This window comes from Bacillus sp. TL12 (assembly GCF_022625245.1).
In the GTDB taxonomy this organism is placed as follows: Bacteria; Bacillota; Bacilli; order Bacillales; family Bacillaceae_G; genus Bacillus_A.
In genome coordinates, this window is the sequence record NZ_JAJJBY010000007.1 from 1 (window position 1) to 57,671 (window position 57,671).

Annotated in this window: 49 protein-coding genes, 4 pseudogenes, 1 riboswitch and 2 other annotated features; of the genes and pseudogenes, 10 read left to right on the forward strand and 43 right to left on the reverse strand. The window is 34.7% G+C overall.

The genetic code is table 11. The features are described 5' to 3' along the window. Window positions 1–57 precede the first annotated feature (57 nt). The 14 genes from LOK41_RS08570 to LOK41_RS08635 form a co-directional block, all read right to left on the reverse strand. A complete protein-coding gene (locus tag LOK41_RS08570; RefSeq protein ID WP_241816094.1) occupies window positions 58–1,095 on the reverse strand; it encodes a DUF1835 domain-containing protein in 1,038 nt (345 codons plus the stop codon). A gap of 56 nt (window positions 1,096–1,151) precedes the next feature. Further along, entirely contained in the window at window positions 1,152–1,568 is a 417-nt protein-coding gene (locus LOK41_RS08575) for a DUF3995 domain-containing protein (RefSeq protein ID WP_241816095.1), read from the reverse strand. A gap of 287 nt (window positions 1,569–1,855) precedes the next feature. Then, window positions 1,856–3,046: a tryptophan synthase subunit beta gene (gene trpB, locus LOK41_RS08580; RefSeq protein ID WP_241816096.1), complete on the reverse strand. Its 1,191-nt coding sequence runs from the start codon at window positions 3,044–3,046 to the stop codon at window positions 1,856–1,858. A gap of 82 nt (window positions 3,047–3,128) precedes the next feature. Next, window positions 3,129–3,393 (reverse strand) — a binding site (T-box leader). Between the two features lie 208 nt (window positions 3,394–3,601). Continuing rightward, window positions 3,602–4,369: a DUF3959 family protein gene (locus tag LOK41_RS08585; protein WP_241816097.1), complete on the reverse strand. Its 768-nt coding sequence runs from the start codon at window positions 4,367–4,369 to the stop codon at window positions 3,602–3,604. 374 nt (window positions 4,370–4,743) lie between these two features. Further along, window positions 4,744–5,664, reverse strand: coding sequence for a macrolide 2'-phosphotransferase (locus LOK41_RS08590; protein WP_241816098.1), 921 nt, complete (start codon window positions 5,662–5,664; stop codon window positions 4,744–4,746). A 104-nt stretch (window positions 5,665–5,768) separates the two neighbouring features. Beyond that, window positions 5,769–7,307 (reverse strand): alpha/beta hydrolase, encoded by a 1,539-nt coding sequence (locus LOK41_RS08595; protein ID WP_241816099.1) that lies wholly within the window; start codon window positions 7,305–7,307, stop codon window positions 5,769–5,771. A 306-nt stretch (window positions 7,308–7,613) separates the two neighbouring features. Next, window positions 7,614–8,303, reverse strand: coding sequence for a thiaminase II (gene tenA, locus LOK41_RS08600; RefSeq protein ID WP_241816100.1), 690 nt, complete (start codon window positions 8,301–8,303; stop codon window positions 7,614–7,616). A 178-nt stretch (window positions 8,304–8,481) separates the two neighbouring features. Next, a riboswitch (TPP riboswitch) is annotated at window positions 8,482–8,588 on the reverse strand. A 63-nt stretch (window positions 8,589–8,651) separates the two neighbouring features. Further along, the gene (locus LOK41_RS08605; protein WP_241816101.1) at window positions 8,652–9,677 is read right to left on the reverse strand and encodes a homoserine dehydrogenase; all 1,026 of its coding nucleotides are present in this window, start codon (window positions 9,675–9,677) and stop codon (window positions 8,652–8,654) included. Between the two features lie 135 nt (window positions 9,678–9,812). After that, window positions 9,813–11,054 (reverse strand): esterase/lipase family protein, encoded by a 1,242-nt coding sequence (locus LOK41_RS08610; RefSeq protein ID WP_241816102.1) that lies wholly within the window; start codon window positions 11,052–11,054, stop codon window positions 9,813–9,815. Window positions 11,055–11,300: 246 nt separating this feature from the next. Further along, on the reverse strand, window positions 11,301–11,981 hold the full coding sequence (locus tag LOK41_RS08615) for a lipoprotein BA_5634 family protein (protein WP_241816103.1): 681 nt from the start codon (window positions 11,979–11,981) through the stop codon (window positions 11,301–11,303). 97 nt (window positions 11,982–12,078) lie between these two features. Beyond that, window positions 12,079–14,016: an ABC transporter permease gene (locus LOK41_RS08620; RefSeq protein WP_241816104.1), complete on the reverse strand. Its 1,938-nt coding sequence runs from the start codon at window positions 14,014–14,016 to the stop codon at window positions 12,079–12,081. Continuing rightward, entirely contained in the window at window positions 13,991–14,761 is a 771-nt protein-coding gene (locus tag LOK41_RS08625) for an ABC transporter ATP-binding protein (RefSeq protein WP_174099893.1), read from the reverse strand. Before LOK41_RS08625 ends, LOK41_RS08620 begins: the two co-directional genes overlap by 26 nt. A 144-nt stretch (window positions 14,762–14,905) precedes the next feature. Then, entirely contained in the window at window positions 14,906–15,889 is a 984-nt protein-coding gene (locus LOK41_RS08630; protein ID WP_241816105.1) for a sensor histidine kinase, read from the reverse strand. Beyond that, window positions 15,886–16,593: a response regulator transcription factor gene (locus LOK41_RS08635; protein WP_241816106.1), complete on the reverse strand. Its 708-nt coding sequence runs from the start codon at window positions 16,591–16,593 to the stop codon at window positions 15,886–15,888. Before LOK41_RS08635 ends, LOK41_RS08630 begins: the two co-directional genes overlap by 4 nt. Window positions 16,594–16,802: 209 nt before the next feature. On the opposite strand from LOK41_RS08635, the gene LOK41_RS08640 reads away from it, so the two are divergent. The 3 genes from LOK41_RS08640 to LOK41_RS08650 all read left to right on the forward strand — a co-directional run bounded on the left by LOK41_RS08640 (window position 16,803) and on the right by LOK41_RS08650 (window position 19,811). Next, a complete protein-coding gene (locus LOK41_RS08640; protein WP_241816107.1) occupies window positions 16,803–17,951 on the forward strand; it encodes a DUF418 domain-containing protein in 1,149 nt (382 codons plus the stop codon). A gap of 101 nt (window positions 17,952–18,052) precedes the next feature. After that, window positions 18,053–19,171 (forward strand): sensor histidine kinase, encoded by a 1,119-nt coding sequence (locus LOK41_RS08645; protein ID WP_241816108.1) that lies wholly within the window; start codon window positions 18,053–18,055, stop codon window positions 19,169–19,171. Window positions 19,172–19,205: 34 nt separating this feature from the next. After that, entirely contained in the window at window positions 19,206–19,811 is a 606-nt protein-coding gene (locus tag LOK41_RS08650; RefSeq protein WP_241816109.1) for a response regulator transcription factor, read from the forward strand. Between the two features lie 144 nt (window positions 19,812–19,955). On the opposite strand, the gene lysS is transcribed toward LOK41_RS08650, so the two are convergent. Next, window positions 19,956–21,515, reverse strand: a complete 1,560-nt coding sequence (lysS, locus tag LOK41_RS08655; protein WP_241816110.1) for a lysine--tRNA ligase — start codon at window positions 21,513–21,515, stop codon at window positions 19,956–19,958. 83 nt (window positions 21,516–21,598) lie between these two features. Then, window positions 21,599–21,855, reverse strand: a binding site (T-box leader). A 128-nt stretch (window positions 21,856–21,983) separates the two neighbouring features. Between lysS and LOK41_RS08660 the strand changes: the two are divergent. Further along, window positions 21,984–22,882, forward strand: a pseudogene (locus tag LOK41_RS08660) (SMP-30/gluconolactonase/LRE family protein). Continuing rightward, the gene (locus LOK41_RS08665; RefSeq protein ID WP_241816111.1) at window positions 22,879–23,583 is read left to right on the forward strand and encodes a class I SAM-dependent methyltransferase; all 705 of its coding nucleotides are present in this window, start codon (window positions 22,879–22,881) and stop codon (window positions 23,581–23,583) included. The pseudogene LOK41_RS08660 and the gene LOK41_RS08665 overlap by 4 nt, the downstream one beginning before the upstream one ends. A gap of 74 nt (window positions 23,584–23,657) precedes the next feature. Here LOK41_RS08665 and LOK41_RS08670 read toward each other — a convergent pair whose 3' ends face one another. Together LOK41_RS08670 and LOK41_RS08675 are read right to left on the reverse strand one after the other, a co-directional pair. Then, a complete protein-coding gene (locus tag LOK41_RS08670; RefSeq protein ID WP_174099897.1) occupies window positions 23,658–24,005 on the reverse strand; it encodes a hypothetical protein in 348 nt (115 codons plus the stop codon). 11 nt (window positions 24,006–24,016) lie between these two features. Further along, a complete protein-coding gene (locus LOK41_RS08675; protein ID WP_241816112.1) occupies window positions 24,017–25,186 on the reverse strand; it encodes a ParM/StbA family protein in 1,170 nt (389 codons plus the stop codon). 243 nt (window positions 25,187–25,429) lie between these two features. Here LOK41_RS08675 and LOK41_RS08680 point away from each other — a divergent pair, with 243 nt between their 5' ends. Beyond that, window positions 25,430–25,849, forward strand: a complete 420-nt coding sequence (locus LOK41_RS08680; protein ID WP_241816113.1) for a hypothetical protein — start codon at window positions 25,430–25,432, stop codon at window positions 25,847–25,849. Between the two features lie 278 nt (window positions 25,850–26,127). On the opposite strand, the pseudogene LOK41_RS08685 reads toward LOK41_RS08680, so the two are convergent. The 5 genes and pseudogenes from LOK41_RS08685 to sleB form a co-directional block, all read right to left on the reverse strand. Next, window positions 26,128–26,643 (reverse strand): annotated as a pseudogene (locus tag LOK41_RS08685) (RNA-guided endonuclease TnpB family protein); the annotation flags it as partial. A 66-nt stretch (window positions 26,644–26,709) separates the two neighbouring features. After that, window positions 26,710–27,219, reverse strand: a complete 510-nt coding sequence (locus LOK41_RS08690; RefSeq protein ID WP_241816114.1) for a GNAT family N-acetyltransferase — start codon at window positions 27,217–27,219, stop codon at window positions 26,710–26,712. Between the two features lie 154 nt (window positions 27,220–27,373). After that, window positions 27,374–27,970 (reverse strand): YhcN/YlaJ family sporulation lipoprotein, encoded by a 597-nt coding sequence (locus tag LOK41_RS08695; RefSeq protein ID WP_241816115.1) that lies wholly within the window; start codon window positions 27,968–27,970, stop codon window positions 27,374–27,376. Window positions 27,971–27,996: 26 nt separating this feature from the next. After that, window positions 27,997–29,337 carry a germination protein YpeB gene (gene ypeB, locus LOK41_RS08700; RefSeq protein WP_241816116.1) on the reverse strand — a complete coding sequence of 447 codons (1,341 nt, stop codon included), beginning with the start codon at window positions 29,335–29,337 and terminating at the stop codon, window positions 27,997–27,999. A gap of 15 nt (window positions 29,338–29,352) precedes the next feature. Next, window positions 29,353–30,108, reverse strand: coding sequence for a spore cortex-lytic enzyme (sleB, locus tag LOK41_RS08705; protein ID WP_174099903.1), 756 nt, complete (start codon window positions 30,106–30,108; stop codon window positions 29,353–29,355). Between the two features lie 144 nt (window positions 30,109–30,252). Here sleB and LOK41_RS08710 point away from each other — a divergent pair, with 144 nt between their 5' ends. Beyond that, a complete protein-coding gene (locus LOK41_RS08710; protein ID WP_241816117.1) occupies window positions 30,253–30,585 on the forward strand; it encodes a YqzG/YhdC family protein in 333 nt (110 codons plus the stop codon). 334 nt (window positions 30,586–30,919) lie between these two features. Here the strand turns inward: LOK41_RS08710 and LOK41_RS08715 are convergent, their stop codons facing one another. The 6 genes from LOK41_RS08715 to kynU all read right to left on the reverse strand — a co-directional run bounded on the left by LOK41_RS08715 (window position 30,920) and on the right by kynU (window position 39,595). Next, window positions 30,920–31,645: a nucleotidyltransferase domain-containing protein gene (locus tag LOK41_RS08715; protein WP_241816118.1), complete on the reverse strand. Its 726-nt coding sequence runs from the start codon at window positions 31,643–31,645 to the stop codon at window positions 30,920–30,922. Window positions 31,646–32,138: 493 nt separating this feature from the next. Continuing rightward, complete coding sequence (locus LOK41_RS08720) at window positions 32,139–33,047, reverse strand: serine hydrolase domain-containing protein (RefSeq protein WP_241816119.1); 909 nt, start codon at window positions 33,045–33,047, stop codon at window positions 32,139–32,141. Window positions 33,048–33,500: 453 nt separating this feature from the next. Next, window positions 33,501–36,122, reverse strand: coding sequence for a phosphoenolpyruvate synthase (gene ppsA, locus LOK41_RS08725; protein WP_241816120.1), 2,622 nt, complete (start codon window positions 36,120–36,122; stop codon window positions 33,501–33,503). A 679-nt stretch (window positions 36,123–36,801) separates the two neighbouring features. Continuing rightward, complete coding sequence (gene kynA / locus LOK41_RS08730) at window positions 36,802–37,641, reverse strand: tryptophan 2,3-dioxygenase (protein ID WP_241816121.1); 840 nt, start codon at window positions 37,639–37,641, stop codon at window positions 36,802–36,804. A 34-nt stretch (window positions 37,642–37,675) separates the two neighbouring features. After that, window positions 37,676–38,305: an arylformamidase gene (kynB, locus tag LOK41_RS08735; RefSeq protein ID WP_241816122.1), complete on the reverse strand. Its 630-nt coding sequence runs from the start codon at window positions 38,303–38,305 to the stop codon at window positions 37,676–37,678. Window positions 38,306–38,308: 3 nt separating this feature from the next. Further along, window positions 38,309–39,595 carry a kynureninase gene (gene kynU / locus LOK41_RS08740; protein ID WP_241816123.1) on the reverse strand — a complete coding sequence of 429 codons (1,287 nt, stop codon included), beginning with the start codon at window positions 39,593–39,595 and terminating at the stop codon, window positions 38,309–38,311. A 160-nt stretch (window positions 39,596–39,755) separates the two neighbouring features. On the opposite strand from kynU, the gene LOK41_RS08745 reads away from it, so the two are divergent. Next, window positions 39,756–40,373: a TetR/AcrR family transcriptional regulator gene (locus tag LOK41_RS08745; protein WP_241816124.1), complete on the forward strand. Its 618-nt coding sequence runs from the start codon at window positions 39,756–39,758 to the stop codon at window positions 40,371–40,373. Between the two features lie 43 nt (window positions 40,374–40,416). On the opposite strand, the gene LOK41_RS08750 is transcribed toward LOK41_RS08745, so the two are convergent. From LOK41_RS08750 to LOK41_RS08760, 4 genes are all read right to left on the reverse strand, one after another. Next, a complete protein-coding gene (locus LOK41_RS08750; RefSeq protein ID WP_241816125.1) occupies window positions 40,417–40,854 on the reverse strand; it encodes an NUDIX domain-containing protein in 438 nt (145 codons plus the stop codon). A gap of 188 nt (window positions 40,855–41,042) precedes the next feature. Continuing rightward, window positions 41,043–42,497 carry an Msr family ABC-F type ribosomal protection protein gene (locus LOK41_RS08755; RefSeq protein WP_241816126.1) on the reverse strand — a complete coding sequence of 485 codons (1,455 nt, stop codon included), beginning with the start codon at window positions 42,495–42,497 and terminating at the stop codon, window positions 41,043–41,045. A gap of 398 nt (window positions 42,498–42,895) precedes the next feature. Beyond that, complete coding sequence (locus LOK41_RS29265; RefSeq protein ID WP_135111488.1) at window positions 42,896–42,940, reverse strand: erythromycin resistance leader peptide; 45 nt, start codon at window positions 42,938–42,940, stop codon at window positions 42,896–42,898. Window positions 42,941–43,517: 577 nt separating this feature from the next. Beyond that, complete coding sequence (locus tag LOK41_RS08760) at window positions 43,518–43,760, reverse strand: DUF3977 family protein (protein ID WP_241816127.1); 243 nt, start codon at window positions 43,758–43,760, stop codon at window positions 43,518–43,520. Between the two features lie 175 nt (window positions 43,761–43,935). On the opposite strand from LOK41_RS08760, the gene LOK41_RS08765 reads away from it, so the two are divergent. Beyond that, entirely contained in the window at window positions 43,936–44,496 is a 561-nt protein-coding gene (locus LOK41_RS08765) for a hypothetical protein (RefSeq protein ID WP_241816128.1), read from the forward strand. A 251-nt stretch (window positions 44,497–44,747) separates the two neighbouring features. Here LOK41_RS08765 and LOK41_RS08770 read toward each other — a convergent pair whose 3' ends face one another. The 11 genes and pseudogenes from LOK41_RS08770 to LOK41_RS08820 form a co-directional block, all read right to left on the reverse strand. Then, entirely contained in the window at window positions 44,748–45,692 is a 945-nt protein-coding gene (locus tag LOK41_RS08770; RefSeq protein WP_241816129.1) for a nucleoside hydrolase, read from the reverse strand. Window positions 45,693–46,339: 647 nt separating this feature from the next. Further along, window positions 46,340–48,196 (reverse strand): sigma-54-dependent Fis family transcriptional regulator, encoded by a 1,857-nt coding sequence (locus LOK41_RS08775; RefSeq protein ID WP_241816130.1) that lies wholly within the window; start codon window positions 48,194–48,196, stop codon window positions 46,340–46,342. Window positions 48,197–48,543: 347 nt separating this feature from the next. Continuing rightward, window positions 48,544–49,092 carry a GNAT family N-acetyltransferase gene (locus LOK41_RS08780; RefSeq protein WP_241816131.1) on the reverse strand — a complete coding sequence of 183 codons (549 nt, stop codon included), beginning with the start codon at window positions 49,090–49,092 and terminating at the stop codon, window positions 48,544–48,546. A 244-nt stretch (window positions 49,093–49,336) separates the two neighbouring features. Further along, window positions 49,337–50,173, reverse strand: a complete 837-nt coding sequence (locus tag LOK41_RS08785; protein WP_241816132.1) for an alpha/beta fold hydrolase — start codon at window positions 50,171–50,173, stop codon at window positions 49,337–49,339. A 343-nt stretch (window positions 50,174–50,516) separates the two neighbouring features. Continuing rightward, window positions 50,517–51,896: a dihydrolipoyl dehydrogenase gene (gene lpdA, locus LOK41_RS08790; RefSeq protein WP_241816133.1), complete on the reverse strand. Its 1,380-nt coding sequence runs from the start codon at window positions 51,894–51,896 to the stop codon at window positions 50,517–50,519. Between the two features lie 15 nt (window positions 51,897–51,911). Continuing rightward, window positions 51,912–53,117, reverse strand: coding sequence for a dihydrolipoamide acetyltransferase family protein (locus tag LOK41_RS08795; RefSeq protein WP_241816134.1), 1,206 nt, complete (start codon window positions 53,115–53,117; stop codon window positions 51,912–51,914). Between the two features lie 27 nt (window positions 53,118–53,144). Next, the gene (gene acoB, locus LOK41_RS08800; RefSeq protein ID WP_241816135.1) at window positions 53,145–54,179 is read right to left on the reverse strand and encodes an acetoin:2,6-dichlorophenolindophenol oxidoreductase subunit beta; all 1,035 of its coding nucleotides are present in this window, start codon (window positions 54,177–54,179) and stop codon (window positions 53,145–53,147) included. Between the two features lie 17 nt (window positions 54,180–54,196). After that, complete coding sequence (acoA, locus tag LOK41_RS08805) at window positions 54,197–55,195, reverse strand: acetoin:2,6-dichlorophenolindophenol oxidoreductase subunit alpha (protein WP_241816136.1); 999 nt, start codon at window positions 55,193–55,195, stop codon at window positions 54,197–54,199. Between the two features lie 408 nt (window positions 55,196–55,603). Further along, entirely contained in the window at window positions 55,604–56,089 is a 486-nt protein-coding gene (locus tag LOK41_RS08810) for a DinB family protein (RefSeq protein ID WP_174099921.1), read from the reverse strand. 227 nt (window positions 56,090–56,316) lie between these two features. Further along, window positions 56,317–56,484: pseudogene (locus tag LOK41_RS08815) on the reverse strand (MFS transporter); the annotation flags it as partial. 147 nt (window positions 56,485–56,631) lie between these two features. Continuing rightward, a pseudogene (locus tag LOK41_RS08820) lies at window positions 56,632–56,757 on the reverse strand (MFS transporter); the annotation flags it as partial. A 67-nt stretch (window positions 56,758–56,824) separates the two neighbouring features. Here LOK41_RS08820 and LOK41_RS08825 point away from each other — a divergent pair. Beyond that, window positions 56,825–57,667 carry an oxidoreductase gene (locus LOK41_RS08825; protein WP_241816137.1) on the forward strand — a complete coding sequence of 281 codons (843 nt, stop codon included), beginning with the start codon at window positions 56,825–56,827 and terminating at the stop codon, window positions 57,665–57,667. Window positions 57,668–57,671 lie beyond the last annotated feature (4 nt).

Genomic DNA, 57,671 nt, shown 5'->3' on the forward strand with positions numbered 1-57,671 from the left:
AACTTTAATACTGAGAAATCGGGCTTTTTATAATGAACACTGTAAAGCAGTCCTTTCCTAATGGCTCTTCTTCAGTTTGACACTGTAATAGCGCATCGCTTTTAAAGTTCCTTCCATTTCAAATACACCTTGTTGAATTAATGTACGCAAGCGATATTCAAGGAAAACATCTCCTACTGATTGTTCTAGTTGGCCGAGAACTTCTCCAATAAGCCTCGCTGATTTATAAAACTGTTTTTCTATTTCATCTTTTTCCAAATTCTTCGCACATTCAATCATAAAAGAATCAAAATATGTTTCTTTTACTGAGAAAACTTTATGATCTTCCCAGATTCGTAATAAATTTGTCGTTTCAGAAAGCAATTTCCATTCTTGTTCTAGTTGTATTCGCGTTTCTTCAGTAAGTATAATCCCCTTCTCATACTTCTCATAAATCGTTGCTAGATTCTCGGGTGTTAACTCACCCGTCCCGCCAATCACATAAATTTCATTTTCTTTTTGAAACAACTTTCTATGAGCTTCTGACGTATTAATAATTCGAATGTTTTTCTTATCTTTTAAATGAACAAGCGCAAAACATAATCCAACGTATTCATTTGCATTTTCTCCAGTCCAAATCGTAATCGGCATATCCATTGGAATGGATTGTAGTTCTTGTAATGATTGGATAAACTTCGGTAAATATTCTTCTTCAAAATATAAATCTTCTAAATTTAAGTTTTTAGATAACCATTGCTGCCTCGAATGCTGTCCAGTGGTTGTCCCCAACTGATTGATCGGGCCAATCGAAAAAAACTCTGAAAATGAAATAACATACTCTTGCTGCGATTTCTTTTTCTTTAACATGTACTTTAAACAGCCTGCACTAGATTCCCCAAAAGTAATATGAATGTGCGTGCTCTCGGTTATATTTTTCTTATGCAATGCATAATCTATCAATTCGTTCGGAATGCTCGTTAAATATGTAAATGAATCTTCGTTGTAATTATTTTTTAACAAATCTAACTGCAGGAGAATACCGTGAAGCAACTGTTTTGCTTCGTCCTCTTGCATTTCATTGACAACTTTTTTGATTTTTTCTATTTTTTCTATCATCTATTTCCCTCTATTCGCAAAATAATGTACTTTATAGTGTAACATATAATGAGACTTCATCTAATAATTGCTAAGAAAAATGAAAAAGATAAACAAGCACATAGTGGAATAAACACTATTGTATCCATTTTGGCAAAATACGTATCTTTTTTTCTTTTAAAAATACCAAAGTAGTTGAACTCACCAATTACTCTTATCGCAAATACAAACATACAAATCCAAGAACCGATTTGAATGATGACACGTGGAATAAATGAGGAAATAACATTTGCCTGTAATAATAATAGTAATGCCGCTACACATAGTAATAGCGCAACTAATAGCGTCATCCCAATACTAGGCGTAAAGACCTTATCTCTAGAATCAGTTGGAATCGCTGCCTTTATTCCCCATTTTCCGCCAAATGCCCAATAAACATGCAATAAACTAATACACACTAAGAGACATGCTGATATAGTGATGATAATGAGCAATAGTAACACCTCCGTCAATGTGCTTCTTTTAAATTAAGAATATTCAATAAAAAAATGATTAGCAATCTATTTCTAAATTGTTCAAAATACCGTCATTTATAATTTCATTTTTGATATTCCGATACTGTATAAAAACAATTAAATATAGAGGCATTACGTTGACTTGTAATTAATGGGTGGATAGCTTTAATTGAAAAAAGATGTGGTCCCGGTGAAAAACATAGAGAAAAGCGATTTTCTATTTTAAACTGAACAAAAAATCGCTTTTCCAATTCTTTTACATACGTTTATTTCTGATTATTCATTTCAAATACTTGTTGTACGTCTTTATCACCGCGCCCTGATAAGTTAACAATAATACTTTGATCGTTTCGTAGCATTGCTGCTAATTTCATAGCATAAGCCACTGCATGGGAACTTTCCAATGCAGGAATAATACCTTCAACACGAGACAATTTATGAAACGCTTCTAATGCTTCATAATCATTAATTGCTACATATTCTGCACGACCGGTTTCTTTATAATAACTATGTTCTGGTCCAACACCTTGATAGTCCAGTCCTGCGGCAATGGAATGAGCTTCTGCAATTTCTCCATTTTCATCTTTCATCATATAACACTTAAATCCGTGGATGATACCAGGCTCTCCTGCCGTGAGAGGTGCTGCATGCAACCCTGTTTCAATCCCTTTACCACCTGGTTCAACACCTACCATTTTTACTTCTTTATCATGATAAAATGGGGCAAATAACCCAATTGCGTTACTTCCTCCACCTACACAAGCAACCAAATAGTCAGGTAGACGCTGTTCTTTTTCAATGTGTTGTGCTCTTGCTTCCCTTCCAATTACAGCTTGGAAATGACGAACGATTGTTGGGTATGGATGTGGTCCCAGTGCAGAACCTAATAAATAAAATGTATTTTCATAGTTTTGAGCGTAATCTTCAAGTGCTGCATCTACCGCCTCCTTAAGAGTACGTCCCCCTTCTTGAACAGCAATTACCTTCGCTCCCAATAGTTCCATACGAAATACATTTAATTGTTGACGTTCTGTATCCAGCCCTCCCATATAAATCGTACAATCTATTCCGAACATCGCACATGCAGTAGCTGTAGCCACGCCATGCTGCCCCGCTCCCGTTTCTGCAATGATACGTTTTGCTCCCATTCTCTTTGCGAGCAAAATTTGTCCTAATACATTGTTAATTTTATGTGCTCCAGTATGATTAAGGTCTTCTCTTTTTAAATAGATTTTTGCACCACCAATTTCTTCGCTTAAACGCTTCGCATAGTACAATGGATTCGGGCGCCCTACATATTCTTTTAAATAGTACTCGTATTCTTTCATAAACTCTGGATCATCTTTGTATTTATTAAATGCAGCCTCTAGGTGAATTAAAGCCTCTTTTAGTTGCTCTGGTACAAAACTCCCTCCAAATTCTCCAAAATATCCATTTTCCGCTTGTAATAAATTCATGTTAATTCCTCCCTTTGGTTTTTAATTGTTAAATAAGAAAAAACGTGTGAACGCAAAAAGCCCTCTACATGCAGTAAAGCATGTAGAGGGCGATATATACGATTATACCGTGGTGCCACCTCTTTTGATTCTTTGTCACATAGACTAAGAATCCTCTCGTTTTTGGATACGGAAAAATAGATTCGATATCCTCATCCTTGTAACGGCGGCACCCGGGTCGCATACTCCTAATGTTTCAACGTACCTCTCCTAAGTCCATTCGGTATAATCTATCGTACTGGATCGCACCAATCCCAGCTCTCTGCAACGCATCAATTAAACGTACTCTTCTTAGTCAACGATTTTTATTATTGAAATTTAACTATCATATTACATAGTTAAATTTATTTTGTCAACATTAAATGATAGAAAATTCATTTATTTTAATCAAGTTATTTTTTCATTAATCCCATAATATTTAATAAACTAATTCAACAATAGTAAAAAAAACGCAATAACCATTTATCGTACAATAAAAGGACATTGCGTTTTTAAGTATTCGTCTAGGAATATTCTCTATGCATTATAACGATTTCTTCTTCGTTCCATCCTTGTTTGACCTTGCGTTGTTTCCATTTCGTGATGTTGGTGCTCTGGTTGTATTGTATGATACGCTGGTGTTCTTTCTTCAAGATTTGGTTCATACGTACGTGTTTCTTTTGAATTAGAAGATCTTTTATTGAACTTTGGCATCTTCACTTTCAATCTTGGTAGACTAGGAATGCGAATTTTAAATTTCGGTTTGATTCGTTTCTTTTTTTGTTTGAATAGATTTGTTTTTTCTTGTTTTTCATTGATATTACCACGTTTTAGCATGTTGGCAAGCAACCCACCAAGTATAAATCCGACTACTAATAAGAGTAGATACAGTCGTTCTGAAGTCAATAAGTTCATAATACGTCCAAGAACAGCTAATGATTGGGTTTGCTTAATATCCCATAATAAACCACCCCATAATGCAAGTAATCCTAAAGTAATTGCATAAGTACGAAATCGGAATAATAACGGAATAACCGCAATACATGCAGCGATTTTAGCATTTGCTAGTAACGAACTAGCTGTTGCGTATTGATTCCAAATCGCCAGCAAAAACGTAATAAATATAGTGTAAGCAAGCCAACTACATATTCGTGAATACATTCGTTTCGCATAGTAGCTTCCAAAACTGGTGAAAAACAACAGTCCTCCTAAATACAATGACAATTCAAGAGGAATTTGTTTCATAATACCTGCAATTGGAAATAGGAAGCTGAGTACCATTAAAAGCACATCAAGTCTCTTCATAACTCTCATCCCTTTCAGTTTTCTATCTTTCTTCTATATATCGAAGCAAATTTTGTTGTTTTTAACATATTCCTCACTTCCACCAAATTATAAATAACATTCCTAAAAATCATCTTAATCCTACTAGTACCAAAAAGTAAACAAAAAAACAAAGCTATAATTGACAATAGAGATCTAGATTTGTATAAAGAAATGACAAATCCCGCTATTTGTAAATTAGCGGGATCTTGAAATTATCTTGCTGTATATTTAACGTGCTTTCCCATCTTCAAATGTGTGATGGTCAAGAGCTCAACAACTTGAATATACCTCTTTCTTTGTTAATATGATTATACTTTCCCTTACAACGCAGCTACTTCACACAATGTGATTTACTATTTTTCACCTATCCCTAAAGCTCCACGTGCCATTTCCATATGTGCCTCTTCCTTTGTCTGTAGTGCAAATAATCCAATCATTACCGGATAAGCAGCACCAAGTTCAATAATATGTTCAAACATTCTCTGCCAAACTTTCCCTCCTGCTTTTTCATATTCATTTAATAGTACTTTCAAATTATCCTCTCCAAAGATTGTAAGATAGAGGGTGAAATCAGTAGCGGGATCTGTTACTTTCGCTTCTGTCCAATCTAGCAGGCCTGTTACTTTCGTATTTTCATCAACTAAAATATGTGGTGGATGTAGATCACCATGAACAAATGCAGAATGCTTCGGCCAATACGATTCATCCGCAAGCCATGTTTGCCAACGCTCCCATAGTTCATCTGACACACCAAATTTTGATTTTATTTGATGCATTCTATCTATTAACAATTGCTTTGCTTCAGCAGGTTGAAGAACTTCAATGCCATACTTAGTCGCCTCATTATAATCAATTGAATGCAAAGCAACGAGCGATTCTGCTAAAGATCGAACAAATGTTATAGAAGGTGGATTATTTTGAATATGCCACACATAATTTTGTATTTCTAAATCAATCACTGCTGCAGGGTTACCCTTTACTAATGGATAAGCAATTAATTCTGGTGTGTTGATTTTCCAATTTGGTACTGCAACAGGTACATATTTTTGAACAAGCTCAAGTATTTTCCCTTCTAATGCTCCTCTTTCAATGACGTCTGGTCTTCTTGGTTTCCGGAGAACCCATGAAACGCTCTTCTCATCATTAGCGAATACAACCTGAAAGTCCATTCCTGATTCATTTAATTCAGCGGTGTCTTTATTCAATTGCAAGCCATTTTTTTCAGCGATTTTTAAAATTTCTTCTATACTTTTCTGTTCATTTACACTTGTCATAGATAATCCCCCTCTTTAAAATTCTTCATATAAGTACAAAAAACACAGGCTAATTCCCCATGTTTTTTGTAAACGGAATTAGCTGCTCTCATAAATATACTGTACTATTTAAATTCGGCTCTCCCTTGCACCCAAGTGGCAATATCATTTATAACATACTCAGGAATATTGGCAGGACTATAGTATTCATCCGGTTTACTTAATTCCCCATCTCCTTCTGTAAAGAAGTGATTTAATTTTGGATATAGTCGATAATCAACGTTATTTCGCTCTTTTAATTGTTCTTTCCAAAGAGGAATTTCGATTTTTGATTGAACTTGATAGTCTCTTTCCCCTTGGATAATAAGAAGCGGTTTTTTTTGTTCTTTAGACATTTCAGCTGCTTTCATTTTACGGATAGAATCCCAAAATACTGGTGATCCTAAATAAAAATCTTTTGGAGGATTCTGACTAGAGAAGTTTGGATCATTTAATAATTCAAATTGCGCTTTGTAAAACTTATATTCTTCAGGTTTCATTGCTCCAATAGAAAAAAGATAGTCAAATTGATCTAAAACAACGTCCTGGATTGTACGAGCTGGTCCTCCCATTACAATTGCTCCAGCAATATTTTGATTTTGATCTTTTTCGATCATTTTCGGAACCATCATTCCACCTTGACTATGACCAAGGATATAAATTTGATTCTTGTCTACCATTGATTCATTTTGAAGAAAACGTGTGGCAAGAAGTGCATCGTCAGTTGTCTCTTTATCGACTGTATAAAAAGGGCTTAATTGTGTTTTTAAGCCATGTTCATACGTTCGTTTATTGTAACGAAGAACAGCAATACCTTTCGAGGCAAGACCTTCAGCTAAATCACGAAAAGGTTTTAAGGCAAACGCAGTTTCATCCCGATCGCTCGCTCCAGATCCTTGAACAAGAACAACCGCTGGGAAAGGACCCTTTCCCTTTGGAACAGACAATGTTCCTGGTAATGGAAACGCACCACTTCCGACTACTACTTCTTTTTCAATGAATGATTCAGGCTTACTATATGATGGACGTTCTGCAACAGGACTAAACGACATGCTAAATTGAAAATCATCTATTTTTCCAGATGGGTCTAACTTTATTAGTAATGGCACAGTAAATTGTTCAAAAACTAATCCAATTTCTACATTTGTATGAACGGAATTCGTCTCTTTTTGCTTTACCTCTCCAATTCCCATAAAAGAACCTGCTTGCAATTGTACTGGGAGTCCCTTCCAATAACTCTCCAACCATTTTTCAGATATTATCTTCTGTAAAGATCGAGAAGTTAAATCAAATGCAGATTTATAATTTTCAGCATGCATATCACGGATAAATGTAAGAGTAGTAGATATAACAGGGTTTTCATCATTAACATTGTCTGTTTCTTTTATATTTGTGTTTGTTTCCTTTAAAGTTGAAATAAATTGGTGGTTGAACGGATTATTATATGTATTGGGATAAAAACTTGTTTTCAATACGTCCGTATTCCGCCCCTCATACAAACTTGAAGAACTCACGAAATTTTTAGGTGAAATTACTTCCTCCGCATATGAAACAGAAGGAATACTTATCGTACAAATTGCACTAACGAGTAAAAGCTTATTCCCTATTCGTTTTCTTGTTTTCATATTTATTGACTCCTTTCAAAATTAAATCCTTTTCATACAACATTCCAAGCATTGTAAGGAAAATAAAAAATATCAAAGAGATTAATAAACTTCTTTACGCCCTTTATGTGATATCATAAACAAACTTCAATAAAAACTACCCTCTTCCTCCTTTTTATTATGTAATTTTTTAATAATATATAAGCATCTAATTAGTGAAGTTGATTTTTCTAAAACTAGAAATATTATTTTTGTACAAAAAAATGACTAAACTAAGTTAGTCATTTTCTATACTCATGTATGCATGATGAAAGACATAGCTTTTCATTATAAACTTACATCTTCTACTTGTTCTTCCACTGACCATTTTTCTAATGTGTAAGCCATCTCCCAAAACGAATATTCATATTGACTGCTAATTACAAAATGCTGTTGCATCCGCTTACGATCAGCTTCTGTTACTGTTTCAGCAATGGCATCTAATCTAGCAATTTGCTCCTCTACTAAAGTACGGAACCAGTCAGAACCATATGCTGAAATCCATTCTTGGTAAATTGGTTCTTCAGGTTTACATCCCTTGAGTCGCTCACCAATTTCATAATAAAGCCAATAGCACGGCAAAATCGCTGCGATAACATCCCCGATATGTCCCTCGTATGCAGCGCGATACATATGTGATGTATACGCATAAGCCGTCGGTGCAGGAATGAACGATTCTTTTTCTTCTTCCGTAATTCCTAGTTTTTTCGCAAAATTCTCATGCAGTGATAATTCAGCTTGATATGTATTTTGTGCATGGTGCGCCATGCGAGCCGTCGTTTCTAATTCAATCGCTTTTGCTGCTCCTAACGATTGGACTCTTGCAAAATGACTTAAATAATATGAATCTTGCAGAACGTAATAGCGAAAACTAGCTAAATCTAATGTTCCGTCCCCTAGTTTTGTCACAAATGGATGATTAAAACTTGCCTCCCAAATCGGATTAACTTCTTTACGTAATAACTGTGAAAATGACATTATAGACCCTCCAATAAACGTTTTAATAATAAAAAATGAAACAAGTTTCTTAACGAATCATTCGTTAACTACTAGACTACTAGGATCTACTTCAAATAGGTGTGTAAAATAAAAAAGCTTTCTTTACACACACGTAAAGAAAGCGGACTGGACATCATCAATATTGTAAAAATATCATCTTCTGTCACTTCCACTTCCCTACGCTGGTATTACCCAGATCAGGTCCTAAGGGTTTCAAAGGTATTCTTTAATCTCAGCCTATTAAAGGCCCCCCTAGTGGATAGATATATAACTATTTAACTTTGATACTTATCATAACATAATCCATATAACTGTCAAATATTTTCATCACACATCTTTTCGATACAAATTAATTAAATCTTTCAAAGCTGCCGCTGCTGCTCCTCTCGGGCTCGAAGCTCCCCCGGTAGAAGTAACTCTTCCCATAATATCAGTATGAAAAGTGATTCCTTTTTCCGTTCCATTTACATAAGCCAACGGATGTTCTTTCTCTATTTCACGCGGATATACTTCAAGTTTAAGATTTCCTAAATAATCTTTATATGCCGTCCCAATTAGTTTTAGAAATTTACCTTGTGCTTTTGCCTTCTCTATATCTTGTTTTGTAACACCCTCTATCCCTTTTACACTTACATAATCAAGAGAGTATTCTGACTGAAATAAACTGTTCGCTAACAATAATAGCTTACAGGCACTGTCCATACCACTTACATCTAATGATGGGTTCGTTTCAGCTATCCCTTTACGCTGCGCTTGATGCAATGCTTCCTGGAATGTTACATCTTCTTCATACATCTTTGTAATAATATAATTTGTTGTTCCATTTAAAATACCTTCTATACTTTCAATTTGACATCCCGCTAAACTAAATTGCCCAATATCTAATGTAGGAAGTGCAGCTGCAGTTGCCCCGCTATAACGAATACGTACGTTAGCTTGCGTTGCTTTTTGCTTTATTTCTTTCCATGCGCTAACAAGTGTACCTTTTGAAATAGCGACTATATCCATATGATTTCCAATCGCTGTTTCAATATATCTTCTTCCAGGTTCACCTGTTTGAAGATTAGTTGGTGTTGATTCTATTAATACATGACCAAAAGGCATTTTTTCACTTTTTTCAAGTGGATAGTTTTTGAGATATTTCTCCAATGCATCAGAACCCGTACCATAAGTTAATAATTCTTTAATATGTAAACCTTTGGCGCTAAAGAGATTGACTGTACTTCCAATAACTCCAGTAAGGACAAGTTCGATGCCGTACATCTCATTTACATATAAAGCTTTCTCAAATACTAATCTCACAAACTCTTTTCCAACAGTTCCATATCCAGATATTACTATATTAACTCTCATATTATCACCTCAAACTATTATACTATTTTGATATTAACCCCATTATACTCCGAAAATATGATGTGATTCACGAAAGAAAACTCCCTTAAATAAACTTGAGGGAGTTTTTATATCTTAATATAATTATGAATCCGGTTATTTCGGTAAGTTTGATAACTTGGCAGCGATCTCTCGATAAAAAGCATTAATATCAGAAAAACCTAAGGAATCCGAAACGCTTAACCCAACCATATCAAGGTGATCCCAGTTTTGTTTTGTCTCAATATGATTCCATTTTCCAAGCTCTGCTGTGCCATTATTATTTATAATCGTATCAGTTGATGGTCCTACCATCGAATTTGTATTTACCACACCATCATTTTGCCACCAGGATGAATCAATAAATGTACGATCCTGTTCGTACCTTGCATATGCCCCTAAGAAAATCGCATTCCCCATTAACGTTTTATTCATAGTAATGTGTGGCAAGTGAAGTCCTGTTATAGGCGTTGCTTGTGTCGCATGTCCACTGTAAGAAAAATAATATACATCTGGTTGCGCTTTTACCCAATCATTCAAGTCCTTTGCTCCATCTGTACTTAAATCCCATTGGCTTATATCTTTTGTATCCTTTAAAATCGGATTATTTAATACACGGTTTGAATATTGATAAAATGATTCTCCAGCTTTCTTTTTAATTCCCCATTGATCCAGCTTAAAATCATATAATGCTAGATTATTATTTTCTCCAATCCCAGCAGTTGCGATGAGTAATTGCTTTACAGCAGGTAAGAGTAGACTTCCATCTGCAAGGGTTGTCCCGTTGTGAGGGGTTGCCAATGTCGTTACACTATGAACGTATGATTTTCCCCCCTGAAACAACGGAGACATTGTCACATCTGCATGCTGTTTTACATACTCGCGCTCCTCTTGATTTCCCTCTTTCAATAATTGAACGAGCGTACGTATCGTTTGACCACCCATACTATGTCCTACTAAATGAACCTTATTTGTCTCACTCCAATTTTGAACAAACCCTGTATATGTTCTCCCATATCGATCATGTCCATGTTTCTCAGCATGAGCGGCTCCGTAATCAACTGTTCCACCATTAACTTGAGCATATAACTCACAAGCGCGATCCCAGTTGCTTGATAACGGTCCAACAGCGGCAGTATGAACATTGTATCCATCTCTCTTTAAATTTTCTTGAATATCGTGAACACCACCCCAATACTTTACACCCAATAATTCATCTCTTCCCCAACCTGTAAAACCATGTACAAGAATAATTGCATTGTTGTTTTTCTTTCCTTCCTCTGCATGTGTTGGCACCGGAAGTACTACACTAGAAGCGATAAAACATACGATCAATAATCCCCAAAGTAATCTTTTCATTTTACATCCCCTTTTCTTTTTCTATCCACCCTAATAAAGCGCTTTCATTTTTACCCCCTTTTTCGTAATAGAAAAAAGATCCACATAGATATACCAATGCAACGTGCAATGGTTATATAGCGTGGATCTCCAATTCTCTATCACATTTATTAACTTAAAAATAATGTAAACTATATTATCCGAATTGTCTATCTATTATGAAATGTTACATATTGATAAAGTTTTGTTGACAATTCCCTGTCCCTTTTAACCTTTATCCTCAAAAGTAACAAATTTGACCGATATTAATTTATGAAAATCATTCACTTGTCTTTTTAATTTTAAATATTCGATTACAATTGTATTATCTGTTGACATCTTAGGTTTTTCATATCCTAATGATTTTTTGAAGTGAATGAGTTGTAATTTTGTTTCATTTGCTTTTATTTCTTTATATACATCATTTTTCGCCACAATAAGGTACCATTGAGATTTGTAATCACGAGAGTTTCTAATCCAAGCATTACTTTCATATTGAACCGGTATTGTTTGACCATTTAAATCTATACTTTCTATATGTTCTTGATCTTCATGTGTAAATACTAACGAATGACCTTTGGGGATCGTTGGTAATTTTTTTATTGAAATATAATCTAAACTGTTATTTACATTATTCGTCCGAAAAATTTTCTCTTTAATCATAGCCTGAGCTGTAGACTCGTCTATAATAAGCACTTTATTTTCACCCACGCTGCCTGTCTTTACTTCAAATACCTCTTTTTCTTTTATATTTTCTTTGTAACGCACAAAAATTGGTAATGTATATTGTTCGTCTCCAATCATTATTATTCCGCTCGCAGGTTGTGTATTCTCCTTAGATTTCGAACAAGCACTTAAGCTTATTATGGCTAGGACAATTAACATAAAAATCGATACTGTTTTTTTCATTACGACTCCTTTCGTTAAACGAATTAGTTATCAGATATAGGGTTTAAGGTGAAACTTCATTTCTCTATAATATAATCAAGCCCTAGTAATAGTACCTTTATTGATCCATTGTCTTATAAAGTTTTTGGAGGTAACGCCAACGAGTCATAAAGAAATATAAAATTTGTATACAGACAAATGATATTAAGATAATGATTGAACTGTTTAGAATAGAAAAATCAACCAATTGTTGTAGGGCGATATATGCAACTGAAGTATGAATTACCGCAATGATAATTGGTAAAAAGAACATAATTAACAGCTGCCTTGTTACAACCTTTTTTAATTCTCGCTTACTTAATCCCATCTTTGAAATCACTTTATATTGTTGTTGATCCCGGTCTAAATCTGTATATAAACGGAAATAAATAAAGCTCGCTGCAAATGTAAAAAAGACAATTCCCACTAAAACACTTGCCATAAGTAACAATCCGTTTGTTTGTTTCGCTTGTAACCACTGCAATGTTAAAGCTTCGAAATAAAAACTACGCTCTCCACTCTCTCTACCCAGTATGTTATTTAATTGATGTGAAATTTCCTTAGTTCTCATCCAATCATCTACAACAAATCCGTAAATACGCTCTTTAGAGAACGTGAAATCCTCACGAGCAATGAATGGAACTTTATCATATACTTGGTCTTGTACTGTAATTAAAGTGTTTCCTACCTCATGTGGTAGAACTAAGTTCTTAACAGCTTTCTTTACATGAAATGTTTTCATCCAATCCCCATGAATCACTTCAATTTTCTTTTTAAATTGGCTATTTTCAAACTCTTGTTTTTGCGCTATCCACCCTGGAACTAGCAAAATTTCATCTTCTCTATCAAGCGTTTCTTTTTGGTAGCCAAGAGCCTTCGCAAGATCATTATATTCACTTAATTTCATAACAGAAACATTGCTTTCCGTATATTTAGTAGAGGCAGAGCCCAGTCGATAAGCAATATTTGCCTCATTAAGATATTTCTTAATTACAGCAAGGTGCTCATTTTCCATCTTATTTTCTTCAAAACTCATATAGGTAAACGTATAGGGATTGGTCATTCTTGACAGTTCTTTATTTCCAAGTGCAGCAGTAGTTCCAATTGCGGTGAACGCGACTGCCGAAATGATAGACACAATAAAAAACATCGTTGCATTATCTTTCATTCGATATATTAGTTCTGAGAACGTCAATATATTTGTTTTCTTTAAAAATAAAGATTCTCGCTTTTTGGCAGCTTGCAACAGAAAAACACTGCATTGTGTATACAGAAAATAAGTACCGATTATAACCAATAACACACCTAATCCCAATAACGGAAAAGAGATAATTCTTCTAAAGTTAATATAAAGTACGATTCCATATCCAGAACTGATACTAACAAATGATAGAAGCGATAAAATAATAGAAGCTTTCGGTTCAGGTTTTGGTTTTTCTTCTGCTTGAATGAGTTCCACAAGCTCTGTTACTTTTATCATTTTAAAAGTAAACAGTGATACAATTAAAAATAAGAAAAGAAATGTAATAACAGTTAATAATACTGCTTGAGTTGGAATATAGAAAGGTAATCCCTTGTTTATCATTAAAATACTTGCACTAATAAGTAGTACTAATTTTGAAAATATAAGGCCGATCATAATACCTATTAAAATTGAACAAAAGCCAATTAACATATTTTCAATGAGCACTAACTTCTTTAACTGCCTCATCGACATTCCTTGCATCATTAAAATACCAAATTCTTTTTTACGTGTTTTTAAAAATGAGCTGACTGAATATAAGATAAAGAAAAATGAAAAAATAAAAATCAAACCTTGTGAGATTCTAAACCCGATTGTACCAAGTTCACTTATCGTTTCACTTGTCGATTTTAACTCACCAGTTAAATCAGGATGAAATAATAAAAGCGCATACGTAAAGAAAATCATAATAGAAAATGTACTGCTTAAAAAATGAACAGCGTACGTCCGTTTATTACGGAAAACATTATTAAATGCGAATTGACGAAAAGTCATGTCTTTTCCCTCCTAACAACGAGAGAACATCCATAATTTTTTGATAAAAAGCTTGTCTACTTTCACCGCAATAAATTTCATTATACAATTCACCGTCTTTAATAAAGATAACGCGACTACAATAACTTGCTGCATATGGATCATGAGTAACAAGCATCATGGTTGCACGTTCTTTCTTATTCAGTTCTTCTAACATACTCATCACATCATTCGAAGACTTAGAATCTAAATTTCCCGTAGGTTCATCCGCTAATAACAATTGTGGTTTATGAATGATTGCACGAGCAATTGCGGTTCGCTGTGCTTGACCACCTGAAATTTCATATGTTCTTTTATGCAAAATATCCAGAATGCCTAACTTTTCTGCAACTTCTTCTACCCGCTTATTCATTTCCTTTACAGCCACTCCATCTAACGTCATTGGCAACACAATATTTTCTTTTACGGTAAGTGTACTGAGAAGATTAAAAGACTGAAAAACAAATCCTAGCTGTTGTCGACGGAATAATGCTAGTTTTTCAGATGACAGCTGAAAAGGATTCATCCCATTTATTAAAATGTTTCCTGATGTTGGTGAATCAATCGTAGATACCATATTTAACAATGTTGTTTTCCCACTACCAGACGGACCCATAATACCAACAAACTCACCTTCTTGAATAGATAAATCAATATCAGCAAGAGCTTTATAAGGAACTTTCCCCTTATATACTTTACTAATTCCTTTCGCCTGCAATATTTCCATACCACATTCTCCCTTCATTTATTCTGCTTAGTTTAAAGTGTAAAGGAGTTATCTTACATCTCATATTGATTCGTCTTTCATTCACCTTACAACTATGTAAGATTTCTAAAAAAGCTGATGAAAAAGTCTATTTCATCAGCTTTTTTATGAAGTGTAAAAAATAATTCTTACAGTTGTACCTTTTCCAACTTCAGAATGTATTTCTACTTGATGACCTAACTGTTTCGCAATTTCATATACGAGGTATAATCCCATCCCAGTAGATTCTTTGAAATCTCTACCATTTTCTCCTGTAAAGAAAGGTTGAAACACACGTGGCATATCTTGTTTTGGTATGCCTACTCCAAAATCTCTTACTTCTAAGGTGACGGTCTTATCTACACTATATGCTTTTATTATAATTTTTTCTCTACTACCGGCTGAATACTTAATTGCATTAGATAAAATTTGACCAACTAAAAATCGAAGCCACTTCGCGTCACTTTCTACAACGATGTCTTTTTCTATTTTGACTTCTGGATATACAAAATTCCGAATAAAAAAGCGCTTATGTTCATGTATTGCTTCGTTTACTAAATTATATAATTGCACTCTTTCTACGTAGAAATCTTGTGTGAAAGTTTCTAGACGCGCAACATATAAAGCCATTTCTAACCCTTTTTTTAGTTTATCTGCTTCTTCGTTAATACTAACAAATCGAGGGTCAACTTCATCTTGTGTCATTAATTCAATAACAGATAAAGGTGTTTTCATTTGGTGAATCCATTGATTCATAAAAGTTAAATGTTCCTCATTTTTACGTTCCTGCACTTGTAATTGATTCTGATAATGACGATATTGTACTTCTAATAACTCATGCAGTGCAGTTGACAAAGGGAAGAAGTCAGATTTTTGTACAGATTCATCTAATGATTGCATCGGATTTGCTAACCTTTCATAAAAAGACTTATGAGTAAAATAGCGATATAATAAATAAGCAAGTAAAAAACATACTCCTAAAAACATTGCATAAAGCGCGGTGGTTACATGGCGATAGCCATCAAACCAATACACAAGAAAAATAGCGATGAGCTGAAAAGCTGTAAAACATAGAAGCGGGATATGTTCTCGTAGAAACAGTTTTATCATTTTCTCCCACCATTTTCCCATGTAATATGTAAACGATAGCCAACACTCCGAATTGTTTCAATCGCCTCTCGAATTCCTAATGCTTGGAGTTTTTTACGAACACGCGTTGTGTTGACGCTTAACGTATTATCATCAACGTAAGATTCACTATCCCAAAGCTTATTTAATAATACTTCCCTACTTACAACACGCGGATAATTTTTCATTAGCATCTCTAACAAAATCGCTTCATTTCTTGTTACATCAACTTCTTGACTGCGCAATTGTAATACTAAGCGCTCTGGAAATAAAGTAAGTCCTTGCTGCTCAATCATTCGCTCTTCTATTTTTGGTGCATAATCTCCATATGCGCGTCTTAGTTGACTACGAATTTTCGCCATTACAACTTCATAATGAAACGGCTTTGGTATATAATCATCCCCGCCATTTTCTAAAGCCATGACTTGATCCATCGTACCTTCACGAGCTGAGATAAATAAAATGGGACACGTAGAAACAGCGCGAATTTGCCTACACCAATAATAGCCATCAAAACTTGGTAAATTAATATCTAATAACACCAAGTCTGGTTTTGCTTGTAAAAAAATATCTAATACGCGTTGAAAATCGACGATAACAATTCCTTGATACCCATATTTTTCGATGTAAGAAGATAATAATTCTGCGATTTTAGGATCATCTTCCACAATCATAATTTTAACCATTTTTTCATTCCTTTCTTATAATCTCTACGTAAGCATATACTACCATATTTTTTCGTACTTATTTTTAAGAATTCATTGCATGACTATTTAAATACTTCATTTCTTCACCTATATGACAGGTGTCATTTCCTTTAACTGACACCTGTGCATATAAAAAATTCCTTTTTAAAGATACAATAATGACAAAATTATAAGAAAAGAGGAAAACAATGAGAAATAACAACAAAAGAATTCGTTTGCTTGATATATTAAGGGGTTTCGCTGTGTTAGGAACACTCGGTACAAACATTTGGATTTTTGCATATCTAGGAGATCTTTCTTATATTTTTACGTTTGATCATGCAATTTGGTGGGCGTCACTTAATGATTTCATTCGGCTTTTCTTCTTATTTTTAGTAAACGGGAAACTTCTTGGTTTATTAACAATCATGTTTGGTGTAGGACTTGAATTGAAATATCAACAATCTTTACGAAAAGGCAATACATGGCCTGGTGTTTACCTATGGACTTCTTTTCTACTTTTATTAGAAGGTTTCATTCATTTCACTCTTGTTATGGAATATGATATTTTAATGAGCTATGGAATAACCGCAATGATTGTTGCTTTTATTATTAAACGTGGTGATAAATGGATTCATCGAGCTATGAAGATAATAGGTATCTTTCATGGAACTGTTATGCTTTTGATTCTTGCTATATTTATGTATTTAAAATTTACAGGAATCAACATTTCATTAGATAGCGCTAATGAAGTTGTAGCACTTTATAGCAATGGAACTTGGTTCGAACAAATTCACTATCGACTAACAAACTTTATTTTGAATCGAATAGAAGTCATTTTTGTTATCCCAATGAATATTTTTCTTTTCTTATTAGGAATACGTCTTATGCGTGCTGGAGCCTTTTCTCCTGATGAAAATGGGAAAAGAATTCGTACAAAAATGCTAAAAATCGGAATTGTGATTGGTGTCCCTCTCAATCTGTTAATCTTTATTCCGGGCGGTATTTTTGATTTACCAGTTCGCTATTTATTTGCACCTTTCTTTTCTATTTTGTATATTGCATTGATTGCTAAAATGATAGAAGGATTTGAAGACTTTTGGCTATGGCAGCGCCTTGAAAACGTAGGAAAAATGTCTCTTAGCTGTTATGTTCTTCAAAACATCCTCTCTTCTATACTCTTTTACGGTTGGGGCTTCGGCTTTGGCGGGAAAGTGAATTCATTATCGATTGTCTTTATTTGGCTCTGCATCTGCCTATTTGAAATTTACTTTGCAACATTTTGGCTAGCTAGATTTAAATTTGGTCCAATGGAGGCCGCTCGAAGATACACAGCTGGTTTAATGAAAGATTCTTAGTGGGATTTCACTAAGAATCCTCCTTTCACGTTCTTGTGAGCTTTAACCTGAAATAGGACTTATTACAAGGCCTTATTCCCTCTTTGTAGGAGGATTGTGGAATGTTAAAGAAAATTTATCCACACGATCAAATCGAAAAGTACTTATACTTAGATGTTATTTTTATTGTCCTTTTAATTTACAATGTAATTCGAGCAGAAACGAGCGTTAACTTATTCTTAAAAATTGTTCTTTTACTGCTCGTTTTATTATCTTTTTATTTCGAATTGTGGTATAGAGATTGGCGTCTTCTCCTTTCCAGTTTATGTAGCTGCGTATTATTTGCACTACTTGCAATACTCATCGAATCATGGCTACTTTTATATGGTTTTATCATCGGAAATTTATTAGGAAGAGCCCAATCTAAATTGTATGTCGGCATCGGTACAGTCGGTATCGCAATGATGTTTTTTCTAGTTAGTTGGTATACCTTTGGTTACCCTTTTTACATATTAAAAACTTCATTTCTTCTTGCTTTTATTCTTCAACTTGTACAGCCAATTGTCATCCATATTCGTGAAAAAGCGAAGTCTTTACAGAAAGAGCTGAGCGTCGCAAACTCTCAAATTGAAAGATATATTCAAGAAGAAGAAAGACACCGCATCGCAAGAGACCTTCATGATACACTCGGACAAACATTAACAATGATTAAACTGAAAAGTGAACTGACAATACGATTAATAGAAAAGGATCCACTCCAAGCAAAACAAGAATTAAATGATATTTTAGATACATCACGTTTTGCATTAAAACAAGTACGTGAACTTGTTACTGATATGAAATACATATCAATAGAAAGTGAATTAGCTCATGTACAAGAGCTATTACATACAGCTGGCATCCGGTTCACTATGAAAACAGCTGGAAATGCACCTTTGCTTTCAAATGTTGCAGAGACAATGATTGCTCTCTCTATAAGAGAAGCCGTCACAAACATTTTAAGACATAGTCAAGCAAAACAATGCACAATTATTCAAGAAACAGACGGAAAATGGCATCAAATCAAAATAAGTGATGACGGAATTGGTTTCCAACATGATTCGCTTGGTTTTGGGATTCAATCCATTCAAGAGCGAATGAAGATATTGCAAGGCAACGTAGATATACATACATTACGAAACAACGGGACAACAATCCTATTGAAAATACCGATTTCAGCAAATATAAGAAAAATAAATTAGCTTTGTAAATTGAGAAAAGAAAGGCGGAAGTGAAATGATTCGTATCGTAATTGCGGAAGATCAAAAGATGCTTCGCGGAGCACTCGTTTCTTTATTAAAGCTAGAAGATGATATCGAAGTAATCGCAGAAGTTTCAAATGGACAAGATGCCTGGGATATTATTTTGGGTCAACAACCTGATGTATGCCTTCTTGATATTGAAATCCCAGACATTACTGGACTAGAAATTGCCGACAAATTAAGAACTATAGGACACCCTTGTAAAATAATGATCGTTACAACTTTTGCTCGTCCAGGATATTTACAAAAAGCGATGGACGCAAAAGTAGAAGCATATTTATTAAAGGACGAACCGATTGACTTTCTTATTGAATCTATTCGTAAAGTAATGAACGGAGAACGTCTAGTGAGTACAGACTTAGCTGCTACATTGTTTTTAAAAGAAGATAACCCACTAACTGACCGTGAAGCAGAAATACTCCGTATGGTTAAAAACGGAATGACAACGAGAGAAATCGGCAGAACATTGTATTTAACAAACGGGACTGTTAGAAACTATCTATCATCCGCTATGCAAAAACTTGAAGCGGAATCAAGGTTTCAAGCTATCCGTATTGCTGATGAAAAAGGATGGATATGATGTAAGATGTAGTGTAGAAAAAGGGATGCTTTTACATCCCCTTTCCTCTCTTTTAAAATATAGTATAAAATGTTTTGTATGTTATTAATCACCTCATACATAGTTTAATACCATAATTTTCACTTAAGGTAGTCCCTATCCTAATTACTTACAAAAATCTAATAATGAAACAACTTTTTCAACGCCTATTACATCTATAAGTAGTGGTATTCGTGGACCGCTTGGATGATCAATAACAAGTCTATAAATGATTCTAAAAAGTAATTTTTGATTCTCTTTCATTATCTTTTTATTTTCATTCTGACAAATTGCATATATTTGTTCCATTAAATTTGAACTATCTGCATTCATACGAATCAGTTCACAAACTTCTAAAACCCATTTTCTCTGTTCATCTTCTAATGTTTCGTAAAACTTCCAATTTTTCCCTCGATTTACTTCGATCAGTTTTTGAGGCTGTAAATTTCGAATCCAGTGTTCTACACGGTTACTTATTTTCATGATGTCAATCAAGTTATAGTCTTCATCCGTTTTTACTAATACTTCCTGTAAAATTTGATTATCAAAATTCACTAATGGTAAGATACCTGCTACTTGATTAAACTTTGGTAGTTTAACTTTTTCAGTATTCGTTCTTGAAAGTTTCAATGCATCACATAAATCTTCATTATTTAACATTTTGTTTTGATAGCTTTCCGTATATCTTTCATACTCTGTATAATTTCGAATTACATCTTCATCCATACCAATATGAAACGCTGCATTTGGTTTATATTTTGAAAACATAAATAGAATGACCTCTGATAAATATACATTTAATAACTTACTCGGGGTAATAATGTTCCCAGTGGAACTAGACATTTTTTGATTATCCCCTTTTATTCTAATGAAATCGTAGGCAACATAATTCGGTGCCTCATAATGAAAAATTTTACTAGCTATCTCCTTTGAAACATTGTAGCTACCCGTTTCAGCTGAATGATCTCTACCTCCCGGCTCAAAAATCACATCTTCCACCATCCACCTCATCGGCCAATCAATTTTCCATTTTAATTTCAGAAGATTCGTTTGCATTACTGCTAATGTATTATACTTTCCACATTCACACTCATATTGGATTGTTTCCGATATTTCATCAAAATTTGTTATTTTCGTTGAATCTTTCTCGCATCGCTCGCAATATAGCGTAATTGGATAAAAATTCTCTCGCTCTTCTTCAGTTGGTTCACTCGTTTTAAATTTTATTAATACATCATAGATTTCTTTTCTTCGTTTTAATGCCTGGAGTATATGTTGATTATATCGACCCATTCTATATTCTTGATGCTGATAAATAAACTCTACTTCAATACCAAAAGTTTCTAATGATTTTTCAAATTCTTTTTCAAAATGCTCTGCATATGATTTGTGGCAACCATAAGGATCTGGAATATCACAGTATGGCATGCCTATATATTCCTCGAATGATGGATCAATATTTTTAGGAACTTTTCTAAAGCGGTCATATTCATCCCATGAAAATATAAATCTTGTTTTTTTTCCTAAATCTTGAAGTGCTCTTACAACAAAGTAAGTGGTTATAACTTCTCGAAAGTTTCCTATATGAACAGATCCAGAAGGCCTAATTCCAGATGCACATACAAACATTTCTTTATTTGGGTGTTTTCGAATCAGTTCATGCGCTATTTGATACGCCCAATGCATATAATTCACCTCAGTATAAATTTTTTGTTTATCAATTTCTTTTTAAATACAATAAAACAACTCCCACCCCCAAGATTATTCATCTTGAGGACGAGAGTTGTTCACTTCGTGGTACCACCTCAGTTTATTAATATGTCACCATATTAATCTCTTCAGGTACGGCAAAATGTGCTTATACCCTATCTCTATAACGGGAGAACCCGTCGCATCATCCCTAAACAAGTTAGTTCCATGCGCAGCTCCAAGTCTTTTTTCATTAAGATTCTTACTCCTCCTTCTCAGCTACCGGAGTTCTCTGTATGCAATCATTCTTAACTACTCTTCTCTTCATTGCTATTTTTGTTATTAGTTATTTTCCATATAATAATTTACAATGTTATGATTGTAAATTTTTTCCGTACTAAAAGGTTTTGTCACCATTTTCAGCGAAATTTTATAAGTTAGTCTTTTAGAAAGGAGAAAAATACATTGTTAGGAAAATTAGAATTAGTTATTGATGCTAAAACGAGTTTAGGAGAAGGTCCTTGTTGGGATGAACAGAAACACCTGCTATACTGGGTTGATATTCTAGAAAAAAGTTGTTTATATATAATCCTATTACAAATATAAATCGTGAAATTTCATTTGACCAACAAATTGGATGCGTCATTCCAGATGCATCTGGCGGAGTTATATTAGCAATGGAGCGTGGTTTTCATTCTCTTAATCTGGAAACAAAGGAACTAAAGCTTATTTATGACCCAGAACCTCATTTACCAGAAAATCGCTTTAACGATGGAAAGTGTGATCCTGCTGGACGTTTCTGGGCTGGAACTACAGATTTCTATGGTATTAATGGAGCTGGTTCTCTCTACTGTTTAGATACTAATTTTAATGTGAAAAAGAAATTGAAAAACGTTAATACATCAAATGGCTTAGCATGGTCACCTGACCATACATATCTTTACTTCATTGATACCCCTACAAAAAAGGTAGTTCGATTTAAATATGACCTACATACTGGAAAAATATACAATCCAACTGATATAATATTTATACCTGATGGTGATGGACTACCAGATGGCATGACAATTGATGAAGAAGGTTGTTTGTGGATTGCGCATTGGGGCGGAGCTAAAGTCACAAGATGGAATCCAATGACTGGCGAAAAAATTTTAACAGTCCCTGTTCCGGCAATGAATGTAACTTCCTGTACTTTTGGAGGACCAGACTTAACAGAATTATATATTACAACCGCTAGAACAAGAATGAATCCCAATCAATTAGAAGTTTATCCAAATGCTGGTGGTGTATTCCGAATAAAAACACAAATTAAAGGCTGCCCAACCTATCCGTTTAATTATAAGAAATCGCAGGTGAAAAAATGAATCAAATAGCGTACATTAGACAAGAAGAAAAAAAGTATCATGACCTTTGTTATGAACAATATAAATTGTTCGAGGCTGGCTCTTGGCTTTACAAACCAGTAAAAACAGTAATGGATATGATGAGTTATTTTGAAAACAAAGCTCAAGTGAAAGTACTCGATCTCGGTTCTGGCGTCGGAAGAAATAGTATTCCAATCGCACAAAAGATACTCGATAATGGTGGGAGAGTTACATGTGTCGATTTACTAGACTCTGCATTAACAAAGTTAAAAGAAAATAGTGAAGAACACCGTGTACTTGACGCAATCGAAATAATAAAAATAGAAATTGAAAATTATGATATCCAGCCTGAAAGTTATGATTACATTGTTGCGGTGTCGAGCTTAGAACACGTCCAGTCAAAAGAAGCCTTTGAAAAAGTACTCTTATCAATGAAACATGGGACAAAACATAATGGCGTCAATTGTCTCATTGTAAATACTAATCTTCAAGAAATCGATTTAGCAACGAATGAAGAACTAGACGCATTAATAGAAATAAATCTTTCTACTGAAATCGTGCTGAATACACTTAAAAATATGTATAAGGGATGGAAAGAAATCCATATAGGAGTTAAAAATTTAACATATAACATCATGCGTAACAATAAATCAATTCAGCTAAAAACAAATGCGGTAACTTTTGTTGTTCAAAACGTGTAACCTGCAAAATCAAAAAAGGCCTTCCACTTAATCCATATGTACAGTGAAAGGCCTTAAATATTCTTTCATATGTGTTAAAAAAAAGGACAATCTATTTCATCAGTAAATGCCCAAGGTTTATTTTCTACACGTTCAGTAGACTCTTTCTTTCTCGTGGTTACATTTTTGGTTACATTTTTAAAAGGATTTACTTCAATTTTAAACATAGAAGTAGGTTCAATGTAAACGGAAAAAACATGGCTGCTTGGTAACGTTTTTGATACATCAATATCCCCTACTTGTTTAAATAGTTGCTGCACACCGTATAAAAAAAAGTTTGTTACATCAGATTGCTTATTAATCCAAGTAATCATTTCAGGAGATACAGATTTATTTAAATATATTTTTACCCGATCACCACATTTATACTTCTTACGCCGCATACTCACACCAACTAACTAATTGTTAGATTCGTAAACCCTAATTCTTTTTGTTTATATTCTCTATACCGTGGTGAACATGTGTAAACTAATAATCCGCGTGCATTTGTAAATAAAGGGTTTTCTACAAATATTACATTTTTCAAACGGCCTTTTTGTTTTAAAATAAGTTCTAAGCTATTTTTGATGATAACCGCTCCACCACCATAAATAAATACATATGGATCATCTTTCATATCATCAATTTTATTAATAATGTCCGTTGCAACTCGTGCAGCCAATCCTAGAAATGCTTGTTGTGACTCTTCTACTAGCATTGCATGCCTTGGGTGTTTCTCATTTAAATAAATTTGATTAAACTCTGTAATACTATCTATCGTTTTTGTCGGATGCTTCCGATTCCATCTTGTAATAATCTGCAATAGAGTTTCTTTCACTCCATAGGATAACCCTTTACTTAATTGAGGTCTAAAATTCACTCCAAATGAAACTACTTCTTCAGTTGTGCCAGCACCTATATCAAAAGATAATAATGTTTTGTCGACAAAATCAATCTCAGTTGTTTTATTTTTTTCACCTTCTACTTTATGCTTTAAGACATTACCATCTTCATCATATACGATTCCCCAAGTTCCAGATGCTCCTTCAGGTAAACATTTACAGTACTCAATGGAGACATTTATCATTACATCTCTTCCATTTGGATAATGAAAGATAACTTTATGATTTCCCATATAACGTTTCGCATTTTCTGCCGCTACTTCTTGCGTAATAATTTGCATTGGAAGAGCAACTGATAAATCGTAGCGAATATTAATATGATCTAATTTTGGACTATGACGCATAGCACCAATTGCTAAACCTGATAAAATCGTTAGAACCATTAAGTCATCTGTAGATTTATCAGACTTCTTCTCTACTTCTGTCCCTTTTAACTGATCATTGATAACCTTTTGCCCAACAACGTAACGTACATTATTTAACATGAGAGATGGTGAATTTATCGTTACATCAATATGATTTTCTACTTCAGTTATCGGTACATCTTCTTCATCCAATAAACCTGTCGTCTCCCCAATATATAGTGAATATATACTTGGAATGTAAATCGGATTTTGGCCTTTTACCATTAATTTTAAACCATTATTTCCAGCGTCTGCACCCGCTTTTAAAAGTATGGACATATTTACCCCCCAATTTAATCTGACATCCCTTCCCAATATATGCGATTCATCACTTTTACATTCAAACCAAATAAAAATCTTTTCATTTTTGTTTTTTTATATTTGTCCCTAAAATGAGAAATCAATTGTAAAGTTTTATAGGATTATCTATTTATGTAAAATATGTTTGACATTAATCTCTACCATTTTTATACTATTAATTGTAAAGAGTTTTTTACAATTAGCTGTAAAGGAGGAACTATATTGAATCAGAAGAAGTTTATTTTTCTAATTTCTCTACTATCATTACTCGCCGTACTCATATATGAGACGTACAAATATGTAACTGACGGAACGATGTTAGGGAGTACCATTTTTTTTGGTTCTTTAGCATTTAGTTATTTACTCAATCACATCACTTGGGGAGATCCAAACGGTGTGTCAGAAGAAAGTCAAGATGAAATGGGACAACACATTACATATAAAAGTTTCAAAATTGGGTATTTTGTATTAGTTGTTATTATGTTTATTTTATTAATTTGGTCAGAAGGATTTTCTGCCTTATACTCACTTGACAATGTTCAAAACCTTCCTTTGTTTATTGCACTTTGTTCTTCATTCATTGTCATTCCACTTCTAGAGTTCATTGTTTCAAAACGATATGTATCAAGAAATATATCATAAGAGAAGGCATTCCTTTACTTAGGAACGCCTTCTCTTTCTTTTTCATACTTTCGACAAACTCGTTCTAATTCTTCTAACATGTCGTCAACTAACCCACCACTTATCCGACCTTGCGATCTGATTGAAGTGGGGGCTTGTGTCTGTCTGATATAGACATTGCTTCTGCCCTCACAGATAGCAATTACACTTGTTCCTACCCAGTAGTACTAACGAGCAATACTCTCCTACTTTAGTGTGGTGGAACATAAGGACGGTTGACTTCGCCCCTACCACAAGAGCTATACTTCTGTGGTAACTACACCAATATGTTCAATTCCTTTACGGTGTAGATTCATAGCGCCAATACGGTCATCATTTGATTGGTATTGGCAATTTTCACACTTAAAAGTGTGTAGTTTTTTATTGCGATTCGTTTTCTCAATGTGTCCACATTTAGGACAAGTTTGAGAAGTGTACTTTGGGTCTACGACAATCACTTTCTGTCCATTCAGTTCAGCTTTATATTCAAGCATTTGGCGGAACTGGTAGAAAGCCCAAGACACAGAGACATAACGGTTTTTTACCCGTACTTTTTCAGTTGTAGAACGAATACCTGTCAAATCTTCTAAAACAAACATCGTACCTCTAGGGTGTTTATCAACGAGTGCCTTTGTAATTTGATGGTTTACATCGGTTACATAACGGTTTTCTCTTGAACCTATTTGTTTTAGTTTCTTACGGGCGGATGGTGTTTGTCGAATTTGTAACTGTTTACGAGTAGCTTTTGTATATGTACTTGTTAAATTATTAAGGTGATAAATAATTTGCTGCAAGATGTGAAGTTGTTTTTGATTTGAAGTAATCTTTTTTACTATAATTATTTACTTTTCTAATGATAGGTATAAAATCAGTTGCCTTCCAATTGGTCCCATTTTTCTTTGGCCTCTATCTTCAAAACCTACTTTGAAATACAACTTTTGAGCAGGAATATTCCGTTCGTTTACAGCTAGTACAATTTCATTTTTATCTGGAAAATAAGATGAGACAAAGTCATGTAATAATGTCAATCCTTTTTTTGCATATCCTTTCCCTTGTTCTGCATAATTGATAGAAAAGGCCACTAAAAGTAAAGCATTCGGATTATCTGTGTATTCAGCTACCCGCGCTCCTGATTGCAATGCAAAAATTCCTACTGGTATATGATTCGCTAAAATGACAACAATATTTCGAGTCATATCTTTTTTAGCTTTTTCAAGCAAATCACTCGGGTTTGCTGTAAACTGGATTTGTTCACTAGGTAAAGTAAATGCTTCTATGATTTTTTTATATTTTTCATCATATAGAATTAGCTGAATCTCTTCTGTTTGTAAATTCACTTTCATTTCCCCCATCTCTTTGCGATTATTTCCAAGTGATTGGATAGAACTTTAGGAATTATCAAATTTCAATCCTATTATTATCATTAAAACATATACTCACCTTTAAATAAACTGAATATTGATAGATAAGAAAACATCTCGTACCATATAGCACGAGATGTTTTTCTTATCTGTTAAGATGATTATTCGATTGATCATTTTGTTCTTTTCTTAATTCATTCTCTTCATCTTTTGGTAATTGTTTATCATTCGCTTTAATCGGATTTGTTTCTTTATTTTCTATCATGTCATTTGGTACTTGCGGCATAACACGTCCCACAATGGCAGCAAGCTCATCAAGAATTCCTTCTCCTGCTTTCCCGTGTCTAATTTGATTACCCATTTGTTTTAATCGTTCATACGTATCAACATCGGCTACAACTACTGCATTTGCACCATTTGGATCATGTTTTAGACTTTCAGCAACAGCATACTTGATTGATTCTACTCGGGAGCGATCCAATTTTGCTTTTACATCTATCCCAACGACTGCGTATTTTCCTACAACTACCGCTGTCGCATCTCTCACGCCTGGTATACTAGCAGCTAAAGATGCTAAATGATCTGCTACCTTTTCATTTGGCCTGTTTTGATCTGTTCTATAATTAACGTTTCTCATAGAAATATTTTTTTGCTCTGATTTTTCTTGTGCATTATCTTGCTTTCCAACGCTACACCCAGTAATAGCAAAACAAATCATAAGCATGTATATAAGAAGTTTCATTATTCTCACCACTTTATCATTGATGTTTAATCATAAACCTTTTCTACAGCCTGCATCTTTTGCACTTTTTCTTCTGTTCCATCATTTGCATTAATAAAAATTTGATACGTATCTTTTCCTAATGTACCAACAAATTCATAACACAGTACTTCTTTATGCACATCATTTACAACAAGCGCTTGACGTTCTTCCATCACTTTTACATCTGGATTGATTTTCTTTCTTGCATCAGCAGCTGTTAATTTTGCGGCCGGAATAGTCCGTTTTTGGTGTGATGCTAAATAGTCCTTTGCGGAAAAACCAACAATTGATCCATCATCTAAAGCGATTTTCATTTGAATTGCTTTTGGGTAAATGCGCACATTATTTTCATTAACAACGTACGTAAACACACCAATATTATCGTATTGTGAACTATCATAAAGCTCCATATTGGTGAACTTATGGTCCTTTAAGAAAGTCAATCCTTTATTTCCTGCGTCATTCAAACTAATTTTTTGTTCCTTAATCTCACGGTTATTCATTACCCAAATTGGATATCCACCTTTTTCGGTAATATCCATATAAAATTCATTTTTTGTTGCAGGATCTTGAATTTTCACACTGTAAAAAGATTCTTTCGCACCTTTTCCACTTTTCTCAACTTCTACTTTTTCATTTCCTTTTAAATTTAAAAACGTTTTTGCGATTTTTGCCGCTTCATCTTTTGAAATAGCTTTACCCGTTGCTTCAAATCCGCCTTTTTTAGCTTTTTGCATACTTGTAAAAGTCGGCCCAAAATTATTTGACGAATAGGATGCGACGTTCTTTTCAACTGTTTTGAGCCCATCAATAATTGTGTTATCTGCTGGATCTTTATTTGATGCAAGCGCAAGTTCTACATCCATCCAACGCAAATTATTTTTTAAAACAAGATGTTGCACTTTCCGAAGCTCGTCTTGAATATCCCTTGCATTTGAATATAAATTTTGCAATGATTTGTATTCTTGATCATTTAAAGGCTCTTTCTCTAAATCACGAATTGCAGTGCGATAACTAAAATCGCCAATATTCGCTAGAAATTCCTCCGTTTTATTAAACGGCATTAATGTTAAAGGAAGTTGCCCTACATCAGAACGAGCTTCCGATGTTAAACGCCATACATCTGCTAATGCCGGTGATAAAGATGTGCGCGAATTCATTGCGAGTGTCGTTCCAATTTTATCGTGCAGTAAATCGACCTCATATGCTAAATCATGAAATGCACGCTGATAACTGTTTTCAGCTCGAATCAATACCGCATTTTTTTCTTGGTGTTCTTTATACCCCCAATATCCTGTTCCAACTACACCGATTGTTAACAATACAATTACGATACCTCTTAACATGTCTTCACCTCCGCTCTATTTACAGAAAATATGTTTGCCGATTTTTTTAATTTGTGGTCGAGTCCAAATCCATTTACTCGTTGCCGTATCTGGATTGAAATAATACAGTGCATTTCCGGTAGGATCCCAGCCATTAATCGCATCTAATACAGCTTTTTTCGCCGTTTCATTTGGCGTTAAGTAAATTTGTCCATCAGCAACTGCTGTAAATGCACGTGGTTCAAAAATCACCCCAGAAACTGTATTCGGGAATGATGCACTTGTCACGCGATTCAAAATAACTGCCGCAACTGCTACTTGGCCTAAATATGGTTCACCACGTGATTCGCCATAAACTGCATTCGCCATTAATTGAATATCATTTTGCGAGTAACCATTTGGTACATTTGTACCTTTATTCTGGGCTGGTTTTTTACCTTGTCCACCCGTCTGTCCTTTATTGGCAGTCGATTTCTCATACTTTGTCGCTTTTACAAGCATCTGTTTCGTCTTAGCACCCGCTAAGCCATCTACAGGTAAACCAAACTTTTGTTGAAAGTTTCTTAGTGCCCAATATGTACCCCAGCCAAATACACCATCCACTTTCCCTTTATAAAATCCGTTATATTTCAAACGAGACTGTAATTCAATAACATCCTCCCCAGAGGCACCTCTTTGAATCACTTGATTAGAGAAAGCTTGGACATTTCTCATTTGCCCACTACTAACAATTACAGATATACCGATTAATACAAACAAAATCAGTATTTTAAAAATAACTGTATGACGCATATGTTCCCTCCTTATTTTCAGTAATGATTTCATGGTTATGTTTTGTAAATAAAATACTTTTATGTAAAGAAGACAAAAAAATCCAAACTTATATGATATAGGCTGCATGTACACAATAAGAAAAACGAATAAAAGGAGGTCATTATGAAGCGTATTTTTGCATGTTTCATCTTAGGAATTGTATTTCTTACAGCATATTGCAATACATATACCCATTCCTCTGTCGTTTACGCACAACCACCATATGCTAAATGGGGAAAACTTGCTGTAGAAAAAACGAAAGAAAAATATCCAAAAGCGCAAATTATTGATTACCTTCATATTGGAAGGAAGCCGAAGACAGTGAACATAACGACTGAAAAATTCAAATTATGGCTTCGTGAAGATGGAAAAGAGTATGGGGTTTTTGTCGATGTGGAATTTGATACAAAAACGGAGAAGTTTTTGAAGATTACCTTTCAAAAAAGCAGTAGATAAAGTTCAACTAAACAAGCTTCTCCAGATTTTTATTTTCTCACCTATCTTCTGTTATTACTTTGATTCTTAACATTAAAATTTTACTGTCAGCGAATAGCGGGATAAAAAAAGAGGAAATCATCTCGATTCCCTCTTTTTTTATTACTATTTAACTTTTATTTTACGACCTGCAAAGTTTTTACATAATCATCTCTTTTCTCAAAATTTCTTTCGCTCTTTAGCTGATAATACGTAGGCGTCAAATAAAGCAGTGCGCCTTTTTATAAAAACTGAACACACCAATTTGATTATTTGGAATGCGCTAAAAATACTTTTTGTTGAACTTACGCATCCGTTAACTCAATAAAGAATGGTCTATTTGCTGTTCTAAATTAAATAGAACCCACTCAATAATTAAAATTGCTGAATGAATACGTTCAGTCGTACTACCTAAGAACACTTTATTAAGCAAATCATCTAAATGAGTGGGTTTATTAGATAATTCTTTAATATGTACCAGAACAGATCCAGAAGGAGGTATTGGTTTGTTGTTTATAACCCATATCCCCTCTAACATTACCCAAGTTGATGTGTTCAATATATACGAAGCTTTTAATACATCATTTACTTTCAGGGCAGCATTGATCTTAATGAGTGAACTATTTAACCAATGAGAAATGCCTTTTATTTTATTTTCAGAGATATAATAAGCATTATATTTTTGTTGAGCTATCCCCATTAATTGCTTCAGAAACCCTTTATTATCAAATAAAATTTTACCATCTAAAAAAGAGTATAGTTCCATTGGATTCTTATCAAAGTTTAATTGGACTTGATTAAAATCTGCATATTTATATTCAATTAAAATATTTCCTTTAATCTCAGAATGGAATTTTTTGTTATATCCATTTTCTAAAAGAAAATATAAATCTAAATCGGAATCGGGATAAGCATCTCCTCTTGCAACAGAACCTATAAGCATTAATCCAATAATTTCATCTTTAGCCATAGAATCATTTAAGATTGTTCGGACTAATTTTTTATGGTGTTCATAATTAATAAATGAAAGGTTTTCTATCATTTTAACCCTCCGAATTTAATTTTGTTTAATAAGACGTTCGCCCTCTCTTCTTAAATAAACCTGTACTTTTTCTGATATGTCACAAGATGTTAAACATAGTAACAGAACAAGTAGACTACACATAATATTTATTTTTGTTATATTTCATCTTCTTTTTATTGTTAATTTATAATACGAAAATATTACAAACTAATAAACAAAAATAAAATTCTAACGAAGTAAACCTTAACCAGCAAATGAACTATTTCTTTTTAGTTATACCATTACAACTTTCATATGGATTTCTTCCCCCATTCTTCTTATAACAAACATACTGAACAGCATTTTCACACTGTTTCCGATCTATTTCTTTAAAATTGAATTGCTTTCTTTTCTCATTTCTTTTGATACACATAGTTTTTGAATCTAAAGCAATAAAAAAATATGGTGGATTCCCCTCATACATCTCCCCTTTTACTACCATTTAACTTTACATCAACATAAAAACAAGAGTTTATGAAAACTCTTGTAAATACTCTATAAATAATTTAAGCGGTACTAATCCACGCTTTGGCATTTGACTACTTATTACTGTCACAAGCTCTAACTGCGGGATAATGATAATATATTGCCCACCATATCCCATAGCAAAATACATACAATACGGTATGTGAAATCTTTCGTGATCTACTATCCACCAATGGTATCCATATGCTCCTACATGCTCATATGTCATAAAATGAGCTTTGCTGGACTCTTCAATCCATCTTGATGAAATGATTCTCTCTCCATTCCAATACCCATTTTGTAAACATAACAGCCCGATTTTTAACAAATCTTCCGCTTTCATTTTCATACCAAATCCACCTACATAAATACCTTGTGGATCCTGTTGCCATTCATACTCAGTAATTTGCAACGGATGAAATAAATGTTCTCTTGCAAATTGCTCTGTTGTCTTTCCAGTTGCTACTTGTAATATATAACTTAACAAATGTGATGAGCCTGAATTATAATTCATTTTTGTACCCATTTGTTCTATTAAAGGCTTCTGCAAAATATACTTTATCCAATCTTCAGATTCAACAAAGTCATTTGGGAATACAACGCCATTTCCAAACTCTTTCCACTCTTCACCAGTTGTCATCGTCAACAAGTGGTACAAAGTTAATTCTTTCTTTTCTTTCGGTACATTCGGAATCCATTTTTCTATGGGCGTATGTATATCATTTATATACTCTTTGTCGATCGCTATACCAATTAACATCGATACAATGCTTTTCGTAATAGAATTCACTTTGTATAAATTTTGAGCACACTCTGGTGTTTTATAATACTTAGTCGTTAATTCTCCATGCTGATACACAAGGAATGCGTTCACTTTCTTTTTCATAAACGTATGTTCTAACTTGTAAAAATCCAATATGTATTCCTCCAACTATATACTGGTCTTGTCTGTTTTTACTATTCTACTCAAATCCAATAAATATTTCTATTACTATACACTTTCTACAAAGGAAGACCTAAAACATCATTCGAAAAACGAATCGTTTCTGATGATAGGTACTGCTTTTCAGAACAATAGGGGGTAGCGTCAGGAAAATGCGGATTTACAACGTTAAAGAAATTATATTATTATAAAGCAACCTATAGTTTAAGTGATAGCATTCACAAATTTATATAAAAAGTCGATTTCCACATTTGGAAAGTCGACCATATTGATGTATTGAGTGAAGTTGGATCGGTAACTATCATTTTTAAGTATGCACCACCGATAAAGTTGGCTTCAACTTTTGTCCAAATGGAAAGATTGTAAGACACCGCTCTAGTATCCACTGAAGCGGTGCTACTAATTAAGCCTTAACGAACTCATTAGTTACAATATCTCGATATATCCTTCTGTTCCATGCACGCGAATTCGTTGTCCGTCTCTTATTAGTTTGGTGGCATTTTCCACACCAACAACTGCTGGTAAGCCATATTCACGTGCGATAACTGCTCCATGGGTCATCAGTCCACCAACTTCTGTAATGAGACCTTTTATGGATACAAATAATGGTGTCCAGCCAGGGTCCGTAAAGGAGGTGACTAATATATCTCCATCCTCTACATCAGCATCTTCCATGTTTAAGATGACTCGTGCTCGCCCCTCTATAACTCCGGAAGAAACAGGCAGACCTACAATCGCTTCGGCTGGGAGATTTTCTCGTTTGTACTCACCCGCAATGATTTCACCATCAGACGTGATAACACGTGGAGGAGTTAGTTTTTCATATAATTTGTATTCGCCTTTTCGTTTGCTGATGATCTGGTAATCCAGTTTGTTTGTACGGACGACTTCGTGAAGTTCTTCAAAAGTGAGATAGTATATATCTTCTTTTTCATGAATAACGCTAGTTTGTACGAGTTGTTCGGCTTCTTTCAGTAAAGCCTGCTTATAAACGAAGTAGCGATTAATCATGCCGTATTTTGGATATTCACGATAACCGATGAAATTCCGGATTAGGCTGATCATTCGTTTTGTCTCTTTGACTTTTCGTTTACCATCCGGTAATTGCTTCAATCGATCTAATAACTCTTGTTCTTTTTTCAAAGCTTCATGTCGCCCTTTCTCAAATTTCCGATTGCCAGAATCAGGATCAAAGTCTTTGATGTTATTGAGAATCATGGGAATAAGTGTAGTTGGTTTTTCACTCCAACGAGTTTTAGTAATATCAATTTCTCCGGCACATCGCATTCCATATTTGTTGAGATAAATATAGATAGCGTCTCGAGTTTTTTGTCCACCTTCAAACTTAACCAATTCATTCAAAAAGTTGTCATCTTTTACATGTTGTAAATAGTCAATTACTTCTGGATAAGGCCGAATCACGTCTGCTACATCCAATAGCGCCAGACCCATTTCCGAAGTAATATTGTTTGGTACAGATTGAGAAAGCGTGTCTGCTACATTTTTTTCACCTAACCACTCCTCCATTTTTTTATTGATCCATGATGAGGCATCCATAGCGGCCATAATTACACCCAAACTCTGTGAGTCAAATAATATTTTCTTTAATTGCTGGATATCTTCTAGCATAAAATCAAATACATCCGATCCTGATTTCGTTTGGATGTTTTGTTTTAGCTCTTCTATCGATGTTTCACTACTCTTAATCAAATCAGTAACGATTGTCGGATCGTTTTCGATTTGTGTGAGAAAACCCTCAGATTTATCATTTTTATCATTATTGCTTTGACTGGAATTTTGTATTTTTTCATCATCTGGTAACGATTTTATAAAATCTCCTCGCTCTATTATGGTCATAAGTGCATCTTTGATGAGCGGATCGGATTGTCCCAAGGTATCTATTATCGTTTTTCTGCTAGCAGGCGAAGCCAGATTATTTGTGATATCAACAAATAGCCTTCCACCAGCTTGAAACCTGGGTCCAAAAGATGTTAACTGGAATAAAGACATTCCCAACGGTTTCATGGGGGCGGTCATCATTTGTTGGTGACCGACAGATACATAGACGTGATTTTCTTGATCATTTGCTTCAGGGATGGGGTATAAAGTAGTGATTGGCCGACTCTGGACAATATAAAATATATCATCAACCAAACACCATTCGATATCTTGTGGGCAACCAAAATAAGCTTCTATCTGTCTTCCGATGCGTGCTAGTTGTAATATTTGTTGTTCAGTAAGCGTTTGAGTCTTTTGCAGATTTGGATCGATTTGCTGCGCTTTTGTTCCGCCTTCTTTTAATGCATAGATAGCCAATTTTTTGGTTGCTATCATCTTATCGACGATTTCCTCTTCCTGTACTTTATAACAATCGGCAGATACCAAACCAGTGACCAGTGCTTCTCCAAGTCCATAGCTGGCATCGATTGATAGTAGCTTTCGATTAGAAGTAATCGGATCAGCAGTAAATAAAATTCCTGAAGCCTGTGGGAAAACCATTCTTTGAACGATAACTGATAAATAAACTTGACTGTGGTCAAATCCGTTTTGCATTCGGTAGATTACCGCACGATCTGTAAATAGGGAAGCCCAACATTTGCTGATATGATGCAAGATTGCTTCTTTTCCGATGATATTTAAATAGGTGTCTTGTTGACCAGCAAAAGATGCATGTGGCAAATCCTCAGCAGTAGCACTAGAACGCACTGCGTAAGCATGTTCATCTCCAAATTGGGAGAGATAGTGGATAACTGCTCCCGCAACATCGGAAGGAATTTTTATTTCCATAATGATGTGTCTAATCTTCCTGCTGATTTCACCAATTTGATTGCGATCCTCTATTTTTAGCATTGTGAGTTGATCCAACAAAGCTTGAAATGTTTCGTTTTGTTCGATGGCTATTTGATATCCTACTGTTGTAATACAAAATCCTTCTGGTACTTGCATTCCTTGAATTTTTGATAATTCCCCTAAATTTACCCCTTTTCCGCCAACGAGCAAAAGCTGAGTTTTTTCTATCTCCTGAAAACCGAGAACTAAAGAACTCATTCTCCATCTCTCCTAACCAGTAATGTTCTATTGATTTTAGCAGTAGTAAATGAGAATAAAAAGTCTATATTAACCATTTTTTAAATGTTATAATTAAATTAGGAAGAGTTCAAAAAATAGCTAAACCTTATCATACAGTAGTAAACTGATGCCTCAGTTCATCCAACCGAAAGTAGCTCATATGCCTTTTAGCCCACAATGAATATGGTTAAAATCAACTTTTTTCCATTTAATCTGTTTATTTCCCAAAAACATCTTATATTAATATGAGATATCAAGTTTTTAATAAACTAACCTGCCCGTAGGTATAAGTACAGTCCTTCACAATCTCCATTTTCCGTATAAAGAATTGTTCCACAATCCGGATCTTATATACAATATCCATTTCAAAACTAGGACCGTCTCAGAATCCTTGATTATGAGAATTTAGGTTCTTATTCAAGACAAAACAACTTAGCTACAGCCTTACGTGAGATGTGACGAATGGAAAAGAAAATTTTTACCATCACTTTGAAAATATAGCGACCATACACTCTTTGCTTTCCACCTCGCCTGACAATTCGTACAAAAAGTCACAAAACTCCCGCTATTTTTTTCATAATATTCAATTTTATTTCATTGTAATGAAAATGCAAAAAGTACACCACACTTCAATACGTGGTGTACTACTATTGCTATTTTATAATTTTGTTCGTACATTCCAAAGCTCTGGGAAAAATCGTTGATCCAGAACGCGTTTTAAATAAGAAACACCGGACGATCCGCCAGTGCCCATCTTATGTCCAATAATACGCTCTACTGTTTTCATATGACGGAAGCGCCATTGCTGGAGCCAATCTTCAATATCAATTAACTTTTCAGCAAGTTGATATAAATCCCAATATTTCTTTACATCAGCATATACTTCTAACCAAGCCGCTTCAACTGTCGCATCTTCTTCATAAGGCTGTGTAATATCACGATTTAATACCTCTTTGTTAATTGGGAACCCTTCCTTTACAAGCGCTTGAATCGCGACATCGTATAGGCTTGGCGCATGAAGTGCTTTATGCAAGCGAGCATGTAACTCTGGATCTTTTTCATAAATTTTTAATGCGTGCGGTGTTTTATAACCAAGCGCGTATTCAATCATACGATATTGATACGATTGAAACCCTGATGCTTGACCAAGTGAATCACGAAACTCAATGTATTCTGATGGTGTGAGCGTCGCAAGAATATCCCAAGATTGAATAATTTGCGATTGAATTTTTGAAACGCGTGCAAGCATTTTAAAGGCTGGAGCTAATTTTTCATTTTGAATCGATTCAATCGCTGCACTAAGTTCATGTAAAATTAACTTCATCCAAAGTTCACTTGCTTGATGAATGATAATAAATAACATCTCATCATGATGGTCGGAAAGCCTTTTTTGACTTCCTAGTAGACTATCTAATTGTAAGTACTCTCCATATGTCATATTCTCTTTAAAATCTGTGTGGATTCCTTTTTCCATAATTACTTTTTCGTTTTCTTTCATAAGCTGAACACCCCTTCTATGCATTATGACTATTCTATAGTGGTCTTATTACCGCACGAACTGGACTACCATCGGCATCTGTCAATGCAAGCGGCAAGGCAATCAGTTCATAATCTCCGTCTTGTACATGATCTAATACAACGTTTTCTAAAATATGAATACCGTGCTTAAATAGTTGATGATGCGCTGCTAATTCTTTATCATCGAGCGGATCTACAGAAGGTACATCTACTCCAATTAATTGAATGCCTTTTTCCGAAAGAAATGGCGCAATATCAGCACGCAAATATGGGATTGTTTCAGGGAATTCTTGTGCATTTCCATGTGAAGCAGTCCGAAGTAATAGCCTCTCTACACCATCTAACTTAAATTTTTCTAATTCTTTTGCACCAATGCTTTCCATACTTGATACATCTATTATTCGAGCTTTACCAACATAGACGTTAACATCCAAATCTAGTACTTTTTTTCCGTTATTATCAAAATGAAATGGCGCATCAATATGCGTACCTGTATGAATACTCATCGTTAATTTTCCAACATTAACAGATCCACTTTGTTCTTTTGACCATGATACTTCATAGGAAAAAGGTGTATCCCCGGGCCACGTCGCAATCTCATTATTTAATGGTTGTGAAATATCAATCCAGTCAGATCCTTTCATCGCTTAAGCCACAACCTCTCGCTTGTTTTCAAACTTTTTATATTCTTCCTCTTTCATAATCTTCTTCAAAATTTGTACAGACTTCCAAACTTCTTCATACGTGTTATATAAAGCAACTGGCGCAAGGCGAACTCCATTTGGTGCACGGAAATCAGGAATCACTCCGTTTGCTTTTAAAGCTTTACATATACGTGCAGCTTCCAGATGTTCTAAATAAATATGCCCTCCGCGTTTATCATCTTCTAATGGATTTCCAATTGTAAATCCCATCCCCTTCAATTCATGTTCGATTAAATGTAGCATATAGCGGGTAATGTGTAATGATTTTTCTCGTAATCTTTCGATGCCAGCTTCTTTGAAAATTTCAAGTGAACCGATTAGTGGCGCTGTACTTAACACATGAGGTGTACCAATTTGATATGCTCCGGCATGTTCAGCCGCTGTTAATGTATGTTCCATATCAAATTGCTTATCTTTTCTAGAACTAAACCAACCAGAAAGTCCAGGAAGACGGTCAAAATGCTTTTTGTTTACATATAACCCCGCAACACCACCAGGGCCTGCATTTAAATATTTATAATTACACCATACTGCGAAATCAACATCCCATCCCTTAAAAGCATGCGGAATTGAACCGATGGAATGGCATAAATCAAAACCGATATGGATACCACGTTTATGTGCTTCAGCAGTTAATCGCTTCATATCTAAAATTTGCCCACTACGATATAACACAGCTGGTAATAAAATTAACGCAATATCATCCGTCATCGCATCAATAATATCTTCTTCTTGCAATGTTCTACCATCTCGGCTCTTTACTCGTACAAGATGTTCATCTGGGTCTAGCCCTTTTAAACGGATTTGACTTTGCAACGCATAAATATCTGATGGGAACGTTAATTCATCCGCAAGAATCTTTGTACGAATTCCTTTCGGCTCATAAAACGTCGCAATGACTTGATGTATGTTCGTCGTCGTGGAACCGGTTGCAATTACCTCTTCTGGTAAAGCACCAACAAGTGGAGCCGTTAATTCACCTAATCGTTCTGAAAGAAAGAACCAAGGATACTCTCCCTCTGTCCACCCATCAATTCCATACTCTTTCCAAGACTCTAACATAGTGAGTAAAGATTTTTCTGCTCTCTTTGAAAGTAACCCCAATGAATTTCCATCTAAATATATTGTATCTGCTTTCTTATAAAATTCACTTTGAAATTCAGCAAGTTCATCGTATTTATCACATTCCACCGCATAATCATAAGATGGTTCAAATGGCTCTTGATACATTCTTTCACCTTCTCTTAATTTTCTTTTTATTCTAACTAATTGAAATATATCATCATTATTGACATGACGTCAATGATAATATGTCAGTTGACTTTTCACACTCAATTCTACTAGAATAAAAATATATTTTCAGATATTTCAGTATAAAGAGGTGAGACATTTGGAAAAGAAACTTCATTCGACAAGACAACAACGTTCAATTGAAACGAGAGAGAAATTATTGAAATCTGCTCAAATCGTTTTTTTACAACATGGATTTCAAAAAACAACAATTTCTCAAATTATTAAACACGCTGAAACTGGTTATGGTACAGCGTATGTTTACTTTAAAAATAAAGACGATCTCCTTATTGTCCTTATGGAAGATGTGATGAATCGTTTTTACAAAATCGCAGAACGCTCCTTTCTTCCTAAAACAAAAAAAGAAGCCCGCAATATGGTCCAAAATCAAGTGCGAGCTTTTTTACAACTAGCCAAGGAAGAAAAAAATATGTTACAAGTTATGGGAGAAGCAATAGGTGCATCAATAGAAGTGCGCAACAAATGGACTGAAATTCGCGAGCGCTTTGTAAGTCATATTATGCAGGATATTACCTATTCTCAAGAAAATGGACTAGCGCGAAATGAATTAAACAAGGAATTTGTAGCGCGTGGTTGGTTCTCTATGAATGAGATGTTTTTATGGGAAATCGTTCGAAGTGAGATGGAACTAGATGTAGAAGAAATTGTTTATACATTAACAGAGATGTATACAGCGGGGTTATATCAAAACAGATAGCACACTTTCCCTTACATAAAGAAAGTGTGCTACTCTACCATTCTTATAAAAAGAGGTCTTCCGGATATGGCAATGCTAGCTTAGGTCTTTTGTACGTTGAAAAATATTGTAGGTTTAAAGACTCTCCATCTATCGCTGTCAATTCTCCTTCTATTACTTCACATTCAAATACAACAACGATATATTCCACTTGATCTCCATTAGAGTATGTATGGCGAAAGTCTTCTCCTCCATATACGCCTTTTATCCCTTTTATTTGTACTCGTAAACCTGTTTCCTCCCACACTTCGCGAACAACTGCTTCTTCTGGTGTTTCTCCAGGTTCAATTGCTCCTGCAGGAAGACTCCAAAATTTTCCACCGGGATATTGGAATAAGATCTCTCCTAACTCATTTTTTATGACCGCCGCTACACTTGGCATGAAAATAAGGTCAGATCCTAATTTTTCACGGATTTGTTTGTAGTATGTAGAAATTGGCATGTTCATTCTCCTTATATATTTTCTGTTTATATAAATATTTGTAAGTAATTCTTTTTTATGTATGAATTCCTTCCTTAGTAATAACTACTATGTAATAGATTTACTTCATTATGTACTCTATTGAAATACTCACAACAAATAAGCCACCAAGATTGTCTTGGTAGCTTATTTAGAAATCAACTAAAAAATCAAACTTGAATTAACTTTTCTGCATCAATTTTATACTGCATATCTGCTACATGATTTATAAAGGTTTGATCATGAGATACAAATACGATTGTTCCTTCATATGCGGCCATAAACCGTTCCAAAGCCTCAATCGCATGAATATCTAAAAAGTTGGTCGGTTCATCTAACAATAAAATATTATATTCCCCTAAGAACAGTCGACAGAGCTGCAGTCGGATTGCTTCTCCTCCACTTAATGATTTTACATTTTTCAATATATCCGTACCAACAAACTGCATCGAATATAAAACGCTTCGCAAAAAGCCTTCATCATATTCTGAACAATTCTTTACAAATTGCAATACCGTTCCATCACTTGTAAATTGATAACTCATTTGATTAAAGTAACCAATTTTTGCTTTTGGTGAAATAGTTAAACCTTCACCATGATTAGCAATATGATGAAGCAAAGTACTTTTACCACTACCATTTGCACCAGTAATCGCTATTTTTTTACCGAGTGGTAATTGAAAACTTACTCTATTCAATAACACTTTATTCTGCACTTGAAGAGTTAGCCGATCTGCCATGATTGGGAACTTATTATGCAATTCTCTCGTTTGGGACTGGCGGAACACGATGTTTCGTTCCTCTTGTACAGCCTCGACTTTTTGCAGTTTTTCCATCCTTTGTTCAATCGATTTCGCTGCACGATGTACCGCTTTTTGACTCGTGCCTTTCGATTTCGATTCAAACATACGATTCGCCTTCGACTTCGATTCTTTCTTTGACATATTTCCTGCTTGAGCGATTTTGTTAGCCTTTTTCATTTTTTCCTGCGCCGCTTTTTCAAGTCGATTTTTTTCTTTTATAAATTGCTCGTGAGCTTGTTTCTGTTGTTCCCGCTCTGATTGCTTTTGCATCATATATTCACTATAATTTCCGGAATATACGTGCACCTTTCCTTCATGTACTTCCCAAATCGTTGTAACAAGTTCATCTAGGACAGCACGGTCATGACTAATTAAAACTAACGCTCCATAATAATATCGCAATTCATCAAGTAAAAATGAAATGCCCCCTTGATCCAAATGTGTTGTCGGTTCATCAATAAGCAATGCCTCGTGATAATGTGTAAATAGTTGTGCAAGCTTTAATCTTGTCTGTTCTCCGCCGCTTAGCCCATTCGTATTTTTTGGAACAGCTAATCTTCCGAGTAATGCTACATCAACCTCGTCAGTTGTAGGAGTTTCAAGTTGTTCAAAATAACCTGGGGCCACATGACACTTCACTACACCTTTTGTTGGCTTAACTTTACTAGCAAGTAACTTTAATAACGTACTTTTCCCAGCGCCGTTCTTTCCCACAATACCGATGCGATCAAATTGATGCACGGCTAACCGTTCCATTTTTAACACTTCTTTATCTAAATATGTTACTTCAACATTCTCTAATTCAAAACATAATTTTTCCATATTCGCTACCTCCGAAATTTTGTGATTTCGTATCGATAGCCAGGATCGATACGAGCTTCTCTTACTTAGCTCGTATCAATAGAAGAGTAACATCATCATATAAATCCCCCCAATCATGTAAAATGACAACAAAAAATCACAGACAATCTGGCTGTGATTCAGAGTAAAGGGAATTTAATCTATCCTTTAAGAGGAAATCTAAATAAAAGTAACGATTACCAAATAAATTCCCTTTATTGTTAAACACAAAAAAGGAAATTTATACAAAAATAAAGAAAGGCAGAACAATTCACCCTTCTTCATATTACATAATTGTATTGGAAATGAAGATGATTAAAAAAGGACAGACTAATCCCGTTTACTCTGCATATACAAGCAGAGTCTTTGAACGTATTCAATTACTGGTTCAAAGTTGGGAAACGTAATTTCATTGCGTGTGTCATTTTTTAATAATCCTCCTTAAAAACTTAATGGTATATAATTATTATAGGGTTTCTTTTACAAATAGTCAAAGTGAACAATTTCTTACCAACTAAATTCTTTCTTTAGTTTTAGCACAAGTCTTCACAGTATTTATCGTTTATAGATATTCAATTAAGAAAGGAGCAAATGATGAATCAAGAACAATTAATCAAGCAGTTCCTGTCATTTCTATCTGTCAAAAAACAGCCTATCAGTATATCATTCCTCAATGAGCTATTAAAGCCCCTCAACAAAAGGTGAAATAGGAAACTCTCACTAAGATTCTCGACTGGGAAAAGGGACACCAAACGGGTAAATGATAATGTTTTAAAGCAGTATTACAATGACAAAAAAACAGAATCTGTGTTAACACCTTCTGAACTAACTTATTGGAGAACGGAAAAATTTCAAATTGATCGAGAACTATATGAACGCGACGTGGAAATATTTAATAAAAATGCATAGCTTACTAAAAAATAATCGTCACCAAAATATGATTGGTAGCGATTATTTAAAGTATTTTAACAATGTAACCATTATATAAAATAAAGTTTTACTTTATTTTAATCTACTCACAACTCCCACAATCAACTTATACTCGTTTCGCTTCTTTTTTACTTTCTTAAATCCTTCTTTTGAATCAAAAATCAAACAAGTTTCCCGAAACCAAACTCGTAAATAAAAGGATTCAAAATAAATAGGTTTTACAATTCCTTTTTGCTCATATTCAGTCCCATCTTCCCTTTCTATTTCTGTTCGAACCAACCATCTATTACCGATTCCGATTTCTATGTACTTCACTTTCAACTCCCCTTTTGCATTACTTCTTGGAAATTTTATTTTAAACACCTACTATTTCCCTGGTAAGCGCATGTTTTGACAAATTCTCCTTTGCAAAATTAGAAAAAGGAAAAGGTTTTCTAACGACGAATAACTCAAAATAAGTACTTATTTTCTTTAGAGAGGTATGTATATTATGAATCATCAATTTGCTACTTTATTAGGTGAAATGATTTTTATAGAAAGACAAAATCAATTTCAAACTCCAGATGTAGTACTCTATCATCCTGGTCATTATGTTGAATTAAATGAACACATTATCAATTTGTTTCATGAAGAAGGCTTTAAAACAATTATGATTCCCTATGTACATAATAGATTTTTAAATACAAATGAATTTATCTATCATAAAAAAATCTTAGTTGAATTAGGAATCCCTGAGAAACGAATCATTCCAATCATAGGCGAAGCTACTACCGCAAACGATGTTATAAAAAACGCTATGCTTCATCTATGTACAACAACCGTACACAAAAATATTTTATTAGCAGGTAAAACCTTTTTTATGAAGAGATTTTTGCTTATCGCAGCAGCTTATGCTTCGAATGACATGGTAATTGATGTTCTTCCGTTACAAGATTATAGAAATTTTACGAAAGATACATGGTATTTAACGGATGCCGGTAAAAAAAGGGTGTTGAATGAATATCATATAATTTCCCAATTCCTCCACGAGGTCCTACCAACAAAATGCTGAAAATATATATTGTTTTCTTGGAAAATAAACTAAATTCACCCAATACATATTTCCACAAAATGTGGTGGTACCTCATGTCTATCAAGCTAAAAAAATGTATTCATAAAACGAAAAAAGCGGTGACTAAAGTATCGTATGCGGGAAAATTAACCAATTTATCTATGACAGAAATCCTGTCACTGGGTAGTCTATTTTGATGACCATTTAAACCTGATGTAATGGGATTTCACAGTCCTTTATAAGATTTTTCACTAAAATAGTTCGCCAGTCATTACAGTCATAAACTCCTTAAAAAATTGTTCATAATTCATATGTATTGCTATTCTATGTTTTGGACGATTACCGAATGTTTCGGGTTCCAAAGTAACTCTAAAATCTCCTATACTTTGTCCTCGCACAGTATCAAGTACATTGACAATTACAGACGATTGATAGTACGTAAAAATATCATCACGGTTAAGCGCAATCAAAGTCAGCGCATCATGAACCGGGCTACCTTGTATCCCAGGAACTTTTTTTTGATAAAATTGATAATAGTAATAGTCTAGAAGAGGTTTTAAAAACTTAGTTTTTCCTTTAGAGTGAATATAATTGACCATTTCTGGTGTTACAATAGCTGGTTGTGTAACATTCAAAGGATAAATTGATAAATTTTTTGCGTATCTCATTACAATATTAGCCGCGACAGGATCACCATAAAAATTAGCTTCTGCAATTGGAGTAACGTTTCCTGGATATAGAAAAGCTCCCCCCATAATATAATAAGAATGGACATTTTCCATCGCATCTCCATAAAGGAGAAATAAGGTTGCAAGAGAAGTTAATCTTCCAGTATTCACGACAATAAGTTCATTTTTGTACTGTTTAATAAGTTTGAGAACTTCAAAGAAATTCTCAAATATTTGAAGTTCTAGTCCTGGTTGAATAGGTCCTATCCCAAATGTGCCGTGAACTTCTGGATAAAAAGTTTCAACTTCTGCAGTCATGGAATGTTCTGCCCCACCAAAAACCTCTATAGATTCTTTCCCTACACTTTTAAGTAAAAAACGAACATTTCTAATCACTTCTGTTTTGGGTACATTCCCATAGTCCGCAACAATTCCTATAACATCAATTGTATCTGTTAAATGTGCATACGTAAGAGCTATCGTATCATCAATTCCAAAATCTCCAAAAAACAATACTTTTTTCCCCATGCAATGTTTCTCCTTAATTTTATTACTTTCTTAAACAGAGCATAATTAAGTATCATGATATATGATTGTTCCTAGGCGTTTTCGTAGTAATGTGTACGAATGAATTAATTTAGTTAGCATACACTTTCGTTAAAAATGAACAATTTCCTTTTGTATTAACTGAAATAGTATATAATTATTGATTTTAACGTATTTTTTGATACCCCTTAATGTACAATTGTCTTATGTAATTTCACGTGGTTTATCCATTGTGTAAAGCCATTTTCATAAAGGAGGTTGACTATCGAAATTTTCATGTAATGGTAAAAAATTTAACCCTCTGGCAATTCTTTGTCCCGTTCTCCATCCTGATAGCAATCTTATACATGTAGTTCCAAGGCCACAAGGGATACTAGGACCATCTGAACCAGCCCACAATCTGCATTTAGGACTGGAGAACGAGTTGTTCAACCATACATGTCTTTTGATAGTGTCCAAGTTACATATCTATCCCCAATAAGTGTCTCTAGAATTTTGTTTTTAAATACAGGAGATAAAGTTACCGTAAGTCATCACCTTCTATCGGTTACTATTTCCCCGGTAAGCGCATATTCCGACAGAACGTGCACATACATATAAAAGAAGCAGATTGCTAGAAACTGCTTCTTTTACAACTGAAATCGCTGCATTCGTTTATAAAATGTACTACGCGGCACATCTAATAGTTTTGCTGCAAGTGATACATTCCCCTTTGTTTTTTGAAGTGCTTCAATCATTCCGTCTCGCTGTATTTTTTCACGGAAGGTTAATGTATGCTCTTTATCAAGCTTTTTTTGTTCTCTTAATTCAAGACCCTTCTGATTTACACTCATTGTTTCTAACAAGAAAGAAATTTGCTTTTCACATATTTCCCGCCCTTGCGAAAGAATATATATGCGCTCTAACACATTTAATAATTCACGAATATTCCCTGGCCATTCATGTTGTAGAAACTGATTGCATATGCTAGTTGAGAATTGAACATCCCAGTCTTTCTTTTTACAAAAATCTTGAATAAAATAAGGAATATCCTCTTTTCTTTCACATAAAGAAGGTACATAAATTGGATATACATGTAACCGGTAATATAAGTCTTGACGAAAAATCCCTTCTTCTACTAGCTGCAGTAAATTACGGTGCGTTGCCGTAATGACACGAATATCTACTGGCACTTCTTTCGTACTTCCAATCGGTGTTACTTTACGCTCTTGTAAAACCCGCAATAGAGCTACTTGCATTTCCGGAGGAACTTCTCCTATTTCATCAAGAAAAATCGTTCCACCATTCGCTTGTTCAAATTTCCCTTTATATCCTTGGCGGCGTGCACCTGTAAAGGCTCCTTCTACATAACCAAACAATTCACTCTCCATCAATTCTTTTGGTAATGCTCCGCAGTTAACTGCTACAAACGGTCCATTTTTTCTCTCACTATTCTCATGGATCGCCCTTGCAACGTACTCTTTCCCAACTCCAGTTTCCCCGCAAACGTAAACACTTGCATCCGCCTGCGAAACGAGTTTAATTTCTTCTAACGTACGCTGGAACGAATCGCTTATTCCAACAATCCCTGGGAAATGTACTGTCTTCTGCATTTGTACAGCGTGATTTACTTTTTGAGATTGATTTTTTGATAGATATATACATTTCCCTATCCTCCTATCATTATTATATACAGGTACCTCCATCATGCTTCGAAATCCGTACTGTAATAAATCATTTACTTTCATCCGTGACCAATTAGAAACTTGTTCTCGAACCGGTTTACTCGCAGAAATGACAACTTGTCGATGATTACAAATAATCAATGGGTCATCACTATCAATTACATCTAAAAAACGATGAATTAATTCTAATTCGTGCCGATGTACACGAATACTACATTCACGCTCAATTGCGTGTGCAATAGATGTTACCATACCTAGCATATATGGATGTGAAAACTCAATGGGACATGAAAAATCAAGAACGCCAATTAACTTACCATCATCATTATGAATGGGTGCAGCAGCACAACTCCAGCTATGAGACGCAACAGAATAGTGTTCTGTACCGCTTATCATAATTGCTTCTTCTATCGCAAGCGTTGTACCAATTGCATTCGTCCCAACAGCCGCTTCGGTCCATTTCACACCTTCGATAAAATTAATATGATTTGCCTGTTTTAATGTCTTTTTATTTCCTGTTATGGAAAGTACATATCCATCAGGATCGATTAAGAGTGCCATCATCTGTAAATCATGAATTGTTTTTTGCATATTTTGCAAATGCGGTAAAGCAATATCAAGAAAAATTTCGCTTTTTTGTTTTTGTTCATCAAACGTATCTGAGGTTAAAATATTCTGACCTTTATTCATATGCGGATTGACATTCGCTTGTTTACAGCGATGCCACGATTCTGAAATTCTTTTATTTATTCTAGTAGAATCAAGAACACCTTCATCAACAAACTTTTTCCAAGTATGTAAGTAAAACGGTGAGGCTAACATTCTATCATCTCCCTTTTTATTATTTTGGAGATTCATTTTTAGGAGTTCATGCGAGGAAATATAATTTTATTATAAAACTCCATAAAAACGTTTTCAATAAAATGAGGAAGATGACACGAACATGTTAACAATTCGAATATTTTAATACGCACTTTTATATTTTCTATATAGTACTACATTTTGCGCAATAGAACTCACTGCAATAAACACCCATAGCCATTTTATTGGATGATTGTTCTGAAAAAATATAGTACTTGCTATAATGAACAAAATAGTAGAAACGATACTTATATAAAATTTCATTCTAAATTGCAAGGTCCTCTCTCCTTTATATATAAATTTATAAACTATCCCCCGTTAAATCGCCCCATAAGGATCGTATTATAATATCCGCCATCAGCAAGCCTTTTATCATTTTTTAATACCCCTTCAACTTCAAATCCTAACTTTTTATACAGTTTAATAGCTTTCTCATTTATTTCCAACACATTCAAAGTAATCTTTTTAATTCCATTGGTGTCAGCCCAAGAAATAGACTTTTGTAAAAGATTTTTACCAATCCCATGTCCCCAAAACTCTTTTAATACACATACTCCAAACTCTATTTTATGAGAGAATCTCTTTAAATACACTCCTTCGCATCTTGAAAACCCAACGATTTGATCATTCACTACAGCAACTAAAAATAAGTTCCTCGGACTTTCAGTATCCTTTTTTATAATTTCTTTAAACCCTGGTATATCTATGAATGCCTCTCCTTTTTCTCTATCCATATTTTCGGTCTCGCCATCAATCTGTAATCGTAAATTAGACAAATCTTTTGCATCTTTTTCAAGTGCGGATCTAACAGTATAATTGACCCCATTTACATAAAATTCTTGTTTGTTAATTATCATGGTATACTCCTTTGATATGAAGTTGATTTAAATATTACAATGGATAAAAATCTTTATAACTCAATATAATTCTAACCCAATAACCTATCCTAATTTATTTCCATAGGATATTTTCCACATGGTAAATATCAGTAATATTAGTCTACCATAGATTACTTGACAATCTATAATACAGGCCGTTTTTTACACATGCTTCTCCCCGAAATAACCTTATAAAGGTGATCCTTTTAATTCAACGAATCTTCTATTGCTTTTCATACAAATTATTAAGACTGCTATTCTCTATTCGTTTCATCCATTCCCTGACTAAACTCTCAAATAACTCAGGTTGTTCAATTTGTAAGTTGTGACCAGCCATATCTAAAACAGCAAATGTTGCTCGTGGATACTCTTCTATAACCTCTAATAAATCTTGATATCCTACAATTATATCTTGTCTCCCAGCGAGTAAAAGAACTGGTTTGTCGTATTTTTGTCCATCTGTATTGCATGATAACGTATAATTACTTTGAAGTGTTTCTACAAACTTTGTATTAGCTGCTGTAAGCCCTGGTTTGATTTCTTCTTTATACCGATTATATGTATATTCATTTGCTATCACTGCTAGCTCACAAAATTCCTTTCTTTCATCCGATGAAAGTTTATTTAAAAATTCATCATCACTTATAATCCTATTATGCTTTGGAACTGTTCTAGCTTTATGATCCGCAATTATAACAGGGCATATGAGCAATAAACCATCTACTCGCTGAGACATTTTTGAAAGTATTGCTCTAGATAAATATCCGCCATATGATTCTCCCATGAGTAGGAAATTTTCATCAGGAATAATTTTTTCAATAACTAAAATCAAGACATCCAATAAAACATCAGAACTGTTTATCCAATTAGGTGCAGTCGATTTTCCCATACCTGGTAAATCAATATAAATGCGCTTATAACCTGCATGTCTATGAAACACTGATTCCATACATCCCATCATCAACCTATGATCGACAGAACATCCGTGGAATAGAATTACAGGTTTTCCCTCACCAATTATTTCATAATATATTTGTGCATCTTTAATGTGGCATATCATTAGAAATCCTCCTTATAAAAAACTTTCGATTTCATTTCTTCATTCAACTTAGACCGTGCTTTAAAGGCTGATTTACAGCCAATAAAGTTTAACATAATAAGTTAAGCACTTTTTCTAGAGGTAATCTATTAAAAAAAGAACTTTGTATCCAATTAACAGAATATACGTTCTTATTATATAGCACTTAAGCAATAACTGACAACTTTGATTTTTCAGTTTTCATTGTCTTTACTTACAAATAAAGGGTCTATATCATAGCATTGCCTAATTATTTTGCAATTTGGTCATATAACGAAAAAAGAACAAGTTTTATATAAAACTTGTTCTTTTCCAAGCATAGTATTTACACATGCACAGCATGCCCTATCGCCCGTAACACAGCTTCATGAATTGCCTCTGATAACGTTGGATGCGCTGCGATAAAATCTCTCATGATATCAGCTGTTACTTCCGTATGAAGCATGACAGTTCCTTGTCCAATTAGTTCCGTTGCACGAGCCCCCACAATCGAAATCCCAACAATCTCTTGATACTTCGGCTCAACAATTACTTTCACTTTTCCAATTTGTTCTCCTAGAATAAGCGCTTTTCCGTTTGCGTTAAATGGAAATTCGCCAACGAGAATATCTCCATATTGATTACGTGCATCTTTTTCAGTTAAACCAACACTTGCGATTTCCGGTGCTGTATAGATGCATCGCGGTACTGCGTGATAATTCACTTTCGCTTCTTCACCACACGTATGTAGTGCAGCTGTAGCTCCTTCATGGAAAGCGACATGAGCAAGCTGGATTCCACCAATAATATCACCTGCTGCGTAAATATGTGAAACGTTCGTTTGCATGTGTTCATTTACAGGAATGCCTTTACTCGAAAATTCTATGCCCGCTGTTTCAAGTCCCAATTCATTCACACGTGGTTTTCTACCAACTGAAACAAGAACATACTCTGGATTTAGTTCATGAGAGCCCTCCTTATTTTCAAACAATGCTTGTTTCTTATGATTATTCAAACCTTTCAAGCTTGTTTCAGTAAAAATTTGAACACCATCACCCTCTAGTTTTTCTCTTAAAATACTTGCGATATCTTCATCTTCACCAGGCAAAATTTGCGATGCCATTTCAACAATTGTTACTTTTGTCCCAAGCCTACTATAAATACTAGCAAACTCACACCCGATAACACCCCCACCAACAATCAGTAATGATGTTGGTATATATTCCAGGGACATTGCATGACTACTATTTAAGATCCATTCCCCATCGAACGGTGCAAAGGGCAATTCAGTAGGCTCTGATCCAGATGCGATAATAAATTGATTCGCATCTACAGTTTCTTCTTTGCTACCCTGTATAATTTGTAAACGATGATTCGTTTGAAAGCGAGCTTTTCCTTTTATCACTTTAATTTTATTTTTCTTCATTAAATATTGAATACCTTGTACAAGCTGTGTAACGATTTTCTGTTTCCGATTTTGCATTTGTTGCCAATCAATTAAAATATCATCTTGAGGAAGCCTTACTCCAAATTCCTTTGCATGTTTCACTATATCGTGTACTTCTGCGCTTTCTAACAACGATTTTGTCGGCATACACCCTACGTTTAAACATGTACCACCAAGCACATCTTCTTCAATGAGAACAACTTCTTTCCCATTTTGAGCAGCAGTAATTGCTGCTACATATCCAGCTGGGCCCCCGCCAATTACAGCTAATTTACTCATTCTCTCACCTTCTTTTTATAAAAGAATTGTTATTGGCTCTTCTAAATATTGTTTAATCGTACGCAGAAATGCAGCGGCTGGTGCACCATCTAATACACGATGATCAAATGTTAAGCTTAAAGGTAGAATACTGCCTTTTTGTAATTTTTCTCCTCTATATACAGGAACATGTTCAATCGCTCCTACACCAAGAATTCCAGTTTCTGGCGTGTTTAATACCGGTGTGAAATATTCGATTCCATACACACCTAAATTACTAATTGTAAATGTTGTACCTTGCATATCATCACTACTTAGACTACCTTCTCTTGCTTTTGCTGCAACCGTCTTAATTTCTTTAGACAATTGCACAAGCGATAAATTATTCGCAAAGCGGATTGCTGGTACAACTAGGCCATTTTCTAATGCAACTGCCATACCTAAATGAACATGTTCAAATTGATGGATTGTGTCATCGATATACGCACTATTCATTCCTTTGTGCTCCTCTAATGCTAAAACAACAGCTCGAGAAACAAAGTCTGTAATTGTTAATTTATTTTCATATCGTTTTTGAACAACTTCTGTCATTTGCTTATGTAGGACGATTAAATCTGTCACATCCACTTTCATTGTTAATGTTAATTGCGCACTGTTTTGTAAACTTGTATGCATGCGACTTGCGATCGTTTTACGCATACCAGTAACAGGAATTTGTTTACTTTGTTCTTGCTCAGCTACTTTTGGAATTGCAGTCTTTTCTTCTACCACTTTTAGAACATCGACCTCCGTAATTCTTCCTCCAGGTCCTGTTCCTACTAGCTTCGTAATATCAAGATTTTCAGCACTTGCAATTTTTTTAGCTACTGGAGAAATTTTAATTCTTTGTTTTGTTCCTTCTTTCGCATATGGTTCTGGATGCTGTACATTTTGGGTAGGCGGTTCTATTTTAGGTGCTGGATCTTCTAAAGCAGAATTCTCTTCATGCTGTGGCACTGCTTCGTTCGGTTTACCAATATAGCAAATAACAGTACCAGGAGGAACACCATGATCCTCTCCTACCGCTATATCTAAAACAGTCCCATCCGCTGGGGCTTCAATTTCCATTTCGATTTTTTCGGAGTTAATACTTGCAATCGATTCGCCTTTCGTAACGTTATCGCCTGTTTTTATATTCCAAGCTGTTACAATTCCTTCTTTCATTGCCATTCCTAATTTCGGCATTACAACTTCTACAGCCATTGTTCTCTCTCCCTTCTCATTGTTTCGTTATACATTTAATAAAGAACGGTCTCCAATCATTTCAGATACTGTTTCAATTACTTTTTCAGGTGTCGGTAAGTATAATTTTTCAAGTGGCGGTGAGAACGGAACCGGTGTGTGTGGTGCTGTAATTCGTTTAATTGGTGCATCTAACAAATCAAAACCTTTATCTGCAACAATTGCCGCGATATCCGTTGCAATGCTACATCTTGGGTTCGCTTCATCAATCACAATTAAGCGATTTGTTTTTTCAACAGATGCTAAAATTGTCTCTTCATCAAGTGGTGATAAACAGCGCGGGTCAATTACTTCTACCTCAAGCCCTTTTTTCGTTAACTTCTCTGCAGCCTCTAATGCCGTATGGACTTGTTTTCCAATTGCTACAATTGTCACATCGGATCCTTTTCGCTTAATATCCGCTTTCCCTAATGGGATTGTATAGTATTCTTCCGGAACTTCACCCTTCATGTTGTACAGCGTTTTATCTTCAAAGAAGATAACTGGATCATCATCTTTAATGGCTGCTAGTAATAAACCTTTTGCATCATATGGCGTTGACGGAACGACAACTTTAATGCCAGGAATGCTTGTAAATAACGCGTATAAACTTTGAGAATGCTGCGCTGCTGCACTAAATCCAGCGCCGTGCATCGTCCGAATTGTAACAGGCACTTTCGCTTTTCCGCCAAACATATAACGGAATTTTGCTCCTTGGTTCAACACTTGATCTAAACAGCTTCCAATAAAATCATTAAACATTAACTCAGCAATTGGACGTAATCCTGTGGCAGCAGCAGCCATCGCAGCCCCCATATAACCAGCTTCAGAAATTGGCGTATCTAAAATACGCTTGCGGCCAAATTCTTGAACTAGTCCTTTTGTAACCCCAAGGACACCGCCCCATGCTTCGTCATCTTGTAAGTGATCTACTTGCGCACCGCCCGCAACATCTTCCCCCATTAAAATAACATTTTCATCACGGCGCATCGCTAATTTCATCGCTTCATTAATTGCAGTTGACATACTCTCAGTTCTAGTCATTATTCTTCACTCTCCTCTTATTTATAAGAAACATACACATCCGTTAATAATTCTTCATCAGTTGGATATGGACTCTTCTCACTAAATTCAATTGCTTTTTGTACTGCTTCATCGACTGCCTTTTCCATATTTACAAGCTCAGTTTCTGTTAATAATCCTTCATGAATTAAATGTTTACGGAAATTGACAATCGCATCTTTCTCGTTTAAATGTTCTTCTTTTTCTTCCGCTGTTTTATATGTTTGTGCTTCCCCTTCGAAGTGACCGTAATTTCGATATGTCATACATTCAATTAAAGTTGGTCCTTCTCCATTACGCGCACGTTCAACCGCTTCTTCCGCTGCTTTATATACAGCTAGAAGGTCTTTTCCATCAACGCGAACACCAGGAATATTATAAGCCTTCGCACGATCCGCAATTGATTTACAACTAGACGCATATTCAAACGGTGTAGCTTCACCGTAACCATTATTTTCAGCAACAAAGATAACTGGCAGTTTCCAAATCGCAGCTAAATTCACACCTTCATGAAACGTTCCTTCATTGTTTGCTCCATCTCCAAAGAAACAAACACTTACATCCTTTGTCCCTTTATACTTTGCTGTTAATGCAGAACCGCATGCAAGTGGAAATCCACCTCCTACAATACCGTTTGCACCAAGCATTCCTTTATCTAAATCGGCAATGTGCATAGAGCCGCCTTTTCCTTTACATAATCCAGTTGTTTTTCCGAAAAGTTCAGCCATCATACCATCTAAATCGCAACCTTTTGCAATACAATGCCCATGGCCTCTATGTGTACTTGTAATACTATCACTATCTGTTAAATGGGCACACACACCAACTGCTACCGCTTCTTCCCCAGCATATAAATGAACGAAACCTGGTAATACACCTTGCGCGAACAATTCATGCACCTTATCTTCAAATTTACGAATCTCTAACATTTTTTCGTACATCCAACGAACTTGTTCTTTTGTCATTTCATTCCCTTTACTTTCAGTTGTTTTTAACATGTTTCAGCCCTCCTATTTTCTTGTTCATCTTTTAAACTGCAAGTATCGTGCCAAATTTAAAACGTTAGAATGCTAGGCTTTTTCTCTTTTTAAAAGAGAAAAAAGTGGACATAATGAGACAATTGTCTCGTTATGTCCACTTTTGTTCACAGTGTTAGAAAACAATAAAAATAAACGAATTTAAAACGCCACTTACCGCCCGTTAATATGAGATAAAAACAGCCCCCTTCAATACCGAAGAGAGCTGTTTTTATCTTTTATATAGTAAACTTTATTTTTTTAATTAACAATTTTAATTACCACACAACAATTATTATTGTCGCAACGTATTCTTATGATTGAGTATTGTATTTTTCGGATCCCGAATCAACTTTCTGTACAAAAGCAAACTATTAATCTGTAAAATTCTCACTTACTTCTTCGGTACCAACTCTTTTGCAGCTTCCGAATATAAATAATTTGACCAATATGATGTGCGTTATGAGTTGTTACATTTGCCAGTACCTCCCACCACTTTGCAGACATAGGAAGTCCATCTACATCACTTTCAACTTTTTCTTCAGTTAATAGATTTTGCCATTGCAACAGTACCTCTAGTAGCTGCTCTCTCAAATTATCAAATGTTTGATCATCCGGAACTATAAAGCTTTTACTATTATCCTCGATGGAAGGAACGGCATTAACATGAGATTTATTATATCTAGTTTGCCATGTTGTATTCCAATAAAATAGATGCTGTACAATTTCAGCAATACTATTACACCCTTCATTAGGTTTCCAAAACGCTTCTTCCTCAGACAAATTCTTAACTGATTCTGAGAACGGAAGGTACCAACTAGGGTCATTGGCGTTGGCTAACAACTGATCAGATAAAACATCCTTGGCATGAAACAACTTCCCACACTCCTTCATACACTGCTTTAGATTTATTCCGATGAAAACCTAATACCCACTTCAAACATCCTAATTCTTTATATATACCGAACATGACATATATAATATTCATTTCATTTTTCTATTTCGTTACTAGACTAATACACCCCTCTTTTTTAATTCAAATTGAGAATTACCCGTTATTACTGGCATTCGTAAATTTATTATCACACAACACATAATATTTACTATTTCACAGATACCGAATCGATACGACCTTCTATTTTCAAACGCAACCCAATAATACATAAACTAATTAAGAAACCGAGAGCACCTAACCCATATGCCGCCGCAAAGCTCACCTTTTCAATAATCCAACCTGCAATCCCTGGCCCAACCATTTGTCCTATCGCATAAAGTGAAACTTTAATCAGTGGGGTTTTCTTCATCCCCACTGATTATTAGTTGAACCAATCGGGCTTTTACGGACAGTTCATCTCCCACCTAACTTCTTTGCTTTCGCTGAATTTTGAGGTGGGAGTGTTACTGTCCGTTAATGCGGGATAAAATACAGATATAAAACCAATCGCCATCGAAACATATTTTGGCGATACTTGCTTAGAGGCCGTAACTTGAATTAACAATAAAATCCCCCATAAACTCAATCCCAAAATGATTGCCGATATAATGTAAGAGAATAATAGATTTTCTACACGTAAATCGTTATGATGTAAGAAAAAAGAAAGTGAGCGGAAAATGAATAAAATCGCGATTATTACAGGTGCCTCCAGTGGATTTGGCTTATTAACTACTCTTGAACTAGCAAAAAAAGATTATTTTATTATCGCTACAATGCGTAACCTTAATAGACAAACGGAGTTATTATCCCAAGCTACTGCATTACACTTACAGAAAAATATCAAAATCCACCAGTTAGATGTAACAGATCAAAAATCTATACATACATTTCAACTATTTTTAAAAGAGTTAAACCAAGTAGATCTTCTAATCAACAACGCAGGATACGCAGGCGGTGGATTTATAGAGGAAATTCCAATAGAAGAATATCGGAAACAATTTGAGACAAATGTATTTGGAGCTATCTCTATTACTCAAGTTGTATTACCTTATATGCGAAAACAAAAAAGCGGTAAAATCATTAATGTAAGCAGTATTAGTGGCCAAGTTGGGTTTCCTGGTTTATCTCCTTACGTTTCTTCTAAATATGCATTAGAAGGTTGGAGTGAATCTCTTCGCCTAGAGGTAAAACCGTTTGGGATTGATGTTTGCTTAATCGAGCCAGGTTCCTATAACACAAACATATGGGAAGTTGGAAAAGAACTTGCTGAAAATTATGTAGAAACTACCTCTCCCTATAAAGAATATATGGATAAAATACAGAATCATATTAATAGTGGCAATGATACATTTGGCAATCCCATAGATGTTGCGAAAAAGATTGTAGCAATTGCTGAAGCAAAACATACAACACTTCGATATCCAATTGGAAAAGGCGTAAAATTGATGATGATTGTGAAAAAAACGCTTCCGTGGAGAGTGTGGGAGTTTCTTGTACTTAGAAGTTTTAAAAAAATGTAATGAC

Coding starts and splice junctions, on each gene's coding strand:
- LOK41_RS08795 (WP_241816134.1), bottom strand. CDS start 53,117: ATGGCTGTAGAAGTTGTAATGCCGAAATTAGGAATGGCAATGAAAGAA.
- lpdA (WP_241816133.1), bottom strand. CDS start 51,896: ATGAGTAAATTAGCTGTAATTGGCGGGGGCCCAGCTGGATATGTAGCA.
- acoA (WP_241816136.1), bottom strand. CDS start 55,195: ATGTTAAAAACAACTGAAAGTAAAGGGAATGAAATGACAAAAGAACAA.
- kynU (WP_241816123.1), bottom strand. CDS start 39,595: ATGTATCAAGAGCCATTTGAACCATCTTATGATTATGCGGTGGAATGT.
- LOK41_RS08570 (WP_241816094.1), bottom strand. CDS start 1,095: ATGATAGAAAAAATAGAAAAAATCAAAAAAGTTGTCAATGAAATGCAA.
- LOK41_RS08780 (WP_241816131.1), bottom strand. CDS start 49,092: ATGATAATTAACAAACAAGAATTTTATGTAAATGGGGTCAATTATACT.
- LOK41_RS08640 (WP_241816107.1), top strand. CDS start 16,803: ATGAGAAATAACAACAAAAGAATTCGTTTGCTTGATATATTAAGGGGT.
- LOK41_RS08785 (WP_241816132.1), bottom strand. CDS start 50,173: ATGATATGCCACATTAAAGATGCACAAATATATTATGAAATAATTGGT.
- LOK41_RS08585 (WP_241816097.1), bottom strand. CDS start 4,369: ATGAAGAGACTTGATGTGCTTTTAATGGTACTCAGCTTCCTATTTCCA.
- LOK41_RS08775 (WP_241816130.1), bottom strand. CDS start 48,196: ATGTTAGCCTCACCGTTTTACTTACATACTTGGAAAAAGTTTGTTGAT.
- lysS (WP_241816110.1), bottom strand. CDS start 21,515: ATGCATTGGGCGTATCAAATAGCGCATGAACTGATTCGAAAACACCCA.
- LOK41_RS08645 (WP_241816108.1), top strand. CDS start 18,053: ATGTTAAAGAAAATTTATCCACACGATCAAATCGAAAAGTACTTATAC.
- tenA (WP_241816100.1), bottom strand. CDS start 8,303: ATGTCATTTTCACAGTTATTACGTAAAGAAGTTAATCCGATTTGGGAG.
- LOK41_RS08750 (WP_241816125.1), bottom strand. CDS start 40,854: ATGCCAATTTCTACATACTACAAACAAATCCGTGAAAAATTAGGATCT.
- LOK41_RS08715 (WP_241816118.1), bottom strand. CDS start 31,645: ATGATAGAAAACCTTTCATTTATTAATTATGAACACCATAAAAAATTA.
- LOK41_RS08635 (WP_241816106.1), bottom strand. CDS start 16,593: ATGGTTAAAATTATGATTGTGGAAGATGATCCTAAAATCGCAGAATTA.
- ypeB (WP_241816116.1), bottom strand. CDS start 29,337: ATGTTAAGAGGTATCGTAATTGTATTGTTAACAATCGGTGTAGTTGGA.
- kynA (WP_241816121.1), bottom strand. CDS start 37,641: ATGAAAGAAAACGAAAAAGTAATTATGGAAAAAGGAATCCACACAGAT.
- LOK41_RS08770 (WP_241816129.1), bottom strand. CDS start 45,692: ATGGGGAAAAAAGTATTGTTTTTTGGAGATTTTGGAATTGATGATACG.
- LOK41_RS08710 (WP_241816117.1), top strand. CDS start 30,253: ATGAAGCGTATTTTTGCATGTTTCATCTTAGGAATTGTATTTCTTACA.
- LOK41_RS08825 (WP_241816137.1), top strand. CDS start 56,825: ATGAATAAAATCGCGATTATTACAGGTGCCTCCAGTGGATTTGGCTTA.
- LOK41_RS08665 (WP_241816111.1), top strand. CDS start 22,879: ATGAATCAAATAGCGTACATTAGACAAGAAGAAAAAAAGTATCATGAC.
- LOK41_RS08620 (WP_241816104.1), bottom strand. CDS start 14,016: ATGACTTTTCGTCAATTCGCATTTAATAATGTTTTCCGTAATAAACGG.
- LOK41_RS08625 (WP_174099893.1), bottom strand. CDS start 14,761: ATGGAAATATTGCAGGCGAAAGGAATTAGTAAAGTATATAAGGGGAAA.
- LOK41_RS08650 (WP_241816109.1), top strand. CDS start 19,206: ATGATTCGTATCGTAATTGCGGAAGATCAAAAGATGCTTCGCGGAGCA.
- LOK41_RS08690 (WP_241816114.1), bottom strand. CDS start 27,219: ATGGGGGAAATGAAAGTGAATTTACAAACAGAAGAGATTCAGCTAATT.
- acoB (WP_241816135.1), bottom strand. CDS start 54,179: ATGACTAGAACTGAGAGTATGTCAACTGCAATTAATGAAGCGATGAAA.
- LOK41_RS08590 (WP_241816098.1), bottom strand. CDS start 5,664: ATGACAAGTGTAAATGAACAGAAAAGTATAGAAGAAATTTTAAAAATC.
- sleB (WP_174099903.1), bottom strand. CDS start 30,108: ATGCGTCATACAGTTATTTTTAAAATACTGATTTTGTTTGTATTAATC.
- ppsA (WP_241816120.1), bottom strand. CDS start 36,122: ATGAGTTCTTTAGTTCTCGGTTTTCAGGAGATAGAAAAAACTCAGCTT.
- trpB (WP_241816096.1), bottom strand. CDS start 3,046: ATGAATTTATTACAAGCGGAAAATGGATATTTTGGAGAATTTGGAGGG.
- LOK41_RS08765 (WP_241816128.1), top strand. CDS start 43,936: ATGAATCATCAATTTGCTACTTTATTAGGTGAAATGATTTTTATAGAA.
- LOK41_RS08675 (WP_241816112.1), bottom strand. CDS start 25,186: ATGTCCATACTTTTAAAAGCGGGTGCAGACGCTGGAAATAATGGTTTA.
- LOK41_RS08610 (WP_241816102.1), bottom strand. CDS start 11,054: ATGAAAAGATTACTTTGGGGATTATTGATCGTATGTTTTATCGCTTCT.
- LOK41_RS08630 (WP_241816105.1), bottom strand. CDS start 15,889: ATGATAAAACTGTTTCTACGAGAACATATCCCGCTTCTATGTTTTACA.
- LOK41_RS08670 (WP_174099897.1), bottom strand. CDS start 24,005: ATGCGGCGTAAGAAGTATAAATGTGGTGATCGGGTAAAAATATATTTA.
- LOK41_RS08755 (WP_241816126.1), bottom strand. CDS start 42,497: ATGGAAAAATTATGTTTTGAATTAGAGAATGTTGAAGTAACATATTTA.
- LOK41_RS08595 (WP_241816099.1), bottom strand. CDS start 7,307: ATGAAAACAAGAAAACGAATAGGGAATAAGCTTTTACTCGTTAGTGCA.
- LOK41_RS08615 (WP_241816103.1), bottom strand. CDS start 11,981: ATGAAAAAAACAGTATCGATTTTTATGTTAATTGTCCTAGCCATAATA.
- kynB (WP_241816122.1), bottom strand. CDS start 38,305: ATGAAAGGATCTGACTGGATTGATATTTCACAACCATTAAATAATGAG.
- LOK41_RS08605 (WP_241816101.1), bottom strand. CDS start 9,677: ATGAGAGTTAATATAGTAATATCTGGATATGGAACTGTTGGAAAAGAG.
- LOK41_RS08695 (WP_241816115.1), bottom strand. CDS start 27,970: ATGAAACTTCTTATATACATGCTTATGATTTGTTTTGCTATTACTGGG.